Annotated in this window: 53 protein-coding genes and 3 pseudogenes (2 of these 56 running past the window's edge); 33 read left to right on the top strand and 23 right to left on the bottom strand. The window is 72.8% G+C overall.

The genetic code is table 11. The features are described from left to right. From ABD191_RS20005 to ABD191_RS19990, 4 genes and pseudogenes are all read left to right on the top strand, one after another. Positions 1–476, top strand: partial view of a hypothetical protein gene (locus ABD191_RS20005; protein WP_344084103.1) — the 3' portion only. It extends 310 nt beyond the left edge of the window; the window shows 476 of its 786 coding nt (coding positions 311–786); its start codon lies off the left edge, out of view; the stop codon is at positions 474–476. Positions 477–624: 148 nt separating this feature from the next. Next, positions 625–984: pseudogene (locus tag ABD191_RS20000) on the top strand (DUF4279 domain-containing protein); the annotation flags it as partial. 299 nt (positions 985–1,283) lie between these two features. Then, entirely contained in the window at positions 1,284–2,180 is an 897-nt protein-coding gene (locus ABD191_RS19995; RefSeq protein WP_344084100.1) for an ATP-binding cassette domain-containing protein, read from the top strand. Then, entirely contained in the window at positions 2,177–2,779 is a 603-nt protein-coding gene (locus ABD191_RS19990) for a hypothetical protein (RefSeq protein ID WP_344084097.1), read from the top strand. The genes ABD191_RS19995 and ABD191_RS19990 overlap by 4 nt, the downstream gene beginning before the upstream one ends. 5 nt (positions 2,780–2,784) lie before the next feature. Here ABD191_RS19990 and ABD191_RS19985 read toward each other — a convergent pair whose 3' ends face one another. Next, positions 2,785–3,423 carry a M23 family metallopeptidase gene (locus ABD191_RS19985; protein ID WP_344084095.1) on the bottom strand — a complete coding sequence of 213 codons (639 nt, stop codon included), beginning with the start codon at positions 3,421–3,423 and terminating at the stop codon, positions 2,785–2,787. 167 nt (positions 3,424–3,590) lie between these two features. After that, positions 3,591–3,932 (bottom strand): YciI family protein, encoded by a 342-nt coding sequence (locus ABD191_RS19980; RefSeq protein ID WP_344084092.1) that lies wholly within the window; start codon positions 3,930–3,932, stop codon positions 3,591–3,593. Between the two features lie 129 nt (positions 3,933–4,061). Between ABD191_RS19980 and ABD191_RS19975 the strand changes: the two genes are divergently transcribed. The 4 genes from ABD191_RS19975 to ABD191_RS19960 all read left to right on the top strand — a co-directional run bounded on the left by ABD191_RS19975 (position 4,062) and on the right by ABD191_RS19960 (position 6,792). Then, a complete protein-coding gene (locus ABD191_RS19975) occupies positions 4,062–4,997 on the top strand; it encodes a DUF2332 domain-containing protein (RefSeq protein WP_344084134.1) in 936 nt (311 codons plus the stop codon). A gap of 20 nt (positions 4,998–5,017) precedes the next feature. Then, a complete protein-coding gene (locus ABD191_RS19970; protein ID WP_344084089.1) occupies positions 5,018–5,524 on the top strand; it encodes a DinB family protein in 507 nt (168 codons plus the stop codon). Then, a complete protein-coding gene (locus ABD191_RS19965) occupies positions 5,512–6,168 on the top strand; it encodes a phosphotransferase (protein WP_344084086.1) in 657 nt (218 codons plus the stop codon). The genes ABD191_RS19970 and ABD191_RS19965 overlap by 13 nt, the downstream gene beginning before the upstream one ends. A 129-nt stretch (positions 6,169–6,297) precedes the next feature. Then, a complete protein-coding gene (locus ABD191_RS19960) occupies positions 6,298–6,792 on the top strand; it encodes a hypothetical protein (RefSeq protein ID WP_344084083.1) in 495 nt (164 codons plus the stop codon). Positions 6,793–6,795: 3 nt separating this feature from the next. Here ABD191_RS19960 and ABD191_RS19955 read toward each other — a convergent pair whose 3' ends face one another. Further along, entirely contained in the window at positions 6,796–7,356 is a 561-nt protein-coding gene (locus ABD191_RS19955) for a hemerythrin domain-containing protein (protein ID WP_344084080.1), read from the bottom strand. 96 nt (positions 7,357–7,452) lie between these two features. Then, positions 7,453–8,451, bottom strand: a complete 999-nt coding sequence (locus tag ABD191_RS19950; protein WP_344084077.1) for a GlxA family transcriptional regulator — start codon at positions 8,449–8,451, stop codon at positions 7,453–7,455. Positions 8,452–8,522: 71 nt separating this feature from the next. Between ABD191_RS19950 and ABD191_RS19945 the strand changes: the two genes are divergently transcribed. From ABD191_RS19945 to ABD191_RS19935, 3 genes are read left to right on the top strand one after another with little or no spacing between them, the layout of a single operon-like run. Beyond that, positions 8,523–9,839, top strand: a complete 1,317-nt coding sequence (locus tag ABD191_RS19945; RefSeq protein WP_344084074.1) for an MFS transporter — start codon at positions 8,523–8,525, stop codon at positions 9,837–9,839. Between the two features lie 47 nt (positions 9,840–9,886). Then, entirely contained in the window at positions 9,887–11,071 is a 1,185-nt protein-coding gene (gene lhgO / locus ABD191_RS19940) for an L-2-hydroxyglutarate oxidase (protein WP_344084071.1), read from the top strand. A 43-nt stretch (positions 11,072–11,114) separates the two neighbouring features. After that, positions 11,115–11,669 carry a hypothetical protein gene (locus ABD191_RS19935; protein WP_344084068.1) on the top strand — a complete coding sequence of 185 codons (555 nt, stop codon included), beginning with the start codon at positions 11,115–11,117 and terminating at the stop codon, positions 11,667–11,669. 41 nt (positions 11,670–11,710) lie between these two features. Here the strand turns inward: ABD191_RS19935 and ABD191_RS19930 are convergent, their stop codons facing one another. Further along, positions 11,711–12,391 carry an iron-dependent transcriptional repressor DtxR gene (locus ABD191_RS19930; protein ID WP_344084065.1) on the bottom strand — a complete coding sequence of 227 codons (681 nt, stop codon included), beginning with the start codon at positions 12,389–12,391 and terminating at the stop codon, positions 11,711–11,713. A gap of 92 nt (positions 12,392–12,483) precedes the next feature. Between ABD191_RS19930 and ABD191_RS19925 the strand changes: the two genes are divergently transcribed. From ABD191_RS19925 to ABD191_RS19915, 3 genes are read left to right on the top strand one after another with little or no spacing between them, the layout of a single operon-like run. Further along, positions 12,484–13,317, top strand: a complete 834-nt coding sequence (locus ABD191_RS19925; protein WP_344084062.1) for a sulfurtransferase — start codon at positions 12,484–12,486, stop codon at positions 13,315–13,317. Beyond that, on the top strand, positions 13,314–14,525 hold the full coding sequence (locus ABD191_RS19920) for an acetoin utilization protein AcuC (protein WP_344084059.1): 1,212 nt from the start codon (positions 13,314–13,316) through the stop codon (positions 14,523–14,525). Before ABD191_RS19925 ends, ABD191_RS19920 begins: the two co-directional genes overlap by 4 nt. Before the next feature lies 1 nt (position 14,526). Continuing rightward, positions 14,527–17,097 (top strand): bifunctional acetate--CoA ligase family protein/GNAT family N-acetyltransferase, encoded by a 2,571-nt coding sequence (locus tag ABD191_RS19915; protein WP_344084056.1) that lies wholly within the window; start codon positions 14,527–14,529, stop codon positions 17,095–17,097. Between the two features lie 19 nt (positions 17,098–17,116). On the opposite strand, the gene ABD191_RS19910 is transcribed toward ABD191_RS19915, so the two are convergent. Continuing rightward, a complete protein-coding gene (locus ABD191_RS19910) occupies positions 17,117–18,235 on the bottom strand; it encodes a 5-methyltetrahydropteroyltriglutamate--homocysteine S-methyltransferase (RefSeq protein ID WP_344084053.1) in 1,119 nt (372 codons plus the stop codon). A 179-nt stretch (positions 18,236–18,414) separates the two neighbouring features. On the opposite strand from ABD191_RS19910, the gene ABD191_RS19905 reads away from it, so the two are divergent. The 3 genes from ABD191_RS19905 (at position 18,415) to ABD191_RS19895 (ending at position 21,017) form a co-directional block, all read left to right on the top strand. Beyond that, entirely contained in the window at positions 18,415–19,056 is a 642-nt protein-coding gene (locus ABD191_RS19905) for a helix-turn-helix domain-containing protein (protein WP_344084051.1), read from the top strand. A 24-nt stretch (positions 19,057–19,080) separates the two neighbouring features. After that, the gene (locus tag ABD191_RS19900) at positions 19,081–20,244 is read left to right on the top strand and encodes a PIN domain-containing protein (RefSeq protein ID WP_344084048.1); all 1,164 of its coding nucleotides are present in this window, start codon (positions 19,081–19,083) and stop codon (positions 20,242–20,244) included. Positions 20,245–20,441: 197 nt separating this feature from the next. Then, complete coding sequence (locus tag ABD191_RS19895) at positions 20,442–21,017, top strand: hypothetical protein (RefSeq protein ID WP_344084045.1); 576 nt, start codon at positions 20,442–20,444, stop codon at positions 21,015–21,017. Positions 21,018–21,070: 53 nt separating this feature from the next. Here ABD191_RS19895 and sigB read toward each other — a convergent pair whose 3' ends face one another. The 6 genes from sigB to ABD191_RS19865 form a co-directional block, all read right to left on the bottom strand. Further along, positions 21,071–22,030: an RNA polymerase sigma factor SigB gene (gene sigB / locus ABD191_RS19890; RefSeq protein ID WP_344084131.1), complete on the bottom strand. Its 960-nt coding sequence runs from the start codon at positions 22,028–22,030 to the stop codon at positions 21,071–21,073. Positions 22,031–22,250: 220 nt separating this feature from the next. Continuing rightward, entirely contained in the window at positions 22,251–22,673 is a 423-nt protein-coding gene (dtd, locus tag ABD191_RS19885; RefSeq protein WP_344084042.1) for a D-aminoacyl-tRNA deacylase, read from the bottom strand. Between the two features lie 10 nt (positions 22,674–22,683). After that, the gene (locus tag ABD191_RS19880) at positions 22,684–24,192 is read right to left on the bottom strand and encodes a DUF7782 domain-containing protein (protein WP_344084039.1); all 1,509 of its coding nucleotides are present in this window, start codon (positions 24,190–24,192) and stop codon (positions 22,684–22,686) included. A 49-nt stretch (positions 24,193–24,241) separates the two neighbouring features. Beyond that, a complete protein-coding gene (locus ABD191_RS19875; protein WP_344084036.1) occupies positions 24,242–26,248 on the bottom strand; it encodes a prolyl oligopeptidase family serine peptidase in 2,007 nt (668 codons plus the stop codon). Beyond that, entirely contained in the window at positions 26,245–28,059 is a 1,815-nt protein-coding gene (locus ABD191_RS19870) for a VWA domain-containing protein (RefSeq protein WP_344084033.1), read from the bottom strand. The genes ABD191_RS19875 and ABD191_RS19870 overlap by 4 nt, the downstream gene beginning before the upstream one ends. A 272-nt stretch (positions 28,060–28,331) precedes the next feature. Beyond that, on the bottom strand, positions 28,332–28,574 hold the full coding sequence (locus ABD191_RS19865; RefSeq protein ID WP_344084031.1) for a hypothetical protein: 243 nt from the start codon (positions 28,572–28,574) through the stop codon (positions 28,332–28,334). Between the two features lie 161 nt (positions 28,575–28,735). Between ABD191_RS19865 and ABD191_RS19860 the strand changes: the two genes are divergently transcribed. The 4 genes and pseudogenes from ABD191_RS19860 (at position 28,736) to ABD191_RS19845 (ending at position 31,968) form a co-directional block, all read left to right on the top strand. Next, a complete protein-coding gene (locus ABD191_RS19860; protein ID WP_344084028.1) occupies positions 28,736–29,095 on the top strand; it encodes a YciI family protein in 360 nt (119 codons plus the stop codon). Beyond that, positions 29,092–30,339: pseudogene (locus tag ABD191_RS19855) on the top strand (RNA polymerase sigma factor). The gene ABD191_RS19860 and the pseudogene ABD191_RS19855 overlap by 4 nt, the downstream one beginning before the upstream one ends. A 13-nt stretch (positions 30,340–30,352) precedes the next feature. Beyond that, positions 30,353–31,369: an ABC transporter substrate-binding protein gene (locus tag ABD191_RS19850; RefSeq protein ID WP_344084025.1), complete on the top strand. Its 1,017-nt coding sequence runs from the start codon at positions 30,353–30,355 to the stop codon at positions 31,367–31,369. Continuing rightward, entirely contained in the window at positions 31,366–31,968 is a 603-nt protein-coding gene (locus ABD191_RS19845; protein ID WP_344084022.1) for a hypothetical protein, read from the top strand. Before ABD191_RS19850 ends, ABD191_RS19845 begins: the two co-directional genes overlap by 4 nt. Here the strand turns inward: ABD191_RS19845 and ABD191_RS19840 are convergent, their stop codons facing one another. Continuing rightward, entirely contained in the window at positions 31,969–32,736 is a 768-nt protein-coding gene (locus ABD191_RS19840) for a PIG-L deacetylase family protein (RefSeq protein WP_344084019.1), read from the bottom strand. Positions 32,737–32,797: 61 nt separating this feature from the next. On the opposite strand from ABD191_RS19840, the gene ABD191_RS19835 reads away from it, so the two are divergent. Then, positions 32,798–33,301 carry a GyrI-like domain-containing protein gene (locus tag ABD191_RS19835; RefSeq protein WP_344084016.1) on the top strand — a complete coding sequence of 168 codons (504 nt, stop codon included), beginning with the start codon at positions 32,798–32,800 and terminating at the stop codon, positions 33,299–33,301. A 16-nt stretch (positions 33,302–33,317) separates the two neighbouring features. On the opposite strand, the gene ABD191_RS19830 is transcribed toward ABD191_RS19835, so the two are convergent. Further along, on the bottom strand, positions 33,318–34,163 hold the full coding sequence (locus ABD191_RS19830) for a DUF4253 domain-containing protein (RefSeq protein WP_344084013.1): 846 nt from the start codon (positions 34,161–34,163) through the stop codon (positions 33,318–33,320). Between the two features lie 10 nt (positions 34,164–34,173). Continuing rightward, positions 34,174–34,641, bottom strand: coding sequence for an SRPBCC family protein (locus ABD191_RS19825; protein ID WP_344084010.1), 468 nt, complete (start codon positions 34,639–34,641; stop codon positions 34,174–34,176). 52 nt (positions 34,642–34,693) lie between these two features. Here ABD191_RS19825 and ABD191_RS19820 point away from each other — a divergent pair, with 52 nt between their 5' ends. The 3 genes from ABD191_RS19820 to ABD191_RS19810 all read left to right on the top strand — a co-directional run bounded on the left by ABD191_RS19820 (position 34,694) and on the right by ABD191_RS19810 (position 38,599). After that, positions 34,694–35,236: a DinB family protein gene (locus tag ABD191_RS19820; protein ID WP_344084007.1), complete on the top strand. Its 543-nt coding sequence runs from the start codon at positions 34,694–34,696 to the stop codon at positions 35,234–35,236. A gap of 17 nt (positions 35,237–35,253) precedes the next feature. Then, entirely contained in the window at positions 35,254–35,961 is a 708-nt protein-coding gene (locus tag ABD191_RS19815) for an MgtC/SapB family protein (RefSeq protein ID WP_344084004.1), read from the top strand. A 97-nt stretch (positions 35,962–36,058) separates the two neighbouring features. Then, positions 36,059–38,599 carry a carboxypeptidase regulatory-like domain-containing protein gene (locus tag ABD191_RS19810; RefSeq protein WP_344084001.1) on the top strand — a complete coding sequence of 847 codons (2,541 nt, stop codon included), beginning with the start codon at positions 36,059–36,061 and terminating at the stop codon, positions 38,597–38,599. Between the two features lie 39 nt (positions 38,600–38,638). Here the strand turns inward: ABD191_RS19810 and ABD191_RS19805 are convergent, their stop codons facing one another. Continuing rightward, positions 38,639–39,046: a hypothetical protein gene (locus ABD191_RS19805; protein WP_344083998.1), complete on the bottom strand. Its 408-nt coding sequence runs from the start codon at positions 39,044–39,046 to the stop codon at positions 38,639–38,641. Here ABD191_RS19805 and ABD191_RS19800 point away from each other — a divergent pair. From ABD191_RS19800 to ABD191_RS19785, 4 genes are all read left to right on the top strand, one after another. Then, positions 39,036–41,336 (top strand): carboxypeptidase regulatory-like domain-containing protein, encoded by a 2,301-nt coding sequence (locus ABD191_RS19800; RefSeq protein ID WP_344083995.1) that lies wholly within the window; start codon positions 39,036–39,038, stop codon positions 41,334–41,336. The genes ABD191_RS19805 and ABD191_RS19800 overlap by 11 nt on opposite strands. A gap of 74 nt (positions 41,337–41,410) precedes the next feature. Continuing rightward, positions 41,411–42,049: a class I SAM-dependent methyltransferase gene (locus ABD191_RS19795; RefSeq protein WP_344083992.1), complete on the top strand. Its 639-nt coding sequence runs from the start codon at positions 41,411–41,413 to the stop codon at positions 42,047–42,049. Between the two features lie 70 nt (positions 42,050–42,119). Continuing rightward, a complete protein-coding gene (locus ABD191_RS19790) occupies positions 42,120–42,701 on the top strand; it encodes a cysteine hydrolase family protein (RefSeq protein WP_344083989.1) in 582 nt (193 codons plus the stop codon). A gap of 58 nt (positions 42,702–42,759) precedes the next feature. After that, a complete protein-coding gene (locus ABD191_RS19785; RefSeq protein WP_344083986.1) occupies positions 42,760–43,764 on the top strand; it encodes a GlxA family transcriptional regulator in 1,005 nt (334 codons plus the stop codon). Here ABD191_RS19785 and ABD191_RS19780 read toward each other — a convergent pair. The 7 genes from ABD191_RS19780 to ABD191_RS19750 form a co-directional block, all read right to left on the bottom strand. Then, entirely contained in the window at positions 43,730–44,920 is a 1,191-nt protein-coding gene (locus ABD191_RS19780; protein WP_344083983.1) for an MFS transporter, read from the bottom strand. The two genes, ABD191_RS19785 and ABD191_RS19780, sit on opposite strands and share 35 nt — an antisense overlap. Before the next feature lie 17 nt (positions 44,921–44,937). Continuing rightward, positions 44,938–45,687, bottom strand: coding sequence for a respiratory nitrate reductase subunit gamma (gene narI / locus ABD191_RS19775; protein ID WP_344083980.1), 750 nt, complete (start codon positions 45,685–45,687; stop codon positions 44,938–44,940). Continuing rightward, positions 45,684–46,307, bottom strand: a complete 624-nt coding sequence (gene narJ, locus ABD191_RS19770; protein ID WP_344083976.1) for a nitrate reductase molybdenum cofactor assembly chaperone — start codon at positions 46,305–46,307, stop codon at positions 45,684–45,686. Before narJ ends, narI begins: the two co-directional genes overlap by 4 nt. A 5-nt stretch (positions 46,308–46,312) precedes the next feature. Continuing rightward, positions 46,313–47,983, bottom strand: coding sequence for a nitrate reductase subunit beta (narH, locus tag ABD191_RS19765; RefSeq protein WP_344083973.1), 1,671 nt, complete (start codon positions 47,981–47,983; stop codon positions 46,313–46,315). Next, positions 47,984–51,637 (bottom strand): nitrate reductase subunit alpha, encoded by a 3,654-nt coding sequence (locus tag ABD191_RS19760; protein WP_344083971.1) that lies wholly within the window; start codon positions 51,635–51,637, stop codon positions 47,984–47,986. 106 nt (positions 51,638–51,743) lie between these two features. Then, positions 51,744–52,181: a hemerythrin domain-containing protein gene (locus ABD191_RS19755; protein WP_344083968.1), complete on the bottom strand. Its 438-nt coding sequence runs from the start codon at positions 52,179–52,181 to the stop codon at positions 51,744–51,746. Between the two features lie 81 nt (positions 52,182–52,262). Next, a complete protein-coding gene (locus tag ABD191_RS19750) occupies positions 52,263–52,838 on the bottom strand; it encodes a hemerythrin domain-containing protein (RefSeq protein WP_344083965.1) in 576 nt (191 codons plus the stop codon). A 49-nt stretch (positions 52,839–52,887) separates the two neighbouring features. On the opposite strand from ABD191_RS19750, the pseudogene ABD191_RS19745 reads away from it, so the two are divergent. The 4 genes and pseudogenes from ABD191_RS19745 to ABD191_RS19730 form a co-directional block, all read left to right on the top strand. Next, positions 52,888–53,547, top strand: a pseudogene (locus ABD191_RS19745) (helix-turn-helix transcriptional regulator); the annotation flags it as partial. A gap of 119 nt (positions 53,548–53,666) precedes the next feature. Then, entirely contained in the window at positions 53,667–54,794 is a 1,128-nt protein-coding gene (locus tag ABD191_RS19740) for a hypothetical protein (protein ID WP_344083962.1), read from the top strand. Continuing rightward, positions 54,791–55,996 carry a hypothetical protein gene (locus ABD191_RS19735; RefSeq protein ID WP_344083959.1) on the top strand — a complete coding sequence of 402 codons (1,206 nt, stop codon included), beginning with the start codon at positions 54,791–54,793 and terminating at the stop codon, positions 55,994–55,996. Before ABD191_RS19740 ends, ABD191_RS19735 begins: the two co-directional genes overlap by 4 nt. Positions 55,997–55,999: 3 nt before the next feature. Next, on the top strand, positions 56,000–56,544 hold the start of the coding sequence (locus tag ABD191_RS19730; RefSeq protein WP_344083956.1) for a multicopper oxidase domain-containing protein. The gene runs 766 nt beyond the window's last position; 545 of the gene's 1,311 nt are visible here — the first part of the coding sequence; the start codon lies at positions 56,000–56,002; its stop codon lies off the right edge, out of view.

Genomic DNA, 56,544 nt, shown 5'->3' with positions numbered 1-56,544 from the left:
AGCCTGCGCTTGCCGCGCCCGGCTCAGCGGGCGACTATTTCTCCGTCGAGGGGCCGGCAGGCTGGCGCAATGAGGAGTTCGAGTACTCCATCGACCCTGCCAATACGAGCTACTACCGGCTCGATCGTCGAAGTATCGGCGAGCATGACGAGTTCTTCGAGTTCGCCGTCCCCTTGGGTGATCCGGCCGAGCTGGACGCCGATGTCGTCGAGCGGTACTCCAGCGCGTGTGGCCAACCGACCGCCGTTGCGTTCGGGCTTCTCGATATCGAAGGCCCCTGGTTTAGGCAGGAGCGGCATTGGGGCTTGTTCCACTTCCTACTCGACGGGCACCACAAGACCGCATCTGCGGCGGCCAACAGCGGCTCGATCAGGCTGCTCACATTCGTCTCGGCTGGCGAGTCCATGGCTTCCGACGACGAACTGCTGCGCCTCCCAGAGATCATCAACGCTGACCAACGCGAGGGCGACCGATGACAGCGGCAGGAGCTTCTGACCGGGTTGCCCGATGCTGATCTCGCAGTACGCCTACTTCGCTATCCAGTCGATCCATCTGGCTGCCACGGAGATCACCGCTCGGCTCGGTGTCGAACCGGACGAAACCAAGACTTGAGGCAGCCGCCAGGCAGAGCCGGCAATCCCGGTCACACACTGCTGGCGCGTGGTCTGCCGAAAGCCAGGTCTGACCGTCGACGAGCAGATTTCGCGGATCGTGGATCGTCTGCTCCCGCACGCCAACCGGATCGGTGCGCTGGTGACGGAGCTCGACGAAGCGGAAGATGGGCCGGGCTCAAGCGTTCTTCAAGTCGTCCGAGTCTTCGAGCATCCCGAGGGCGAGCCGGAGGACCTACGCGGGCCAGTGGACGGTCTGGAGAAGCTGCCCGGACAACACCAACTGCTGGGCTGGCACGTCGATCGGCGGACGCTGGAGTTTCTGCGGATCACAGGCGCAGAGCTGGACATCGACGAATATGCCTACAGTTGATTCGCTCTCGGGCACTTGGGGCGGGGAATACGACACGTCCCGAATATGTGCCCTCTAACAGTAGTGTGACCTTTCTCGTGGTGTCTTCAGGGGTGCATTGAGGCCTCATATGCGGCTGCGCGCCTGACCGATCGGGATGTCCCCCGGACCTGCAACGGTCCGGGGGACATCCCGTTGCTGCCCTCGGCTGCTGCCGGTGACCACTGCCAGTTGGGTCATCACCGGAGTACCAGCAGGTCGACACGCGCGGGGGACACCCCTTCATCATCGTGCATCGTCGCCTGCGATGATGGCGCTCGATGATCGAGCTGATCGACCTCACCAAGTCGTACGGGCGGATCCGGGCCGTCAACGGCGTGACGTTCACCGCCGAACCCGGGCGGGTGACCGGGTTTCTCGGGCTCAACGGTTCCGGCAAGACGACGACGCTGCGGATGTTGCTCGGCCTGACCCGGCCGACGTCCGGTACCGCTCTCATCAACAAGGTGCGCTACCGGGAGCTGCGCGACCCGGCCCGGCATGTCGGGGCCGTGCTGGAGCAGGGGATCAGCCATCCCGGGCAGAGCGGGCGGGCCCACCTGGTGACGCACGCGCTGCTCAGTGGCGTCGCCCGCAACCGCGTCGACCCGCTGTTGGCGTACGTGGGGCTCGCGGACGCGGCGCACCAGCGCTGCGGTGCCTACTCGCTCGGCATGCGGCAGCGGCTGGCGGTGGCGACCGCACTGCTGGGTGACCCGCCGGTGCTGGTCCTGGACGAACCGGCCAACGGGTTGGACCCCGAGGGCATCGCCTGGCTGCGTGAGCTGCTGCGCGCGCACGCCCGCAAGGGCGGCACCGTACTGATCGCCAGCCACCTGCTCGCCGAGCTGGCCCAGCTCATCGACGACGTGGTCGTCATTTCCGACGGCACCGTCCGGTACGTGGCGCCGCTGGCGCAGCTGTACGGTTCGACATCGGCGCGGCTGCGGATCCGTGGCAGGGATCCCGAACGCCTGTCGCGCGCGCTCCAGGCGGCCGGTGCCCTCGTCGGCACCGACGGAGGCGCCCTCGACGTGACCGGCCTGACCCCGGAGGAGGCGGGCGACATCGCCTTCGAGGCCCAGGTGCCGATCTACGAGCTGGTGAGGGACTCCCCGAATCTCGAACAGCTCTTCCTCGACCTGGTGACCGCCGCGAACGCGGAGGCCGTCCGATGATCGCCGTGGTGCGCAGCGAGCTGTACCGGCTGTCGACGACCCGGTCCAGTGCCATGTCGCTGGCGGTCGTCAGCGCCCTGGGCATCACCCTCGGTACGGTCAGCGCCGACTTCTGGGCGCTGATCGCCGGAGCGGGCGCGTTCGGGTTCGGGGCCATCGGGGTCACCCAGCACTTTCAGCACCGCACGGCCGTGCTGCTCTACCTAACCCGCCAGCGCCGCATTCCCGTGCTGCTCGCGCAGCTCGTGACGGCCCTGATCGTGAGCGTGGGGTTCACCGCCGTGAGCGGTGCCTCGGTGCTCGCGCGCGGCTACCACGAGGAGTACCTGACCACCCTGCTGGTCGCCCCGGTCATGGCTGTGCTCGGCGCGGCCGGCGGGGCCATCGCGCGCAGCGCCACCGTGCTGTTCGTCGGCTTCACGGCCTGGATCGTCTTCGTCGAGGCGGCGTACGGCAGGATGCGGGAGCCGTTCCCGTTCTCGGCGTACCTGGACGCGACCACCGGCGACCTCGACAAACTGCCGGTGTTTCTGGGTTGGGCCCTGGCGGCGGTCGTCGGCGCGCTCTTCGCGGTCCGCCGCGACCTGACCGGCGACTGACCGTCCTACGGCTCCTCGTCGGCGGCGCAGTTGCGGCTGGTGCGGTTGACGATGTGCTCGGCCTCGTCGGTCGTGATGCCGGACGGCTTGCCGTCGAACCAGGTCTCCACCTTGAGCAGGGCGCGGCGCTGCTCGTAGTGCAGGTGCGGGGCGCTGGAGTTGCCCGTACTGCCGACCTTGCCGAGCTGCTGGCCCTGCTTGACGCGCTGACCGACCTCGACCATGGGCGGTTCGAGCATGTGCAGGTACTGGGTCTCCCAGCGGCCGCCGTGGTCGATCTTCACCCAGTACCCGCCGCCCGTGCCGCGCTTTCCGTCCGGATTGTCCGGCGTACGGTTGCCCAGCGACCCGTTGATGCCGGCCACCGTCACCGTGCCGTCGAACGAGGCGAGCACCGGGCGCCCCCACGCGGACCCCTTTGTCGGGATCATGTCGACCTCGTACTCGCCGTGGCTCGGATACGTGCTCAGCCGCCACTTCTCGCCGCACGCCACGGGCAGCTGGAACAGCGGCCGGGGCCCGGGCGGCCACAGCAGCACGACGGCGGCGACCGCCACGACGAGCACGACCACGCCACCCGCTGCGAGCAGCATCCACGTGAGCGGTCGCATGCGCTTGCGGGGAGTGCCGTACGTGCCCGTCATGGGCCGAGCATGACAAACGCCGACAACCGCCCACCATTCGTGGCATGCGTTAAGGCCAGTTTCGGCTGCTATTCGACTCTCGATAACAGCAGAAACTGGCCTTAACACGGGAAACCACGCGGGAACCACGCGCGGAGCGCGCGGGGAAGCGGCGCGGCGGCGGCGGGTCAGGCGGGGGGCGGGGTAAAGAGGGGACGGACCTCCACGCCGCCGTCGCGGGTGGCCGGGTTCAGTTTCGCGATGCGCAGAGCCACGTCCAGGTCGGGGGCCTCCAGGACGAAGAAGCCGGCGACGACCTCGCGGGTGTCGTGGAACGTGCCGTCGCTGACCACGTCGCCCCGGATGGCGGTGGCGACCGTGCTGGGCTGGAACGCGAAGCCCGTGACGGCCCTGCCGCCCAGCTCCTCGACCTGGGCGGGGTAGCGCTCCAGTGCCGCGATGTGCTCCGGCGTCAGGGCCATCGGGTCGGCGGGCGCGGGTGAGAAGATCAGGATCCCGTACTGGGGCATGGTGTCCTCCTTGAGAGGTGGTCCGTTGCCCTACCGACGAACGCCCCGGGCCGCGATCGACAACACCCGCCAAGATCTTTGTCGGTGGTATGGAGCAGGATGGGCACGGTCGATCGGGGGGAGGGCACGATGAGCGTCGCGGCGAGCTACGCCGAGTTCGGGCTCAGGGAGGCGCGGGGCGTGTCGCCGGCGTACGAGCGGCTCTCGGCCGCCATCGCCGCGGACGACGAGGTGCTCGGGCTGGTCGCGTCACTGCCCGAGGCCAAACGTCAACCCAATCTCCTGTACGGGGTGGTGCGCCTGCTCGGCGGCCCCGTCGACGACCCGGTCGCGTTCCGCGACTTCGTGGTGGCGAACTGGCCGGCGGTCGCGGCCCAGGCGTCGGCCCGGGCCACGCAGACCAACGAGGTCGGCCGCTGCGCGGTGCTCCTGCCCGTACTCGCCAGGCTCCCGCAACCCATCGCGTTGCTGGAGGTGGGCGCGTCGGCGGGGTTGTCGCTGTTCCTGGACCGGTATGCCTACCGCTACGGTGACCACCGGGTGGGCGCGGGCGAGCCGGTGCTGGAGTGCAAGCTGACCGGCGTGGCGCCGCCGGACCGGTTGCCCGAGGTGGTGTGGCGGGCCGGGCTGGACCTCAACCCGTTGCGGGTGACCGACCCGCGGGACGTGGCGTGGCTGGAGGCGCTGGTCTGGCCGGAGCATGAGCACCGCCGCGCCCGGCTGCGCGCGGCCGCGGCCGTCGCGGCGGCCGACCCGCCGCTGCTGGTGCGGGGCGACCTGGTCGACGACCTGCCGGCGCTCGCGGCTCTGGCGCCGCCGGACGCGACGCTCGTCGTGTTCCACACCTCGGTGCTCTACCAGGTTCCGCCGCAGCGGCGGGCCGCGTTCGTCGAGCTGGTCGGCCGGCTGGCGGGGCACTGGGTGTCCGTGGAGGCCGCGGACGTCGTCGAGCACGGGCCGTTGCCCGCGCCGCCGGCGGACACGTTCCACAACGTGCTGTCGTGCGACGGCGTTCCGCTCGCTTACACCCGCCCGCACGGGCAGGGGATGACCTGGTTCGCATGAGAGTCCATAAAGGAGTGATGGTGACGGGGACGGGGATCCTGCTGGAGACGCTGAACGGTCAGCGCCGGCACATTCTGGGCATTCTGGATGGACTGTCCGACGAGGACCTGCGGCGTCCCGTGCTGCCCTCGGGGTGGAGCTGCCTCGGGCTCGTCCAGCACCTCGCTCTCGACGTCGAGCGGTTCTGGTTCCGCGCGGTCGTCGACGGCGAGAAGGTGGAACTCAAAACGGGCGACGAGGCGTGGCGGGTGCCGGCCAGCACCTCCGCGCAGGAGATCTTCGACCTGTACCGGCAGGAGATCGCGCTCGCGGACGCGATCGTCGCGCGTACCCCGCTGGACGCGGAGGCGGCCTGGTGGCCGACGGAGGTCTTCGGCGACGACTTCCCGTCCCGGCCGATGCTGGGCACCCTGCTGCACGTCATCACGGAGACCGCCACGCACGCCGGGCACCTCGACGCCGCCCGCGAGCTGATCGACGAGCGCACCTGGCTCATCGTGACCGACCGGCCGCCATGGAACGACTAGCGTCCGGGCGCACCGCCGACGTCTTCGCCGTGGACGGCGGGCGGGTGCTGCGCCGCTACCGCGAGGCCTGGGACGCGACCCGCGAGGCGGCCGTCATGGCGTACGTGGGTCGGTACGGGTTTCCGGTGCCCGCGGTGCACCACGCAGAAGGGCCGGACCTGGTGATGGAGCGGGTCGACGGGCCGACCATGCTCACGGCCCTCGCGACCGGCGCGCTCGACGCCCCCGACGGCATGCGGATGCTGGCCGACCTGCACGCGCGGCTGCACGCCGTGCCGGCGCGGCCGGGGGCGCCGGCGGGGGAGTGCGTCGTGCACCTCGACCTGCATCCGGACAACGTCATGCTCACCGCGGGCGGGCCGGTCGTCGTCGACTGGAGCAACGCCACCGACGGGCCGGCCGACCTGGACCTGGCCGTGACGGCGTTGATCTTCGCCGAGGTGGCGGTCGATCTCGCGAACCCGCTCGCGGCCCTCGCGGGTGAGGGCCTGCGGCTGTTCCTGGACGCGGCGGGCGGTTCGCCCGGGCGCGGCGTCGACGGGGCCCTGGCCATGCGCGCGGCGAACCCGACGCTCAGCGTGGCGGAGAAGGCCCGCCTGTCCCGGGCAGCGGCCCTGGTGCGGGCCACGCAGGTGGACTCCTGACCCGGCAGCCCCACCTGCCACGCCGGTTCACGACGTTGTGACCAGGTGCACGAGCGCGCGCCCTCCCGCCCGCCCGGCGTGCCCGGATAGCCTTGTGACCTCGTCGTACGCGCTACGGAAGGAGGCGGCGTGCACGCGGAGCTGACCCCGGTGATCGCCGCCACCACGGACTGGCTGCTCGCCGCTTTCCCTCCCCGCGCCGGGGCATGGCACGCGGCGCTCGCCCGCGTGCAGGCCCGCCAGGCGGTCTGCGTGGCGGCGTGGCTGCGCTACCCCACCGCGTTGGACGGCGAGCTGCTCATCCTGACCGGCCCGGGCGGATCCGGGCGGCTGGACTGGCTCGTGGGCGCGGAGGACCGCGACGAGCCGTGGCGGACCTGGGTCGACGAGGTCGTGGCCAGCTGGGCCGCGTGCCTGCTGGCCGACGTGACACTGGCCCGCGACGCGGTCGCCGCGCTGGACGAGGGCGACGGCCTGGTGCCGGACATGCGGCGCCTGTGCGACCCGGACGCCGCCGACGGCCGGGCGACCCCGTTGCTGCGCCACCCGGACCTGGTCGGCGCGGTCGCCGACCTGCACCGTGCCGAGCTGCTCGCCCGGGTCGGCCGGCCGGTCGCCGCCTGATCGTCAGGGATGTGACGAGGTCCAGTCGCGTATCGCGTCGCGCATGCGGTCGAACACCGCGAGCGGCGGTCCGGCCAGGATGTTGGCCGTCGCGGACTCGCCGGCCGCCGGGTGCGGCCGCGTCGGCGCCATGGCCTGCACCGCGCGGATCGCGGTCGCCATCCGCTGCAACTGTTGGGGCTCCAGTACCTCGCGCAGCATTATGAACTCCTCGGCCTCCTCGGCCTCGGCGTGCGCGATGACGTCCTGGGCCAGCTCAGCCAGGCCCTCGTCGAAGCCGGGCGCGTCGACCCCCATGTCGTAAAGATCGGAAAGCACCTGCTTGGCGTCCTCCTCCTCGGCGAGCCGGCTGTCCACGATGTCGTCGCCGTCGTCGAGCTTGCGCCGGGCCATCGGGTGCACGACCTCCTCCTCGGCGGTCTCGTGCATGGCCAGCAGGCGGACGAGGTCGTCGAAGAGCTCCCGTTTGGTGTCCCCCTCGGCGGAGCTCACCTCCTCGAACAGCGTCCTCATCTGCTCGTGCTGGGCGAGCAGCAGGTCCACGGCGTCCAGGTCCTCGGTCATCTCGGCCATCTCAGTCCCCCATGTGGATGCACACGCTTGGGCCGATCCCAGGCTAGAGCGCGCCCGGTCGCCGCCGCAGCCGTTTGACCTGCGCGCTCATCTCGTCACATGGCCATTCGCGCGGAACGCCCGCCGGTAGGCCGCGGGGGAGACCCCGACGGTGCGGTGCAGGTGGGAGCGCAGTGACACGGCCGTGCCGAACCCGGCCCGCCGCGCCACCGCGTCCACGCCCAGGTCGGTCGTCTCCAGCAGCAGCCGGGCGTGCTCGACCCGCTCGGCCAGCAGCCACTGGCTCGGGCTCAGCCCGGTCTCCTCGCGGAAGCGGCGGGTGAACGTCCGCACGCTCATCCGCGCGGCGCGCGCCATCGCGTCCAGGTCGATCGGCTCGTCGAGGCGCCGCCGGGCCCATTCCCGGGCCGCCGAGGTGGCGCCGCCCGCGGCGGTCGGCACCGGCCGCTCGATGAACTGCGACTGCCCGCCGTCGCGCCACGGCTGCACCACGCAGCGGCGCGCGGCCCGGTTGGCGACCTCGGCGCCGAAGTCGCGCCGCACCACATGCAGGCACAGATCGAGGCCGGCCGCGACTCCCGCCGAGGTCAGCACGTCCCCGTCGTCCACGAACAACACATCAGGATCCAGGAGTACGCGCGGGAAGAGCGCGCGGAAGCGGGCCGCGTGCAGCCAGTGCGTGGTGGCGGGCCGGCCATCGAGGACGCCCATCGCGGCCAGCGCGAACGCGGCCGTGCAGATGGACATGAGCCGGGGCGCGCGGGCCGCGACGGCCAGCGCCGCCCGCTCGGCGTCCGTCAGGGCGCCGCCGGCGAACAGTGCCGCGTTCTCCGTGCTGATCCCGGGGACGACCACGGTGTCGGCCCCGGCGAGGATCTCCGGCCCGTAGTCGGGCAGCACGCTGAACCCGCCGGCGCAGCGCACCGGGCCGCCGTCCGGGGTGCAGGTGCGCACGGCGTAGTGGCGCCGGCCAGCGTCGTCGCGCGCGGTCCCGAAGACCTGCGCGGGGATGCCGAGGTCAAGGGGGACCACGCCGTCGAGGACGAGCACGGCGACCTTGTGCCGGTTGTCCGGGGGAAAGGGCATGGCCCGATTCTTTCACATAGTGGCTTGCCGGCCACTCGTTACCCGGCGGACGCGGGCGGCATATTGACCGGGTGACCCTCACCCAGAGCCCCGCCGCCCCTGCGGCCACGCCCCGCCGTGCCCGGATCCACCGCGCCTGGTGGGTCGCCGCGGTCGCGTGCGTCGCCACCATCGGCGCGGCCGGCTTCCGGGCCACGCCCGGCGTACTCATCCAGCCGCTGCAGGACGAGTTCGGCTGGTCGCGGGGCACCATCTCGGCCGCCGTCAGCGTCAACCTGGTGCTGTTCGGCCTCACCGCGCCGTTCGCCGCCGCGCTCATGCTCCGCTTCGGCATCCGCCGGGTCGTGGCGTGCGCCCTGCTGGTCGTCGCCGCCGGCAGCGGGCTCACCGTGTTCATGACCGCGTCCTGGCAGCTCATGCTCTGCTGGGGCGTACTCGTGGGGCTCGGCACCGGGTCCATGGCGCTCACCTTCGTCGCCATGGTCACCGGCAATTGGTTCGTCGCCCGCCGGGGACTCGTCACCGGCATCCTCACGGCCGCGGGCGCCACCGGGCAGCTGATCTTCCTGCCCGTACTCGCGGGGGTGGCGGAGTCGCGCGGGTGGCGGGTCGCGGCCCTCACGGTGACCGCCGCGGCGCTCGCGGTCGTTCCGCTCGTGCTCGCCCTCCTGCGGGACCGGCCGGCCGACGTGGGGCTGCGGCCCTACGGCGCGCCGGAGGACCCTCCCGCCGCGGTGGCCCCAGTCGCCACGGCGCCCGCGGGCGGGGTCGCGGCCCGGGCGCTGCGCGAGCTGGCCCGCGCGGCCCGCACGCCCGCGTTCTGGTTCCTCGCCGGCGGGTTCGCCATCTGCGGCGCCAGCACCAACGGGCTGATCGGCACGCATCTCATTCCGGCCGCGCACGACCACGGCATGCCGACCACGACGGCTGCGGGGCTGCTCGCCCTCGTCGGGATCTTCGACATCGTCGGGACGATCCTGTCGGGCTGGCTCACCGACCGCTTCGACGCCCGGGTGCTCCTCGTCGTCTACTACACGCTGCGCGGCGTCTCGCTGCTGGTCCTGCCGGCCGTGCTCGGCGACGCCGTGCACCTGGGCATGGTGGGCTTCATCGTGTTCTACGGCCTCGACTGGGTCGCCACCGTGCCGCCCACGATCGCGCTGTGCCGGGCGCACTTCGGCGAGGCCGGGCCCATCGTGTTCGGCTGGGTCTTCGCCGCCCACCAGATCGGCGCGGCCGTGGCCGCCTCCGCCGCCGGGGTGCTGCGCGACGTGCGCGGCGACTACACTCTCGCCTGGGCCGGTGCGGGGGTGCTGTGCCTGCTCGCCGCCGCCCTCTCCGCCCGGGTCGGCCGGCCGGCCGGCGCGCCCGCCCCGGCCGTCGCCTAGGCTCTCCTCGGCCCGTCGCGCGGGCGGGCCGAGCTGGGAGGACGGCCATGGTGCGGTATGTGGTGATCGGCGGCGGAATTGTCGGATTGGCCACGGCGCACCGGATCACCATCGACCAGCCGGACGCCACGGTCGTCGTGCTGGAGAAGGAGCCGCGCGTCGCCGCGCACCAGACCGGCCACAACTCGGGCGTCATCCACGCCGGCGTCTACTACAAGCCCGGCAGCCTCAAGGCCGGCATGTGCCGCGCCGGGCAGGCGTCCATGTTGGAGTTCTGCGCCGAGCACGGCATCGACGCCCGGGTCACCGGCAAGCTCATCGTCGCCACGGACGCCGCGGAACTGCCCCGGCTGCGGGCGCTGCACGAGCGGTCCGTGGCCAACGGCCTGCCGGTCGACCTGATCGACGGCGATCAGGCCCGCGAGTACGAGCCGCACGTGGCCGCGGTCGCCGCCCTGCACGTGGCGTCCACCGGCATCGTCGACTACGCCGAGGTGTGCCGGGTGCTCGCCGACCTGGTGACCAAGGGCGGCGGCGAGGTACGCCTCGGCGCGCGGGTCACCGGCCTGCGCCGCGACGGCGCCACGACCGTGGTCGAGACGACCGGCGGGGCCTTCGTGGCCGACCGGCTGGTCAACTGCGCCGGCCTGCACGCCGACCGGATCGCCCGGCTCGCCGGGTTGACCCCGTCGGCGCGCATCATTCCGTTCCGGGGAGAGTACTACGAGCTGCGTGCGGACCGGCGGGACCTCGTCCGCGGGCTGATCTACCCCGTACCCGACCCGCAGTTCCCGTTCCTCGGCGTGCACCTCACGCGGATGGTCGACGGCAGCGTGCACGCCGGCCCCAACGCCGTGCTCGCGCTCGCCCGCGAGGGGTACGGCTGGGGGCGCGTCAAGCCGCGCGACATCGTCGACGAGGTCGCCTGGCCGGGCCTGTGGCGGCTGGCCCGGCGCCACTGGGCGTACGGGCTCACGGAGGTGCGCCGGTCGTTGTCCCGCAAGCGGTTCGCGGCCAGCCTGGCCCGGCTCGTACCCGGGATCACCACCGCCGACATCGTGCGCTCCGGCGCGGGCGTGCGCGCCCAGGCCATCGCCGCGGACGGCGCGCTCGTCGACGACTTCCTCATCGAGCAGGCGCCCGGACAGGTGCACGTCCTCAATGCCCCGTCGCCCGCGGCGACCAGCTCGCTGGAGATCGCCAAGCACATCGTGGCGCGGTTCGACGAGTAGCCGCCCGGCGCGTAGGTTGTTCCTTGCTTCGTTGGGAGGGCGCATGCGGCGGTACGGCGGACCGGCGGCGGGACTCGTGGTCGCGGCGCTGCTGACCGTACTGTCCGGGGGCTGCGACAAGGGCGCGGCAGCCGCGCCGACCGAGCCGCCCCCGCGCACGTACGCGGCGTCCGCCGCCGGCGGCGCCTGCCAGCTGCTCGACTTCGCGGTCATCAACGAGACGCTCGGCGTCACGTTCGACATCGCGGGCGCGGCCAGCAAGGACCACACGTTCACGTGCGCGATCACGAAGGCCGGCTCGACGTATCCGGACCTGACGTTCTCCCTCGCCGCGACCGGGTCCGACCCGACGATCTACAAGCAGGCCCTGGTGCCCAAGAGCGCCACATCAGTGTCCGGCCTCGGCAAGGTCGCCTACCGGACCACGTCGGCCGCCAGCGGCCAGCGCGGCCCGCGCGTCGAGGTCGGCTGGCTCGCGGGCGAGAAGGCGATGGTCCTGCGCTACACGTTCGCGAAGGACGCGACCGCCGAGGACGCCACGACGCTGACCCCCAAGCTGGTCGCCCTGGCGAAGAAGATCGCCTTCGCCAACATCTGACCGCTCCGCGCCTCACCCACCTCGCAGATAGGCGCGGGGGTTCAGCGGGAGGCTACGAAGACGCGGGAGGCGATCTCGCGGGGGAGGCGGACCGCGTCGCCGTCGCGCTCGACGATGACGGCGTCGCGCTCGTGGGCCACGTCGACCTTGGCGCCCGGGTCGATGCCGGCGGTGTGCAGTTGGCGCAGCACGTCGGCGTCGGTCTGCACGCTCTCGCAGATGCGGGTCACCACGACCGTGCCGGTGAGGCCGGGGAAGCCGAGGTTGCGCTCCGTCTCCGCGCCCGGGACCTCGGTCGCGAGAGGACCGAACTCGTCCAGCCCGGGGATCGGGTTGCCGTAGGGCGAACGGGTCGGGCGGCCGAGCATCTCGAAGACCTTCTGCTCCACCGACTCGCTCATCACGTGCTCCCAGCGGCAGGCCTCCTCGTGAGCCTCCTCATAGGGCATGCCGATGACGTTGACGAGCAACAGCTCGGCGAGGCGGTGTTTGCGCATGACGGCCACGGCCTTGGCGCGGCCCAGGTCGGTGAGCGCCAGGTGCCGGTCGCCCTCGACGTTGAGCAGGCCATCGCGCTCCATGCGGGCCACCGTCTGGCTCACGGTCGGGCCCGACTGGTGCAGCCGCTCCGCGATGCGCGCGCGCAACGGCGGCACCTGCTCCTCCTCGAGTTCGAGGATGGTGCGCAGGTACATCTCGGTGGTGTCTACAAGATCATTCACAGTGGGTGCCCTCCCAGACTTGAATGCTACCTGGCCCACCGGACAACACCTACGCGGTGAGAGGCGTATGCCGAGCGTGGAAGGATGGCCGGGTGACCCTCATTGACGCGGCCACGCTCGCCGCCCAGCTTGCCGACGCCGACCCGCCGACGGTTCTCGATGTGCGGTGGCGCCTCGGCGGCCCGCCCGGCCGCGAGGCCTATCAGGCGGGTCACCTGCCCGGTGCCGTCTTCGTCGACCTGGACGCCGACCTGTCCGGCGCCCCCGGCGCGGGGGGCCGGCACCCGCTGCCCGATCCGGGCGCCCTGGAGGCGACCCTGCGGGCGGCCGGCGTACGGGCGGGACATCCCGTGGTCGCGTACGACGACGGCGACGGGCAGGCCGCCGCCCGGCTGTGGTGGGTGCTGCGCTGGGCCGGCCACGACGACGTCCGCGTCCTCGACGGCGGCTTCGCCGCGTGGCGCGCGCAGGGCCGGCCGGTGACCGCGGACGAGGTGACCCCGGGGCCGGGCGACATCGTCGTACGCCCCGGCGGCCTGCCCGTCCTCGACGCCGCGGGCGCCGCCGATCTCGCCCGGGCCGGGGTGCTGCTCGACGCCCGGGTAACCCCGCGCTACCGGGGTGAGACCGAGCCGGTCGACCCGGTGGCCGGTCACATCCCCGGCGCGGTGAACCTGCCGGCGGCTGACCTCGCCGGCCCGGACGGGCGGCTGCGCCCCGCCGAGGAACTGGTCGCCGCGTTCGAGGCGGCCGGCGTGACGGCCGGGCGACCCGTGGGGGCGTACTGCGGCTCCGGGGTCACCGCGGCCCGCACGGTCTTCGCGTTGCACGCGGCCGGCCGCACGGACGCCGCCCTGTACGTGGGCTCCTGGAGCAACTGGGTCGCCGACCCCGACCGGCCGGTCGCCACCGGTGACAAGCCGTGACCGCGCTCGTCGTGTGGGGCGAGGAACTGCTCGGGTACGACCTGGGCGAGCACCCGCTCAACCCCGTACGCGTGGAACTGGCCGTGGCCCTGGCGCGGGAACTCGGCGTGCTCGACCGTCCCGGCGTGCGCGTCGTCGCGCCCGAGCCGGCCGACGACGCGGCGCTGACCCGGGTGCATGAACCGCGCTACCTCGACGCCGTGCGCGCCGCCGCCCGCGACGCGCGTTCCGCGCTGGCCTACGGGCGCTGGGGCCTCGGTACGAGCGACAACCCCGTGTTCGAGCGCATGCACGAGGCGAGCGCGCTCGTCGCCGGGGCCACGCTCGCGGCCGCCGAGGCGGTGTGGCGCGGCGAGGCCACCAGCGCGGTCAGCATCGGGGGCGGGCTGCACCACGCCATGCCGGCCCGCGCGGCCGGGTTCTGCGTCTACAACGACCCGGCCGTGGCGATTGCCCGCGTGCTCGACCTCGGCGCGCAACGTGTCGCATACGTCGACATCGACGTGCACCACGGGGATGGCGTACAGAAGATCTTCTATGACGACCCGCGCGTGCTCACCGTCAGCCTGCACGAGTCGCCCCTGAGCCTGTTTCCCGGCACGGGTTTCCCGGACGAGACCGGGGGCGCGGGCGCCGAGGGGAGCGCCGTCAACGTGGCGCTGCCGGCCGGCACGGGCGACCAGAGCTGGCTGCGCGCGTTCCACGCGGTCGTGCCGGCCGTGCTGCGCGCCTTCCGGCCGGAACTCATCGTCGCCCAGTGCGGCGCGGACACCCACCGCCTCGACCCGCTCGCCGACCTGCGCCTGACCGTCGACGGCCAACGCGCCGCCCAGCTCGCCGTGCGCGACCTCGCCGACGAGCTGTGCGACGGCCGCTGGGTCGCCACGGGCGGCGGCGGGTACGCCCTCGTGGAGGCCGTACCGCGCGCCTGGGCGCACCTGATCGCGACCGTGACCGGCGAGCCGCTGGAGCCCGGCCGGCCCACGCCCCCGGCGTGGCGGGACCTGGCCCAACGCCGCCTGTCCGAGCTGGCGCCGAGCGCGCGGCGGGTGGCCGGCGACGTGCCGCCCAGCATGACCGACTTCGGCGACACCACGGTGACGCCCTGGGACCCGGACTCCGACCACCCCGTCGACCGGGCCGTGCTCGCCACCCGCCGGGCGGTGTTCCCGCTGTACGGTCTCGACCCCTACGACCCGAGGGACTGACATGGCGGCCGGGGAGGCGGATGTCCTGCTGGCCGATGGCGCGACCGTCCACATTCGACCGATCCAGCCGGAGGACGCCGACGCCGTCGTGGCGCTGCACTCGCGCTTCTCCGAACGGACCCGCTACCTGCGCTACTTCAGCCCGTACCCCCGCATTCCCGCCGCGGACCTGAGGCGGTTCGTCAACGTCGACCACCACGACCGCGAGGCCCTGGTGGTCAGCTCGGGTGGGCAGCTCATCGCGATCGGCCGCTACGAGCGGCTCGGCGACGGCTCGCCCGACGCCGAGGTCGCCTTCGTCGTCGAGGACGCCCACCAGGGGCGCGGCATCGGCTCCGTACTGCTGGAGCACCTCGCGGCCGCCGCGCCGCGCGCCGGCATCACCCGGTTCGTCGCCGAGGTGCTGCCGCAGAACGGGGCCATGGTGCGCGTCTTCTCCGACGCGGGCTTCGAGGTCACGCGGCGCTACGCCGACGGGGTGGTGCACCTGACCTTCCCGGTCGCGCCGACCGACCGGTCGCTGGCCGTGCAGTGGCGGCGCGAGCAGCGCACGGAGGCGGCGTCGATCGCGCGCCTGCTGGCTCCGCGCGGGGTCGCTCTCTACGGGGTACGGGCGGACAGCGGCGCGACGGCCCTGCGCCACCTGGTCGCGTCGGGTTTCTCGGGCACCCTGTGCGTGGTCGACCCGGCCGCGTCGGGCGACCACGCGGGCGTGCCGGTCGTCCGGTCGGCCTCGGCGGCGTCCGGGCCGGTCGACCTGGCGGTCGTGGCCACGCCAGCGGCCGACGTGCCCGGCGCGGTCACCGATCTCGCGGCCGCCGACGGGCACGGGCTGATCGTCGTGTCGCCGGGATTCACCGACGCGGCGCTGTCCGGGCTCGGGCACGCCGCAGCGACCGACGCGCCGGGGGTGCGGGAGCAGCGCGACCTCGTGGCGGCCGCGCGGCGGGCGGGCCTGCGCCTCATCGGGCCGGGCAGCCTGGGCGCGCAGCGCGTCGACGGGCTCAACGCGAGCCTGGCCCCGGCGCTGCCGCCCGGACGCATCGGCCTGTTCTGCCACTCGGCCGCCATCGGCGCCGTGCTGCTCGCCGAGGCGCGCCGGCGCGGGCTGGGGGCGTCGACGTTCGTCTCGGCGGGCAACCGGGCCGACGTGTCCGGCAACGACCTGTTGCAGTTCTGGACCGAGGACCCCGCCACCGACGTCGTGCTCATGTACCTGGAGACGCTGGGCAACCCGCGCAAGTTCGCCCGCATCGCCCGCACGCTGGGCCGCGACAAGCCGATCGTGCTCATCACGTCCGCCGGTACGGGCGCGGGCGACCCGGCTGCCGTCGCGGCGCTGGTGGCGCGCTCGGGGGTCATCCGGGTCGACACGATCGGGGAACTGTTCGACGTCGGCGCCCTGCTGGAGGCCCAGCCGCTGCCCGCCGGCCCGAGCGTGGCCGTGGTTGCCGGCGACGCGGCGTTGGCCGCCCTCGGGGCCCGCGTGTGCGCCCGCGCCGGCCTGGACGTCGCGCCGGGGTATCCCGCGCCGTCCTCACCGGACCAGGCGGCCGCGGTGCGCGACGCGGTGGCCGACGACGCGGTGCACGCGGTCGTCGCGATCGTGCCGCCCCCGCCGTCCGGGCCCAGCGACGCGGCCTGGCTGGAGCAGGCCGTCGCCGGGGCGGACAAGCCCGTGGTGGCCGTCCTGCTCGGCACGGAAGGGGCGCGGCTCCTCCCGGCCGGCGTGCCCGGGTACCCGACTGTCGAGGAGGCCGCGCGGGCGCTCGCGAGGGTGGTGACCTACGCCGCGTGGCGCCGGGAGCCGGCGGGGGACCTGATTCCTCTGTCCGATGTGGATGCTGGTCGGGCGGGGGAGGTGGCCGCCCGGAGCGGTCCGGTCGAGGAGCTGCTCGCCGCGTATGGCGTCGCGGTGCTGCCCGAACGCGCGGCCGGTTCGGCGGAGGAGGTCGTCGCGGCCGCCCGCGAGCTGGCCACGGGATCGCTTGACGGGTCGGCGCAGCGGGAGGTCGCGTGGTGGCCGCTGGTGCTCAAGGCGACCGCGCCCGGCCTGCGCCACCGCCTGGACCTGGGTGCCGTGCGTCTTGACCTGGCCGACGAGGCGGCCGTGCGGCGCGCGTACCGGGACGTGGCCCGCGCGTTCGGCCCGGAGGTGGTCGTGCAGCGCATGGCGCGGCCGGGCGTGGCGTGCGTCGTGGAGGTCGTCGACCACCCGGCGTTCGGCCCGGTCGTCGGCTTCGGCCTCGGCGGGGTCGCCACCGACCTGCTGGGCGACCGCGCGTGGCGCGCGGCGCCGCTCACCGACCGCGACGCGCAGCAGCTGGTACGCGCGCCGCGCGCGGCCCCGCTGCTGTTCGGTCACCGGGGCGCCGCGCCGGCCGACGTGGACGCCCTGGTGGACCTGTTGTTGCGGATGGGCCAGCTGGCCGCCGACCAGACGACCGTGCGCCGGCTGGTCCTCAACCCGGTCCTCGCGCACGCCGAGGGCCTGACGGTCCTGCACGCGGAGGTCGCCTACGGCACCCCGGCCGCCCGCCCGGACACCGGCCCGCGGCGCCTCGGCCTGTGAACCCGCGCGGCCGCGCGGCTCAGCCCCAGACCTCCTGCGCCGTCTCCACGATCAGGCGCAGTTTGGCGACCTGCTCGTCGTAGCTGAGCGCGTTGCCCTCGACGGTCGACGAGAAGCCGCACTGCGGTGAGAGGCAGAGCTGGTCGAGCGGCACGTACCGGCTCGCCTCGTCGATGCGGCGCTTGAGGTCGTCCTTGCTCTCCAGCGTGCCGCGTTTGGTGGTGACGAGCCCGAGCACCACGCACTTGCCGGGCGGCACGAAGCGCAGCGGCGCGAAGTCACCCGAGCGCGCGTCGTCGTACTCCAGGAAGAAGCCGTCGACGTCGAGGTCGTTGAACAGGGCCTCGGCCACGAAGTCGTACCCGCCCTGCGCGGCCCAGGAGGAGCGGAAGTTGCCCCGGCACATGTGCGTGGTGACCCGCATCTGCGGCGGTCGCCCACGCAGCGCCTCGTTGATCTGGCGGATGTACCGCTCGTGCTGGTGCTCGGGGTCGCCGCCCTGGCGCGCCACCATGTCGCGTTGCCGCGGATCGTTGAGATAGGCCAGGCTGGTGTCGTCGAGCTGCAGGTACGTGCAGCCCAGTTCGCCGAGGCGCTGCACCTGCTGCGCGTAGGCCGCCGACAGGTCCCGCCAGAACTCCTCCAGGTCCGGGTAGACCTCCGGGTCGATGGCCGCCCGGCCGCCCCGGTAGTGCACCATGCTCGGCGACGGGATGGTCAACTTCGGGGTGGTCTGCTTCACCTGGTCCTTCAGGAATCCGAACGCGTCACCGAAAATGGTGTCCGGCAGGGTGACCCGGCCATCGATGCGCAGCGCGGCCGAGGTGAACTCGATCCGGCCGTCGTCGTTGAAGAACTCCACGGTCAGGTTCTCGTCCGCCTTGCGCACGCCGCCCAACTGGTAGATGAAGTCCATGTGCCAGGAGGTACGCCGGAACTCGCCGTCGGTCGCCGACTGCAGCCCCACGTCCTCCTGCATCGCCACCACCGCGCGGATCGCCTCGTCCTCCACGGCCCGCAGCTCGTCCGCGGAGATCCGTCCCGCGGCCCGCTCCTGCCTGGCGTGCAGCAGGTTCTGCGGGCGCAGCAGACTACCTACGTGATCGGCTCGAAACGGAGCCAGCGAGCGTGCGGCCATGCTTCCCCCTCCGCGTACCTTCCCCGACTCCGGCCAGCCACAGTCCGGCCCATGGCTGATCGGATGAGCTACCCGCAGCCTTGCATTGCAAGATGTCGATGTCCAGTGGCTCGGGGCAGTCGGCCCAAACCAGCGAACCCTGAGGACGCTGGCGCCGAGGCGACGAGGCGTCGGTTCCTATGGGCGTTGCTCCGGTTCATCGGTGTGACGGCCTGCGCGGGGCGTGGACGTATGAGCCGCGCTCGCGCGACGGCGCCCCGGCCCTCCGCGCGGACGCCGGCCCGAGGCGCCTTGGGTGGCTGCCTTCGATGCAATCTGCGGCGGGCCGTCTTGGGTTACAGTTATTACCGATATGGAGGGCGGTGACCCCGGTGACCAGAGCTAGTGTTCTTGGAAGTGCCACCAAGGTCGAAGCGAGCGCCCGCGACCACGACGTAGTCGCGGAGGTTAGCCAAGCAGTCGCTCATGCGGGCCAGGTGAGTCTGCGGCTACCGAGCGGAGCGGAAATTGTGCTTCCGGAGTCGTTGGCGATCGTTTTGCGGGCGTCTGCAGAGGAACTCTCAGCTGGGCGTTCTGTGACGATACTCGCTTCGGAGAGCCTTCTAACGCCAGCCGAGGTCGGGCAGATGCTGGGGCTGTCCCGTCCATTTGTCGCACGCCTCCTTGACCATGGCCAGATTCCGTCTGAGCGGCTGCCGGACAGTACTCATCGGGTCGTAAAATTGGCCGACGTTCTGGCCTTCCAGGAGCGTCGCGAGCGCCGCCGGGAAGGCAACGAACGCATCGCCGAACTGATCGAGTCCGAGGACTATCCGTACTGAACTTTTCGCAAGGATTGGCCAGGCTTGACTCGCGTATTCGTTGACACCAATGTCCTGTTTCCATACTCACTCATGGACATGATGTTAACCCTTGCTGAAGATGGGATCCACGAGTTCCTGTGGTCCGACGACCTCCTGGACGAGTGGGAGCGGGTAATCGTCCGCGAAGGGCTGCGATCTGCTGAATCGGCTGGGCGCCTGACCTCCCAGGTTCGACTCTACTTTGCGGAAGGTTATATCCCGCGACACGAATATAGGCACCTGGTCCGCCTCATGCCGGGCGGTGACCCCGATGATCATCTGCATATGGCGGCAGCTATTGCGGGCCGCGCCGACGTCATCGTCACTGCTGATAGCCGCGACTTTCCTCGATTTGACCTGGCTAAACACGGCATCCGTGTACTCAGCCCGGATGAGTACCTCCTCGAAGTCGTCGGTGAAGTACCTGACGAGATCATCCTCGCGGTCCAGCGCATCAGCGATCGGCGACAGCGACCGCCCATGGCGGTCGAGGAGATCATCGACCGTATGTCAAACGCCGGTGCGAGGCGTTTTGCGATGCGACTGCGTGACTTGCTCGCAATGGATGGGACCGACCCGAAGACGGATAATGAACCGTCGGGCGCAAAGCAAGTTCGATGGCGTGCGGGCTGGACGAAACCTCGTGAGGTGGCGGAGCGGCTAGCGCACAAAATGCCTCCTCCGTATCGCGTCGCACTTCGCGTCCCCAAACACGTTGCGATTGGACCCGACGCGCATTCTCATGTTATGGAGGCGCTCATCGTCCATGTGTTGGAGGCTTGGCCACAGGGGACGGCGATCACGATCAGCTATTCCAACGGCACCTACGCCCAAGCGTTGATCTATCCTCCACATGTACTGACCGAAATCGGGCCGTCAACGGACCATGTCATGAAGGCCGCCGTCGCCTTTGAGTGGCTCGATCCAGCTACGTTCACCGCACGACACACGGACTTCGAGTCTCAACCCGTCTGGCAGGACAACCCAGTCCGTGAATGGGACTGTACTATAGACGATCCACGAGAAATTGGACTTTTCATCCAAGCCGGCGTCCAAGGTGTGCTCGGTGTCGATGTCTCTCTCGGTTACAAAATTCTAATATTTAACATTCATCCGAAATACTGGCCTGATCTCGACGGATCCGGAGAGTCCACGACCGATTCTTGAGTCCCTCAATAAGGGTCCTGTGGGTTCCGCTTTGGGATTTGCCACCTTTGAACCTGTATGCCCTGGACACCGAGCCAACGCTTCGATGCCCGGCGACCGAGTCTGGCTGTTACACGAACCGACCCGACCTCATACCCAAGCTGGTGTAAGTATCAGGCGCTCTCGCGCGATCGTCGTGCCCGTGCGACGATCGGGCCGTGTCCACGGTTGTCGATGCTCCTTCAGTGCACGGCTCGGTCGGGTTGAGTCGCTGGTGGTGGCTGGTGCCCGAGGCCGTGCTCGTCCTCGCGGCGCTCGTCGCCGCCCCGTACGCGCCGAGCGCGCAGTCGCCGCAGGAGCTGCGCGCCGATGTGATCGGGCGCAGTGTCGCGGCCGTGGAACAGCTGTCGCCGGACGAGCACGCGCATCACGGGCACGCGGTGGCCGAGGGCCAGACGAAGATCGCGTGCGTGGTGGAGCTGATGGGGTACGCCCCGGCGGACGCCAAGCGCGCCGAGGACGTGACGACGGCGTACACGTACTTCCTGTGCGCGGCGGGCGCGGCGGGGCAGCCGTACGCGCAGGCGTCGCGCATCTCCGGGCCCGCGGCCGTTGACCTGCGGCAGAGTCCGCCGCTCGTGCACGTCCCCGAGGCCGGCCTCGGCTACGACGAGCGGCTCAAGGCGATCATCCCGGCGGAGTACCAGGACTGGGCCGCCCAGGGGTTCCGCGACCGGGGCGTGCCGGAGGCGCTGTTGCCGAAGTATGAGGCGATGCTGGTCGCCTCCCCGTAGACGCACCGACGCCCCGACCGGATCGTCCGGCCGGGGCGCCCGCGCACAACGGATCAGGAAGCGAACACTTCCAGGCGCTTCGCGCGCGACGGGTGGCGCAGCTTGAGCAGCGTCACCTTCTCGATCTGGCGGATGCGCTCGCGGGAGAGGCCGAACTCGCGGCCCACCTCGTCGAGCGTGCGCTGGCGGCCGTCGTCGAGGCCGAAGCGCAGGCGGATGACCTCCTGCTCGCGCTGCGACAGCGTGGCGAGGACGACCTCGACCTCGTTGCGCAGCTGGCCCTCGGACACCGCGTCGGCCGGCTCCTCGCGGGGGTCGACGCGGGCGACGAAGTCACCGAGCGCGCTCTCCCCGTCCTCGCCGACGGCCTGGTCGAGGCTCACCGGCTCCCGGTCGTACGAGATGAGTTCGAGCACCTGGTATTCCTCGACGCCGAGCGCCACGGCCACCTCGGCGACCGACGGCTCGCGGCCGAGCGTGGTGGCCAGGTCGCGGCGGGCCCGCACCATGCGGTTGACCTGCTCGACCATGTGCACCGGGATGCGGATGGTGCGGGCCTGGTCGGCCATGGCGCGGGTGATGGCCTGGCGGATCCACCAGGTGGCGTAGGTGGAGAACTTGTAGCCCTTGGTGTAGTCGAACTTCTCCACGGCGCGGATGAGGCCGAGGTTGCCTTCCTGGATCAGGTCGAGGAAGGCCATGCCGCGGCCGGTGTAGCGCTTGGCGATGCTGACCACGAGGCGCAGGTTCGCCTCCAGCAGGTGGTTCTTGGCGGCCTTGCCCTCGCGGGCGATGGTGCGCAGGTCGGCCGCGAGGCGCGGGTCGAGGTCGGTGGCGCCGGCGAGGCGCTCCTCGGCGAACAGGCCGGCCTCGACGCGCCTGGCCAGGTCGACCTCCTGCTCGGCGGTGAGCAGTTTCGTCCGGCCGATGCCGTTGAGGTAGGCCCGCACCAGGTCAGCGGAGACGCCACGGTCGTCATCGAGGTCGAGCACCGCCTCACCGCCCTCCGGCATGTCGGAGTCCTGCGGCAGGGTCGCCTGCTCGGCAATCTCGGTGAGCGTGTGGGCCACGGTCGGTCGCCTCCCCGAATCGATGCGCGCGGTGATGTTCACGGGAAGGACTCTGCCCGATGGCGCGTGAAGTCGCGGTGAGGTAGCGACACCTCCAGGGACCAATGGGGGACAACCCCGAGAAGAAAAACCCCTATTTGTACGGGCTTGTGGTGACCTTTGGTCAGCCCTCCAGCAGGACTGTCCGCGGCCCGACATTCACGCTCTCGACGAGCATGTGGGTGCGGAACCGTCCGGTGGCCACCCGCGCCCCGCGGGCGCGCAGCTCCTCCACGAACGACGTGACCAGCGGCTCCGCCACCTCGGGCGGCGCGGCAGCGCTCCACGACGGCCGCCGTCCCTTGCGCGTGTCGGCGTAGAGCGTGAACTGGCTGACGACGAGCACCTCGGCGTCCGTGGTGGCCACCGACTGCTCATCGTCCAGAATGCGCAGTTCATGCACCTTGCGGGCCAGCGTCGCGGCCGTCGCCGCGTCGTCGGTGTGCGTCACCCCGACGAGGACCAGCAGCCCTTCGCCGATCTTCCCGACCACCTCGTCATCGACCGTGACGGCGGCCCGGCTCACCGTCTGCACCAACGCCCGCACGACCGCGAGCCTACGACGCCGGCGCCAGCAGGCCGCGCTCCACGAGGTGCGCCACGATCGGCGCCGCCATCGCGGCGAGCACCGGCTCCGGCGTCTCGTACGCGGCCGCGAGGACGGCGAGCTGGTCGCGCAGCGGCACCCGCCCGTCGGCGCCGGACACGAGCGCCAGCACCAGCGGGTCGACCTCCTCCGCCCAGCGCAGCCCGTCCGTCATCGCCAGCACCTGCCGGTCCACCTCCCAGTCCGACCCGTCGAAGCCCGCCTCCTGGGTCAGGCGCAGGCCGTCGGCGCGGCGCAGCGGCGCGTCCAGCAGCGCGGCGCCGGGGCGCGCGGCGAGCCAGTCCTGCCGGTCGAACCATGCCGCGACGTGGGGCCCGAACGGCGGCGGGACGGCCTGCCGCAGGTCCTCCAGGCGTACCACCGGGGTGGCGTGCGGCGAACGACGCAGGGTGACCAGGCCGAAGCCCACCGCCTCGACCTTCTCGGCCGCGAACCAGTCCAGCCACGCCTCGGCCCGGCGCGGGTCGAACGCCTCGGCGGCGTCGCGCAGCCACAGGTTGACGTACTCGACCGGGTCGCTGGCCTCGCGCTGGATCACCCACGCGTCGCAGCCCGTGCCGGCGAACCAGCCGGCCACCCGCTCGCGCCAGTCCTCGCCGGTCACGTGCAGCCAGTTCGCGAGGAACTGCAGCGTGCCGCCCTCGGTGAGCAGGTCGCCCGCCGCGCCGGCCAGCTCGGCGCAGACCCGGTCGCCGGCGCGGCCGGAGTCGCGGTACGTGTACCGGGTCGAGCCGGGGCCCACCACGAACGGCGGGTTGCTCACGACCAGGTCGAAGCGGCGGCCCGCGACCGGCGCGAGCATGTCCCCGGCCAGCAGCTCCCACTCGACGCCGTTGAGCGCGGCCGTCGTGGCGGCGAACCGCAGCGCCCGGTCGGACAGGTCCGTGGCGGTGACGTGTCCGGCGTGGCGCGACAGGTGCAGCGCCTGCACGCCGCAGCCCGTGCCGAGGTCGAGCGCCGAGCCCACCGGCCGGCGGATCGTGGCGCTGGCCAGGGTGGTGGCCGCGTTTCCGATGCCGAGGACGTGGTCCGTGCGCAGCGGGCCGGGGCGGGCGTCCGCGTCGAGGTCGGACAGCACCCACCACTCGGCGTCCCCCGAGCCGGTGGCGGCCTCGCCGTAGACGTCCAGGTCGACGCCCGCGTGGATGCCGTCGCCGTACCGCTCGACCAGGCCGGCGTCCAGCGCGGCGGCCAGCGGCAGCGGGTCCAGCGCGGCGGCCACCGCGGCTTCGGGCTCGGTCTGCCCCGCGATGAACACGCGCACGAGCGTGGCCAGCGGGTCGCCGTCCGTCGTGGCGCGCAGCAGGGCCCGGAAGTCGTTGCGCCGCACCGCGTCGACGGCCTGCTCACCGATCCGGCCGGCGATGCCGGCGCTGGTGTAGCCGGCCCGGGTGAGCGCCTCGCGCAGCCGCGCGACGTCGGCGGGTGCGAGCAGCGGGGCCGGTTGGGTCTCGGTCACGGTCCCATCCTGCCCGGCCGCTCCCGCGAAGACCGGCGGACCCCGGGGATTACGTCGCCAGCCGCCGCCACAGGAAGTCGAACACCAGCGCCGACAGGTGTGCCCGCTGGCTGTTGTCGGCCGCGCCGCCGTGCCCGCCCTCCATGTTCTCGAAGTACGTCACGTCCGCGCCGACCTCGCGCAGCCGGGCAACCAGCTTGCGGGCGTGCGCGGGATGCACCCGGTCGTCGCGGGTCGACGTCGTGACCAGTACGGGCGGGTAGGCCCGGTCGTCGCGCACGTTGTGGTACGGGGAGAACCGGCTCAGGTACGCCCAGTCGTCCGGGTCGTCCGGGTCGCCGTACTCGGCCATCCAGCTCGCCCCGGCCAGCAGCAGGTGATAGCGGCGCATGTCCGTCAGCGGCACCTGGGTGACGACCGCGCCGAACAGCTCCGGGTGGCGGGTCAGCATCACCGACGTGAGCAGGCCACCGTTGCTGCCGCCCTCGATGCCCAGCGTGCGGGGCGTCGCGAGCCCGCGCGTGACCAGGTCGCGAGCCACGGCGGCGAAGTCCTCGTACGCCCGCTCGCGGCCCGCCCTGACGGCCGCCTGGTGCCACGCCGGCCCGTACTCGCCGCCGCCCCTGATGTTGGCGACCACCAGGCGGCCGCCCCTGGCCAGCCAGCCACGGCCCACGACGCCGCTGTAGTAGGGCGTCAGCGAGATCTCGAAGCCGCCGTACGCGGTGAGCAGCGTGGGCACCGGGTCGGGCCCGCCCGGCGCGGGGTTGACCACGAAGTACGGCACGTGGGTGCCGTCGGCGGACGTCGCGAAGTACTGCGCGACGCCCATCCCGGTCGCGTCGAAGAAGGCCGGCTCCCGCTTGAGCGCGGTCACCGGCTCGCCCACGGTGGCGTGCCACAGCGTGGAGGGCTGGGTGAAACCCGTGGTGAGCAGCAGGTACTCGTCGCCGGCATCCGGGTCGGTGTCGCACACCTCGAGGTGGTTGAGGTCGCCGACCGCGTCCGGCGCGGCCGGCTCGACGCGCCAGCCGTCGCCGGTCGGGGTGAGGATCTCCAGCCGGGTGCGCACGTCGGTCATGAGCGTGAGGATCACGTGGTCGCGGGTGCGCGACACGTCCTGCAGCGAGGTGTGCTCGTCCGGGGCGAACAGAACGGTGATCTCCGGCGCGCCGGCGAGCACCCCGTCGAAGGGCGCCGCCAGCAGGCTGCCGGCGGGGTGGGCGGTGCCGCCGACCGACCAGGGGGTGCGCGGGCGGATGAGCGCCCACGCGCCGTGCGCCTCCACGTCGGCGTCATCGGGCACCGCGAGGTGGCGCAGCGTCCCGTCGCCGTCGAGCAGGTACGTGTGGCCGGCGAAGAACTCCATCTGCCGTACGACGAAGTCGCGCTCGTACCCGGGCGTGCGGTCGCGCCACGCGGCCACCAGGACGTCACCCGGCTCGCCCTCGAAGATGATCGGTGCGTCCGCGACGGGCGTGCCCCGCCGCCACAGCCGCACCGTGCGGGGATACCCGGCGTCCGTGAGCGAGCCCGGCCCGGTGTCCGTGCCGACGTACACCGTGTCGGGGTCGCGCCACGCGACCGAGCTCTTCGCCTCGGGCAGCGTGAAGCCGTCGGCCACGAACGCGCGCTGCACCAGGTCGTACTCGCGGACGACCGCGGCGTCCGCGCCGCCGCGTGACAGCGACAGCAGCGCCCGCCGGCAACCCGGCCGCAGCACCTCGGCGCTCTGCCAGACCCAGTTCTCGCCCTCGTCGGCGGCGAGCCGGTCCAGGTCGAGCAGCACCTCCCAGTCGGGCCGCGCGGTGCGGTAGCTGGCCAGGGTGGTGCGCCGCCACAGGCCGCGCGGGTGTGCCTCGTCGCGCCAGAAGTTGTACAGGAGCCCCTCGCGCAGCCCGGGCACGGGAATGCGGTCGTCGGCGTCGAGCACCTCCAGCAGTTCGGCGCGCAGGTCCGGTGCCCCGTCCGGGATCTCGGCGTTGCGCTCCCGCACCCAGGCGAGGGCGCGCTCGCCGTCGACCTCCTCCAGCCAGCCGTACCGGTCGGCGGTCACGACGCGGCCCGCAGCGCGATGGCCTGAAGGAAGATGTCGCCGATCTGCGCGGGGTCCTTGGCGATGAACACGCCGCCACCCGTGACCCGCACGATCTTCTCCAGCTCGGTCCTGCTCGCGTCCTCGCCGATGCCGATGGCGATCACCTGGATGGGCTTTTCGGGGTCGGCCTCCTTGCGCAGCTGTTCGAGCAGCCCGTCCAGGGAGATGCTGTTCGAGTCCTCGTTCTGGCCGTCGGTGAGGATGACCATGGAGTTGACCCGGCCGGGTGCCCAGCCCTTCTTCACCTCGCGGTAGCCGGCCAGCATCGTGTCGTAGAGGCCGGTGGCCCCGCCGTTCTTCGGGGTGATGGTGTTCAGCGCGGCCAGCAGCTTGTTGCGCTGCGACGAGATCGGCGCGATGGGCACGAGCTGTTGGTAGTCCTTGTTGCCGTCCAGGAAGGTGGAGAAGGTCCACAGGCCCACGGACCAGTCGTCGTCGAACAGGGCGAGGCCGCCCTTCGCGGCCTCCACGGTCACCTGCTCGCGGGTCGCGTTGCCGGCCGTGGGCACCAGTTGGCCCATCGAGCCGGAGACGTCGATGATCGCGAGCATCCGCGACGGCGCCGTCACGGCCGTCCAGGTGGTCAGCGCCTTGACGATGGCGGCGGGGTCGGCCGGCTTGCCGGTGTCGATGGTCGTCGGCGCGCCGGTGGGCGCCGCGAAGCCCGCGCCGGTCTTGCCGTCGGAGGCGCGCAGGCCGGCCTTAGCCAGCTCCCCGGCGTACGTGTCGCCGTGCAGGGCCGCCAGCAGCTGCGCGGCGGTCGGGTTCTTCACCGGGTCCATGGTCGGCAGGACCGTGTACGGATAGTCCAGGCTCAGCGGGGAGGGCTGCATGTAGATCGCGGCCAGCCGTACGGGCGGCTCGGTGGCGTTGTAGGACACCACCGCGAACTCCGGCAGCGGGGCGGCGCCCAGCTTGCTGGCCAGGGTGGCCGCGTCCTTGTCCTTCGGGTACTCCGCGAGCAGGTCGGCGGTCAGGGCCGACTTGCCCTTCACGAGCGCGCGCAGCGCCGCCACGGTGTTCTCCTGCGCCTTCGCGCCGGTCGCCTGGGCGGCCCCCGACATCGCGAGGAGGCCGGACAGGCCGGCGGCGTTGCGGGTCGGCTCGACGATGCCCACCCGCATGGGGGTGCCCTGGTTCATGGTTTTGAGCAGCTTCGGCCAGGTGACCTCCGTTTTCGGCCATCCCAGGGTGCTCGCCAGCGGCTCGGGCACGGCGAGCACGACCGGGCTGCGCCCGATCGAGGTGAACTTCTCGGGCACGATGGGCCTGTCGGCAGGCGGGGCGGCCGAGGCGGTCGCCGCCGGCTTGTCCGCGGTCGCCGGGGCGGTCGCGTTCCTGCCGCCCGCCTTGGCCGTGGCCGCGGCCACCTGCAGGCGCTGAAGCCACGTGGAGGAGTCCGGGATCCACACGTCGGGCACCTTCGTCGCGCCGTCGGCCTGCCCGATTTCGCGCATGGTGACGCGGTGCGCGCTCGCGATCGCGGCCGCGACATCGACGGGCTCGGCGGCGGTGACCTCCACGGAGACGCACTCGTTGTTCGGACCCTTGGCGTCCTTCACCCAGGACTGGGCGGTGGCGTCGACCGCGGGCGTGATCTCCGGGGCGGCGGCCACGGTCAGCCGCAGCTCACCCTCGCAGGAGGAGCCTCGACGCTGAAGGACCACGAGCGTGAGGAATCCCCCCACGACGGCGACGGTGGTCACGATGCCGATGACGACTCGGCTGGCCGTGCCGGTGGAGGAGGGCCTGCGATGGCGTGCTGTCACGGGAGTCATCTTGGGGTAGCCATCCGGCTTACCACCACGGGCCGTTCGGCCGATGTTGCGGGCGCGACAGCGCAACTCTTTCCAGCAAAAGACCAGGTCAGACCGTTTGATCAACAATTCGGATTCGGATGATTGCGGACCGTGACGATCATGTTTGCCCAGGGCGTTCCCGGCTGTGCCGGACGAGGCCCCGGGTCCCGTTCCGGCGAGTATCTGATCTCGGACAGCGGGTCGCGGGCCGGCTCGCTGTCCCGAGAGCGGGCAGGGCGGCGCTACGGGGCGGGGGTCACCGTCAGGAGTGCGGTCAGTCGGCCGGCCATCAGGTCCACCTCGATGTCCGTGACCTCGTCGCCCAGGTCGCGGTTGAGGGCCTCGCGCGTGTAGATGATTTTCGCGTCCTCGGGGACCTCGGCCGCCGGCAGCAACTCGATGTCGTCGCCGACGAGGGCGAGCACCGGGTGGTGGAGGCCGGACACGGCCAGGGAACGTACGTCGTTCGCAGTCACGATCGCCATGGCGGGCTCCTCAGTTGCTCGCTCCCAGTGTGCGTCCGCGGCGGCGCGCGGCGGGCCCAACCCGCAATATCGGCATCCGATAACGCGATCCGATCGGTGTCGAGAACCGCGCGCCGGCTCCGACCGAGGTGTGTAATCGCTGCGGAACGAGGAGGGCACGGATGAAGTACATGATCATGATGTTCGGTGATGCCGCGACCGCCATGGAGACGAAGTCGCGGGAGTGGCTCGTGGAGATGACCACCTTCATGCGCGGACTCAACCAGGAACTCGCCGACAACGGCGAGCTGGTGGTGGCCGAAGGTCTCGCGGACTCGGTGCGGGCCAAGACGGTCACGCTGGTGGACGGCGCACCGGTCGTCACGGACGGACCCTTCGCGGAGGCGAAGGAGTCGCTGATCGGCTTCTGGATCGTCGATGTGGAGGACGAGGCGCGCGTCCTGGCGATCGGGGGACGCATCGTCGCGTACTCCGAAAGGCTTGAGATCCGGCCCGTCCTCGGCGGGCCGCCCGAGCTGTGACGGCCGAACCCCGCGTCGAGGACCTGCTGCGCGAGCTGGCGCCGCAGGTGCTCGGCGCCCTGGCGCGCCGCCACGGCGCGTTCGACGCGTGCGAGGACGCCGTCCAGGAGGCGCTGCTCGCCGCCGCCGGCCAGTGGCCGGCCGAGGGCGTGCCGGACAACCCGCGCGGCTGGCTCGTGACCGTGGCGGGCCGGCGGCTCGTCGACACCATCCGGGCCGACGCCGCGCGCCAGCGCCGCGAGGAGACCGCCGCCGCCCTCGACGCGCGGCGGCCCGACCCGGTGACCGACCACGACGACACCCTGACGCTGCTGTTCCTGTGCTGCCACCCCGCCCTGCCGCGTCCGGCGCAGCTGGCCCTCACGCTGCGGGCGGTCGGCGGCCTGCGCACCGCGGAGATCGCCCGCGCGTTCCTCGTGCCGGAGGCGACCATGGCGCAGCGGATCAGCCGGGCCAAGTAGCGCATCCGGGAGGCCGGCGCGCGCTTCGCGCCGCCGCCGCCCGGCGAGCGGGCGCAGCGCCTCGCGGTCGTGCTGCAGGTGCTCTACCTCATCTTCAATGAGGGGTACGCGGTGAGCGCCGGTGAGCACATCCGCAGGTCGGACCTCACGGGAGAGGCCATCCGACTGGCCCGGCTGCTGCACCGGGCGCTGCCGGACAACGGCGAGGTCGCCGGCCTGCTGGCCCTCATGCTGCTCACGGACGCCCGCCGGGCCGCCCGGGTCGACGCCGACGGGTGGCTCGTGCCGCTCGCCGAGCAGGACCGCACCCGGTGGGACGCCGCCCAGATCGCCGAGGGCGTGGCCCTGCTCACGGGCGTGCTGGGCCGCGTGGCCGGCGGGCCGTACCAGATTCAGGCGGCCATCGCGGCCGTCCACGACGAGGCGCCCACGGCCGGCGAGACCGACTGGCCGCAGATCCTCGCCCTGTACGAGGTGCTCGAAGGGCTCGCGCCCAGCCCGGTCGTCACCCTGAACCGGGCGGTCGCGCTCGCCATGGTGCACGGCCCGCGCGCCGGCCTGGCGCTGCTGGGCACGCTCGACGACGACGCCCGCATGGCGCACACCCACCGGCTGTCGGCCGTACGCGGTCATCTGCTGGAACTGGCGGGCGACCCCGCCGGGGCGCGGGAGTGCTACCGGCGGGCCGCCGCGATGACGGCGAACCTCCCGGAAAGCCGCTACCTGGCCCTCAAGGCGGCCGCGCTGGCCGGCGGGGCGGCCGCGACCGGCCCCGTGGGCTGACATACTCGGCCCCGTGTGGAACGCGAACGCGACGGCCCGGCGGGGCGCCCTCGTCGCGACGGTGATGCTGGCCCTGCTCACGGCCGGGTGCGTGGACGCGACCAACCCGCCGTCGTCGACCGCCCGCCAGCCGGGCGGGCCGGGCTACCCGGTGCGCATCACGCACGCCCTCGGCACGACCGTGATCCAGGCCCCACCCAAGCGGATCGTCGCCCTCTCCGACGGCGACCTCGACGCGCTGCTGCTGCTGGGCCTCCAGCCGGTGGCCGTCGGCGAGACGACCGGCCCGGACGGCGGCGTCAACGCGTGGACCGCGCCGCTGCTCACCGGCGACCCGGTCGTGCTGCCGGCCGGCGACAGCGGCTACAACCCCGACCAGGTGCTCGGGCTCAACCCCGACCTCGTCCTCGCCGGGGCGTACGGGTCGATCGACAGCCTGTACCACCGGATGGCGGGCGTCGTGCCGACCACCGCGTACGAGGTGGCCAAGGGCGCCGACCCGTGGGAGGTGACCGTCCGGCAGGTCGCCAAGGCGGTCGGGCTGGTCGACAAGGGCGAGGCCGTCATCCGGGACACCCGCGCGAAGCTGGCCGCCGCGAAGGACGCCCACCCGGAGCTGGCCGGCACGCGGTTCGCGCTGGGACAGATGTGGACCGCGGCCTCCGTCGGCCTGCTGCGTTCGCCCGCCGACCCGAGCGTGCGGCTGCTCACCGACCTGGGCATGACGCTCACGCCCGCCGTGGCCAGCACGACCGGCGCCACCACGCCCCGGTCGTACCCGCTGGCCAAGCTGGGCGCGCTGACGAGAACGGATGTGCTCGTCCTGTACTTCCCGGACCCCTCGTTGCGGGCCCTGCTGCAGGGCGAGCGGGCGTTCGCCCGGCTGGACGCCGTCGAGCGCGGCGGCTTCCTGGCGCTGACCCGCGAGCAGTACCTGGCCCTGCGGCTGGTGACCCCGCTCAGCATCGGCTACACGGTCGAGCGCCTGGTGCCCGACCTGGCCCGCGCCGCCGCCGGCAGCGCCCGGTGACGGCCCGCCGGTTGAGCGCGCGGCGGCTGAGCGCCGGGCGGCTCGCCGTCGCGCTGGCGGCCGTCGCGCTCGCCACGGGCGGGCCGGGCGTGGCCGGGTGCACGCCCGGGCCGCGGACCGGCGCGCCGGCATCGAGCGCCGGCGCGGCGCCGGACGCGACCGGGTCGCCCGTACCGCGTGGGTTTGATTGTGGGACGGCGATTGAGTCGCTGGCCGCGCCGCCCGACGACTACCTGGTCGTCGACGGTGACGTGGCCGTGCCGGCGCGGCTGTCGCCTGTGGACGCGGCCGACCAGGGCGGTGACGACCCGAGGGCGCGGTGGTTCGCGAAGTTCGGGCTGATCGTGCGGGCCGGCGCGACCGCGCAGCTCGCGGTCGGGCCGCAGTGGACCGACCGCGCGGCCGTCGAATGGGGGTCCGGCGACTCTCCGTCGGCGACCGTACGGGTGCCGGCGTGCCCGGCACGTGACCCCGCGCGGCCCTGGCAGGTCTACGCGGGCGGGATGTGGGCCGCGGAGCCGTCGTGCGTGCCGCTCGTGATCACCGCGGGCACCACTGAGGCGACCGTGCTGGTCGGCCTCAACCGGCGCTGCTCCTGATCAGGAGCCCGCGGCCCACGGCGGCGGGCCGGACGGGATCAGCTCGTGCACGTCGAACAGGACCGCCTGCTCCACGCCCATGGCGAAGCCGCTGCCCTCGGCGATCCAGGTGAGGAACGGCCCCGGCTCGAAGCCGCCGTCGCCCAGGCCGGCGGTGTACCGGGCGTGGGCGGCCAGCGACGCGATGCCGCGCTGGAGCGGCTCGCCGGTCACGTCGACGCCGTGGGTGGGGGTCTCCGCGCCCGCCACGCAGACGAACCGGACGCCGCCCCACGGCTCGAGTCCCTCGTCCGCAAGCAGCTCCGGGAAGATCCACCGGTTGCCGGCGTCGCGCGCCGCGTCGAGGGCGGCCAGCCCCACCACCCGATGGTCGGCCTGGTTGGTGATGCCGCCGACCATGCGTACCGAGAAGGCGCCGGTGACCACGATCTCCGGGCGGTGCCGGCGGATGGCCCGGGCGATGTCGCGGCGCAGGTTCAGCCCGCCCTCGACCATGCCGTCCGGGTAGTCGAGGAACTCCACGACATCGACGCCGACCTCGGCCGCCCCGGCGCGCTCCTCCGCCTCGCGCAGCGGGCCCGCCTCCTCGGGGTGCAGCCCGTCGATGCCCGCCTCGCCGCGCGTGGCCAGCAGGTACGTGATTGTCTTGCCCTGCGCCGTCCACCGCGCCACGGCCGACGCCGTGCCGTACTCGATGTCGTCCGGGTGCGCCGCGACAGCGAGGCACCGTTCCCAGTCCTCCGGCAGCGCCGGCAGCAGCTCTCTCACCCCTGCGACGCTAGAACGTCGCGTAGGCCCTCACAACGGACCGGACAGGTATCGTCGGGTGATGGTCAGCGACTCCGCCGTACCGTCCGTTGTCGAGCGGGCGGCCCAGCCGTACATCGCCATCCGGCGCGCCGTCACGATGGGCACGATCGCCACGGTGGCCGACCGCATCCCGGACATCTTCCGCTGGCTCGCCGCGCAGAACATCGCGCCCGCGGACGCGCCGTTCTTCAAGTACGACGTCATCGACATGGCCGGCACGATGGTCATCGAGGTCGGCTGGCCGGTGCCCGCGCCCCTCGACGGCGAGGGCGAGTTCATCGCCGGCACGCTGCCCGCGGGCCGGTACGCCACGGTGACGCACGTGGGTCACCCGGACCGGCTCGCGGAGGTCACGCGCGACCTGCTGCGGTGGGCGGCGGGCGAGGGCCTGACGTTCGACGTGCGCAACACCGACGAGGGCGAGGTGTGGGGCTGCCGCCTGGAGTCCTACCGCACCGACCCGGCCCTGGAGCCCGACATGTTCAGCTGGAAGACGACGCTGCTGTTCCGCCTCGCCGACTGACGCGTACCCCGGCCGCTCAGTCCCACCAGAAGGACCAGATGGGGGCGCCGAGGATGGTCTCCGAGTAGTCGGCGACCGAGCCGACGCCCTGCCAGACGTTGTCCGGGCAGAACGCCAGGTGCTCGTACGCGACCGCGCGGGCCTGGGTGATGTCGAGCGGGGGCGCGGCCACGCTCAGCGTCAGGGCGGCGAAGCCGACCGAGATGACGCGCACGCCGAAGCGCTCCTCCCAGGAGCGGATGACCGCGGAGATCAGGGCGGTGTCCTCGGTGTGGTTGACGGGCCCGGACCAGCCGGCGACCGTGAGCGCGTCGGCGCCCCGGTCGGCGGCGACGAGGCCGAGGCGGGCGTGGCCGTCGGCGAGCGCGGCGGCGACCTCGTCGGCGTGGCGGTCCGGGACGACCGCGAGCGCGCCGGCGGCGGCAAGGCCCGGCCAGGCCAGACCGAACGTGTCCGAGCCGTCGTGGCCGCCGGCGAGTTCGGGCGGGTACGAGTCCTCGGTGTCGTCGGGGGACGGGCTGTTGATCTCGGTCCACCAGCGGGCCAGGACGGCCTCGGCGTCGTGCCCGGCGGGTGAGGTGTGCCCGGTGATGTGCACCTCGCCGGTCGCCCACGGGCGGCCCGACTCCGCGTCGAGGTCGGTGAGCAGCAGCGGCCACAGGCCGGAGCGCGCGTGCGCCGCGCGCAGGCGCTCCCACAGGCCCTCGGGGGCGGCTGCGTCGCTGAGCCAGTAGGCGGGGTGGGGCGGCGTGCGTTCCCCGTCGGGCACGACGAGCCGGCCGGGCGGCAGTGCGACGTCGAGCGTGCGCGACGCGGCCGAACCGTCCCGGAACAGCTGATCGAGGCCCTGAGGCAAGGTCATGCGGGCCACCCTAACGGTCGGGATCCCCGTCGCCGGGGCTGCGCTCCAGAGTGTTGCGGAGGCGTTGCGAAAGTCCTTCGTGTACGGCTTGCGCCGTGCGGAACCCGTACCCGAACAGGAGTTTCGGCGCCGTGAACGTGATGTGGGCTCCAATATGGACCATCCCGTCCCCCGTGTCCGTCACGGTGGTGTGGTTGCGCAGCGTGGTGCGCGGCCACTGGCGGGCCACCGTGATCACCTGGCGGTCGGTGCGGGTCAGGATGTCGGCGCGGTACGTGGTGCGGAAGGCGAACGGGCCCCAGCGCAGCCGGTCGCTGATCGCGAAGCTGCGCACCGCGCCGGGCGCGGCCGGCAGCTCCCGCACCTCGACCAGGTACGGGTTGAGCCCACGGTGGCGATGGAAGTCCGACATGAGTGCCATGGCCTCGTCGGCGGAGCACTGCACGTCGATGCCGTAGCTGAAGCTGTCCGTCCGCACGCTCCGGTCCTTTCCCGCGGGGATGTCGGTGGGTGCTGGCAGGGTACGACGGATGAACGAGGTCCCCGAGGAGAACTACTCGCCGCTGTGGCCGGAGGGGGATCGCGAACCGTTGCCGCTGGTCGGCGACGAGCGCGAGATCCTGACGGCATATCTGGACTGGCACCGCGAGACGCTCGCGCTCAAGTGCGCGGGGCTGGACGCCGAGGCGCTGAACGAGCGGGCCGCGCCGCCGTCGCGCCTGAGCCTGCACGGTCTCGTGCGCCACCTCGCGGGCGCGGAGCAGTGGTGGTTCGAGCTCCAGTTCGCCGGCGCCGAGGCGCCGATGATCAACTATTCCGACGCGTGGCCCGATCAGGACTTCGAGGACCTGAGCGGGAGCTTCGACGAGGCCCTGGCGGTGTGGCGTACCCAGGTCGAGCGGTCGCGGCAGATCGCCGCGGCGGCGTCGCTGGACGACACGGGTGTCAGCAGGCGCACCGGCGAGCCCGTGTCGCTGCGCCGCATCCTCGTCCACATGCTGGCGGAGTACGCGCGCCACGACGGGCACGCGGACCTGCTCCGCGAGCGCATCGACGGCCGGACGGGCCAGTGACCGCCTAGGCTGGGGGCGTGGCGGGGGTCGCCATGTCGCTGGCGGGACAGGGCTGGACCCAGCTCGGCGAGCTGGGCCTGGCGCTGCTGCTGTCGGCCGCCATCGGCATGGAGCGCGAGGCGCGCCAGAAGAGCGCCGGCCTGCGCACCACGACCCTGGTCGGGCTCGGCGCCGCGCTCATCATGCTGATCTCCAAGTACGGCTTCGCCGACGTGGTCGGCGAGTACGTCCAGCTCGACCCGTCCCGGATGGCGTCGCTGGTGGTCTCCGGCATCGGTTTCATCGGCGGCGGGCTCATCTTCGTGCGGCGCGACGCCGTGCACGGCCTCACCACGGCGGCGGTCGTCTGGGTCACCGCCGCCGTCGGGATGGCCGCCGGCGCGGGGCTGTGGCTGCTCGCCATCGCGGCGACCGCCGCGCACTTCCTCGTCGTGTTCGGCCTCACCGCGGTCGCGAACCGGCTGCCGCGCTCGCGGTACGCGCCCTCGCGCATCCGGCTGACGTACCTGGACGCGCACGGCGCGCTGCGGCGGGCGCTCGCCGAGTGCACCGGCCGGGGCTTCGCGGTGAGCGCGCTGGCCATCGAGCGGCAGGACCCGCCGACCGTCACGGTGTGGTTCACCGTGCAGGGCATGGGCGACCTCGGCGACCTCAGCGCGGCGCTCACGGAGGTCGACGGGGTGCTCGGGGTGGCGGCCGAGGACGGCAACGCGCCCCTTGCCTGACCGCCGCTGTCCAACGGGGCCACATTGGACATCGATGCCGTTCTATCGTGATTGGTGCCCGCGGTATCCGTCCCAGTACCCGCGCGAGGTGCCTACGATGCCTGCCCGTCCCACCCGTCTGCTCATCGCCACCGCCCTGACCGTCCTCGCCGCCACCGGGCTCGCCGTGCTGCCGGCGGCAGCCGCCCCGGCGGCCCACCGGGCCGCGGCCGCCACGCCGCCGGCCACGATCTCACCGCCGGCGACGTTGCCGGCCGCCACGACACCCGGTGCGACCGGGTCACAGGCCACCACCGGGCCGGCGACCTCGCCCCCGCTGGCCGCCACCCAACCCGGCACCCCCACGGCCACGCGTGGACCCGACCTGACCCGTCCGCCGGCCACCAGCGGCTCCGGCGGCGTCATCTCCGGCCAGGTGCTCGACGGTGACACCCCGGTCGCCGGCGCCACGGTCGCGCTGGTGCTGTCCATCGGCGCCATCGGCCAGACCACGACCACCGACGCGGCGGGCCGGTTCCGCCTCGCCAATCTCCGGCCGGGCTCCTACAAGCTGCGCTTCGACCTGCCGTACGGGTTCCTGCAGTACTACCCCGCGCAGGCCACCTCCGACCTCGCGACCGTGCTGACCGTGGTCGGCGGGGAGGAGCAGACCATCGTCGAGCGGGCGCGCCCGCACGGCTCGCTCGGCGGCCGGATCACCACGGCGGCCGGCGCCCCGGTCGCCAACGCGTACGTCCAGTTGTCCGCGGCCACCGGGTCACCGATCGGCAGCGTGTTCGCCGACGCGGACGGCAACTACCTGTTCCCCTTCGTCAAGGCCGGCGACGTCATCCTGGCCGCGTCGCCCGCCCGCTACGGCGCGCCCATCCAGTACGCCCCCGACAAGCCCAACGGGGCCACGGCCGGCGTCTACTCCGTGGCCGTCGGCACGCGCACCACGCTCGACGAGAGCCTGCTCCCGCTCGGCCGGGTCACCGGCAGCTACACGATGGACGGCCGGAAGCTGGCCAACGTGCTCGTCGAGGCGGTGTCCACGACCGGCGGCTCTAAGATCATCAACCGGAGTGAGGGCGACGGGACGTTCCGGCTCTGGCTGCGACCCGGCACGTACCAGCTGCACTTCGACCCCGCCGACGGCGAGATCGACCAGTGGTGGCGCGGCAAGGAGTCGCAGGCCGACGCCGACGTCATCACGGTCACCGAGGACGCCACGTTCGTCGCCGACGAGACCGCCCTGCCGGCCACCAGGGCCGCCGGCTACGTGCACACCCCGGACGGCTCCGACCACGGCTTCCTCAGCGTCGTCATGACCGACCAGGCCACCGGTCGCTCGTACCAGACGAGCCTCTACGCCAGTGGCCGGTGGGCGATGGACGTGCGCCCGGGCACGTATCTCGTGCGCTACGAGACGAGCTACCAGACCCAGTGGGCGTACGGGAAGACGTCGGCGGCCGAGGCCGACCGCATCGTCGTGCCCGCCGGCACCGAGACGCTCATCGAGGACACGCTGCTGCCGTTGAGCACGGTGAACGTCACCGCCGTCGACGCGGTCAGCGGGGAGCGCGCGCAGTCGTTCTGCGCCACCCTCGACGGCAGCTCCCGCTACGAGATCACCTGTACCGACGACGGGACGGTCGTGTTCCGCACCGGCGAGGGCACCTACAAGATCACTGTCGACGACCGCGTCCACCTGCTGTCCTCGGTGCCCGACGTGCGGGTCGCCAGGGGCGCCACGGTGGACGTCGCCGTGCCGCTCAAGCCGGCCGGCATCCTCGACATCACGGTCGTCGACGCGCGCACCGGCGAGGCCGTCAACGGCGTCTGCCTGCACACCGTGCCGGCGGCCCGCCCGCCGTACTTCGTCGAGGGCAACAGCGGGTGCACCGAGGCCGACGGCCGGCTGACGCTGCCCCGGATCCTGCCGGACCGGTACCACCTGTTCGCCGGGGCGTACGACGGCGTGCACGGGTCGCAGTGGCTCGGCGACCACGGCGGCGTCGGCAGCCAGGCCGCCGCGCGGGTGCTCACCATCCGGGGCGGCGCCACCACCCGGGTGACCGTGCGTCTCGACCGCGCCGGCACGATCACCGGCGTGGTCACCGACCGGGCCACCGGCCGGCCCGTGGCCGACGCCACCGTCATGGCCGGCGGCAAGGGCACGGGCACGGACGCCGACGGCCGCTACACGATCGACGGCCTCGGCCCTTACTCCTGGCCGTTGCTGTTCACCCACCCCGACTACGCGGGCGTCTGGTCCGGCGGCGGCACGGACCGCCTGAAGGCCACCGGCGTGCGCGTCAGGACAGGCCAGACCACGCGGTACGACGCGACGCTGCGTACCGGCGTGCTGATCACCGGTGCGATCACCGTCCCGGGCGGCGGCGTGCCGGACTGGGCCCAGGTCAGCGCGGTCGACGCGGACACCTTCGACGTCCTGGCGTACGTGCCGTTGGACAGCGACGGGCGCTACCGGCTGCACGTCACCGGGCCGAACAAGGTCAAGCTGCTCTTCGAGGGCAGCGCCGCGGGTTCCTGGGTCCAGCGCTGGTATCCCGGCGTCGCGGACTTCACCCGTGGCCGCACCATCCCCGTACCCCCCGCCGGAACCCTCACCGCCGATTTCGTCCTCGCGCCTTGACCGCCCCCGGGGAGGGAGGGCGGCGACGTCCGGTCCGCGTCACGCGGATCGGACGTCACCGCGTCCCCGGGACGACCACCCGATCACCGGAAAGGACGCCATGTCGATCAGATCGTTGCTGGCGGGGGCGATGACGGCGGTGGCAGCCGTCGGGCTCGTCGCCCTGCCCGCGCTGGCCGCGCCAGCCAATGCCGGCGCGTCCGCCACCGCGCCCGGCGCGACGGCGGACGAGACGTCAACGTCGGGCCCGGCCGCGCCGTCGACCATCGCCGCACCCTCAACCATCGCCGCACCCTCGACTGGGTCACCCACGCTGACCAGGTCGCCGTCCGTCACGGGGTCGTCGAGGTCGCCGCACGCGCCGACCTCCTCGGCCTGTCCCGGGGGTGGGTCGACGCGGCCCCCGACAACGGGGGCGTCGTCCGGGTCCCCGGTCGTGTCCACCACGCGCCCGCCGTCTTCGGCACCGCAGTGTCCAGGCGGCATCGTCAGCGGCCAGATCACGGACAACGGGGTCGGCGTGCCGTACCTCTCCCTGTCCGTCTACTCGGTGGCCACGGGCTCCCCGATCCGGTACGGGAGCACCGACGCCGACGGGCGGTTCCGGATCCCCACCATCCCGGTGGGCACCTACAAGCTCCGGATCGGTCTGCCCGGCGGGCTGATGTTCCAGTTCTGGCCCGGCCAGCCGGACTTCGCCTCGGGCGGCACCTTCACCATCACCGCGATCGGCGAGGAGAAGGTCCTCAACGACCGGGCGGTCGCGCACGGCGGGATCGCCGGTCACATCACCACCGCCAGCGGGGCGGTCGCCCCCGGCGCCCACGTCGTGCTGTACGACGCGGACAACGGGTGGTTGACCAACGTGTACGCCGACCAGAACGGTGCGTACTCGTTCGGATATCTGCCCGCCGCCACGTACAAGCTGTCGGTGGCGTCCTCGTACGGATCGGGGCCGGTTCAGTTCGTGCGTGGCAGGACGACCCTCGCCGACGCCGACCCGGTCACGGTCGAGCTGGGTCCGCCGACCATTGTGGACGAGCAGTTGCTCCCGACGGGCGCGATCACCGGCGTCGTCACCGACCGGGGCGACCCTGTCGCCGGCATCACGGTGGAGGCACGGTCGGTCGCGACCGGCACGTCCGTCTACACGTTCACCGACGAAACCGGCCGGTACCGGCTCACCCTCCTGCCCGGGCAGTACACGGTGCGGTTCCACCTTCTGCAGGCTCAGCGGCCCGAGCAGTGGTGGCCCGCGGCCGAGGACGAGGCCGGTGCGGAGAAGATCACGGTGGAGGCCGGCGGGTCCGTTGTCGCGGACGCCGCGGTGTTCCCGTGGGCGTGGGTGATGGGCCACCTCGTCCGGGACAACGGCGAGGTGGCGTACGGCGCGACTGTCGTTCTCACCGAGGTGAACACCGGTCGGACCTACGAGACGGGCGTGTACGGACAGTGGAATGTGATCGTCCGGCCCGGCACCTACACGGTTCGGTTCGAGTGGAACGGCCTGGTCCAGTGGTACCACCGCGCGACGACCGCGACGGCCGCGCAACGGGTCGTGGTTGACGACCACGGGAGCGTCTACCTCGAGGAGACCCTCTTCGGGGCCGCCACCGTGAGCGTCACCGCCACCGACGCCACGACCGGGGCGGCGGTGGACAACTTCTGTGCCACGTTGGGGGGCACCGCCAACGCCTACCGGTGCACCACGACGGGCGTGGTCGACTTCGAGGTCAGCGAGGGAACGTACACGGTGATGGTCGACGACGGCGTCCACCTGCCCGGCACGGTCACCGACATCCGGGTCGCCACCGGCGAACGGGTCACCAGGGCTGTGGCGCTCAGGGCCGGCGGTTCGATCGAGTTCACGGCCGTGGACGCCCGCACGGGTGCGCCGATCCCCAACGCCTGCCTGACGACCAGGCTGGTCGACCGGGCGCCCGAGCCGGCCGAGGGCACCTTCGCCTGCACCGACGACCAGGGCCGCTACACGTTCGGGCGGATCACCCCGGACCGGTACCACCTGTTCGCCCCGGTGTACGACGACGTGCACGGCGCCCAGTGGGTCGGCCCGCACGGCGGCGTGGGCAACCAGGACGAGGCCAAGGTGTTCACCATCCGGGAAGGGGTGACCACCAGAGTCGTCGTGCGCTTCGACGCCCGGGGCACCATCTCCGGCACGGTCACCGACCGGGCAACCGGCCGGCCCGTCGGCGGGGCCTACGTCAACATCGGCGGGATGAGCCAGAGCGTTGTCGCGATCACGGATGCCGACGGCCGGTACGCCCTGGACAACCTCGGCCCGTACCGGTGGAAGCTGTCGTTCTGGCATCCCGACTACGCCGGCCAGTGGTCCGGCGCGGTGGCCGAGCGCGCCGACGCGACCACGGTGCGGGTCCGGGCGGGCGCGACCACGCGGTACGACCTGGCGATGCGCAAGGGCACCGCGGTCACCGGCGTGGTGTCCACGCCGGCCGGTGCGCCGCTGAACTGGGCCCTGGTGGCGGTCTACAACGCGCGCACGCACGACCACCGCAGCTACGCCGAGGTCAACGCGGACGGCACCTACCGCGCCTGGGTGCTCGGGCCGCAGAAGGTCGATCTGCTTGCCGAGGGCTCCGTGGACGGCGTGCGGGCGGCCCGGTGGTGGCGGGACGCGAACACCAACGCCGAGGCGGACGAGTTGCGGGTGCCGGCATCCGGCACGGTGACGGCCGACTTCACCCTGACCCCGTAACGCAACGGTCGACGTCCGGCCCGTTCGCGCGGGCCGGACGTCGCCGGGTGGCGGCCGGCCGGTATAACCGAGCGGTGACTGACCCGGGGTTCCGCTACGACGAGGTGCTCGACCGGCTGCGTACCGCCTATGACGGCGGCGCCGCCATGCGCGACGCGGAGATCAAGGCCGGGTGGAAAATCGTCGAGCGGGCGGCGTTCCTGGCCCGGCTCCGCGAGGCGGGAGCGGCCCGGCTGCTGGAAATCGGCGCCGGCACGGGCCAGGACAGCGTGTTCTTCCGCGACAACGGCCTGACGGTCGTCGCCACGGACCTGTCGCCGCAGATGGTCGCCCGCTGCCGCGCCAAGGGCCTGGACGCCCACGTGCGCGACTTTCTCCACCTGGGCTTCGAGCCGGCCTCCTTCGACGCCGTGTACGCGGTGAACTGCCTGCTGCACGTGCCCACGGCCGACCTGCCGACCGTGCTGGGCGCCATCCGCGACGTGCTCGTGCCCGGCGGGCTGTTCTTCCTGGGCGCCTACGGCGGCCTGGGCGAGGAGGGCATCGTCGACTGGGACAAGCACGAGCCGCACCGGTTCTTCGCCTGGCGCAGCGAGGAGCAGATGGTCGAGGCGGCCCGCGGGTACTTCGAGGTGGTCGACAGTCACCGGGTGCCGATGGCCGACCACGAACACCACTTCCATTCGCTCACGCTGCGCCGCCCGGCCGGGTGACCGGATCGGTCCGGTCTCGGGCATGATGGTGCCTGCCGCGCGCGGGGTCGCGGGGGACAGGATCGGGGGCATGAAGCGAGCACTCGTCGTCATCGACGTACAGGAGTCGTTCCGTCAGCGCCCGATCTGGGGCGCGATCTCGAACCCGGACATCGTGAAGCCGGTGGACCGGTTGGCCGAATCGTTCCGCACCAACGGCGACCTGGTGGTCTGGGTGCTGCACGCCGAGCCCGGCTCGGACACGGTGTTCGACCCGGCGCGCGGGTACGTGCGCCTCATGGAGGGTCTCGAGGCGCGCCCCGGCGAGCCGGTGCTCACCAAGACGGCGCACAACGCCTTCACCACCACGAACCTGCAGCAGCTGCTCACGGCGCGGGGTATCGGCGAGGTGGTGGTGTGCGGCCTGCGCACCGAGCAGTGCGTCGAGACGACGGCGCGGTTGGCGTCCGACCTCGGTTACCGGGTCACGTTCGTCATCGACGCCACGGCGACCAACCCGATCGAGCACCAGGACGCGCCGGCCGGCCGCTCCGTCGAGGAGATCCTCGCCGATCCGCGCACGCTGTCCGCCGAGGAGATCATCGCCCGGACCGAGTACGCCCTGGCCGGCCGGTTCGCCACCATCGCCACGGTCGACGAGCTGGTCGCGTGAGCGGACCGTTGCCCGGGTCCCACGCACGGCTACGCCGACGCGCCGCGGGGGCGCCGGCGTGACCAAGGTCGTCTTCCTGCTCGCCCCCGGGGTGCACCTGCTCGACCTCGCCGGTCCGGCGCAGGTCTTCTCCACGGCCGCCGACCTCGGCGCGGAGTACGAGCTGCACTACGTGGGCGAGCGGGAGGACGTGCCGACCGCGCAGGGCGTGCCGCTGGGCGCCGCCCTGACGTGGCCGCGGCTGTCCGCGGACGATCTGGTGCTCGTGCCCGGCTGGCGGACCCGGGGGCCCGCCTGGGACGACAAGTTCACCAGAGCGACCCTCGACCGCCTCGCCGGCCATCACCGGTCCGGCGGCACGGTCGCCAGCGTCTGCGCCGGAGCGTTCGCGCTCGCCCGCGCCGGGCTGCTCGACGGCCGCCGCGCCACCACCCACCATGAGCTGCAGGAGTGCCTGGCCACCCGCCACCGGCGGGTGAGCGTCGTGCGGGACGTCCTGTTCGTGACGGACGGCCGGGTCGTGACGTCCGCCGGCATCGCCAGTGGCATCGACCTCGCCCTGCACCTGGTGGCGGTGCGGCACGGGCCGGCGCTGGCGGCCCGCGCGGCGCGCGGCATGGTGGTGTACGCCCGCCGCAACGGCGACGAGCCGCAGGCCAGCGCGATGCTGCGGCACCGGGCGCACGTCAGTGACGCCGTGCACCGGGTGCAGGACGTCATCGACGCCCGGTTCGCCGACCCCCTGCCGCTGGCCGAGCTGGCCGCGGCCGGCGGGGTGAGCGAGCGGACCCTGACCCGGCTGTTCGACCGCGCCACCGGCCTGACCCCGCTGCGCTACCAGCAGCTGCTCCGCGTGGAGCGGGCCGAGCACCTCATCGGGCACGGCGCCACGGTGGACGCCGCGGCCCACGCGGTCGGCTTCACGGACGCGCGGATGCTGCGCCGGCTGCGCGCCCGGGCCGCCACGCCGCCGGCCGCACCGACGCTGCCACAGCCGGTTGGACCGACGGCGCCGACGGTTATGCCGGTTACGCCGGCCGGCGGGCCAGGCCGCTCATCTTGACGCCGGTGTAGACGGCCGCGGCGAGCGCGATGTCCGACAGCAGCATCAGGCCGATGGCGTAGGAGCCCTCCAGCCCGTACACCCAGCCCATGATGAGCGGCGGCACGAAGCCGCCCAGGCCGCCCGCCGCGCCGACCACGCCGGTGATCGTGCCCACCTTGTCGCCGGGCGCCACCTTGCCGACCAGCGCGAACACCGCCCCGCTGGCCGCGCCGAGCAGCGCGGCCATGCTGAGGAAGGCGATCGTGCCGACCGGCATGAGCGTCGGCTGGAACGCCTGGATCACGGCGAACACGGCCGTGCCGGAGAAGCACCACACGAGGACAGGCACCGGGTGGAACCTGTCGGACAGCCAGCCGCCCGTGGGGCGGGCGATGACCGCCAGGACGACGAACCCGGCCGTGCGCAGGGCCGCGTCGTTGGCGGACAGCTCGTACGCCGTCTTGAGGTAGGCGGGCAGGTAGACGCTGAATGCCACGAACCCGCCGAAGCCGACGGCGTACAGGAAGCACAGCTGCCAGGTCACGGCCAGCCGGCCGACCTCGGCCGTGCGCGCCCACGCCGAGCCGACCGGCCGCTGGCGGTCCGGCGCGTCGCGGATCAGCAGGAACGCCACGACCGCGTAGGCCACGAGGATCGCGGCGACCAGCAGGAAGGGTGTCTGCTTGCCGTAGGTGTCGACCAGCTTGACCGTGGTGAAGTTCGAGATGGCGGTGCCGCCCATGCCGACGCCGAACACGCCGATCGCGAACCCACGCCGGGCCGGCGGGTACCACCCGGACACGAGCGGTACGCCCACCGCGAAGGCCGTGCCGCCGATGCCGAGGAAGAACCCGGTGACGACGAGCGCGGGGAACGAGTCCACGAACGCCAGCGTGAGCACCGGCACGACCGTGGCGAGGCTGACCACCGGGAACATGACGCGCGCACCGAGCCGGTCGGTCAGCGCCCCGATCGGGACGCGGCCCAGCGAGCCGACCACGACCGGGATCGCGACGAGCAGCGACTGGGCGGCGAAGCTGAGCCCCAGGCGCTCCTTGATGCCGGGGCCGAGCGGGCCGAGCAGCGCCCACGCCCAGAAGTTGACGAGGAAGCCGATGGTGGCCAGGGCGAGGTTGAGGGTCGCGCCCCGCCGGGCGGTTGTGGTCGTCGACATGGTTGTTCCTCAGGCGGTCAGCGGCGGGTGCGGCTGGGCACCCGGGGCGGGCCCTCCCAGCCGGGCCGGGCCGGGCGCAGGCCGGGACGGGGACGGGCGTCGCGGCTGCGGTAGACGACGTACGGGCGGGTGAGGTAGCCGACGGGCGCGCTGAACGCGTGCACCAGGCGGGTGAAGGGCCAGAACGCGAAGAGCGCGAACGCGACCAGGATGTGCATCTGGAAGCTCACCGGGACCCCCGCCATGAGGTCCGGGTCGGGTCGCAGGGAGAACAGCGACCGGAACCAGGGGGAGATCGTCTCCCGGTAGTCGTATCCGGGGCCGGACGCGTTGGCGCGCAGGGTGGCCAGCAGGCCCAGCACGATGACGCCGACCAGCACCACGTACATGACCTTGTCGTTCTTCGTGGTCGCGGCGAAGACCGGGCCGGTGAGGCGGCGGCGGGCGATGAGGATCCCCAGCCCGATCAGCGTGCACAGGCCGGCCACCGTGCCGATGAACACGGCCGCCAGGTGGTAGGTGTGCTCCGAGATGCCGACCGCCTCGGTCCACGACTTCGGGATGAGCAGCCCGCCGATGTGTCCGATGAGGACCATCAGGACCCCGAAGTGGAACAGCGGGCTGCCCCACCGCAGGATCCGGTTCTCGTACAGCTGCGACGAGCGGGTGGTCCAGCCGAACTTGTCGTAGCGGTAGCGCCAGATGAGGCCGCCGACCAGGATGGTCGCCGACAGGTAGGGCACCACGACCCAGAGCAGGATGTTCACCGGCGACCTCCACTGGTGTCGACGAGACCGAAGGGTTCCAGGCCCACCTGCTCCACAGGCGGGCCCGTACGGGCGAGGCGGGCGACCGCGACCAGGTCGGCCGGCGCCGCGGCGGGCAGCATCAGCAGGACGGCCTCGACCGCGTGGCGGTAGACCGAACCCTCCTTGGCCAGGGCCTTCGCGAGCAGGTCCAGGCCCACCCGGTGCTCGCGCAGCAGCCGCCACCCACGGTCGTCGGCCGCGGCCAGGTCCAGCACCGCCGGCAGGTAGTCGGGCAGCTCGCCGTCCGCGACCGTCAGGCCCGCCGCCTTGTACGCGGCGGCGAAGCCGACCAGCGCCTCGCCGCGCCGGCGCGTGTCGCCGCTCGTGTAGTAGGTCAGGTGCAGGCAGCACCGGCGCCGGAAGTCGAACAGCTCCACGTACTGCGCGGCGAGCGTACGCGGGTCGGCGCCCGCCCGGTGCCCGGCGACGGCCCGCAGGGGCGCGGCGAGCTGACCCGGCAGCTCGTCCAGGGCGTCGCGCACCAGGGGCAGCGCGGCGAGCACCTCGTCGTCGGGGTAGCGCAGCAGCAGGGAGGCCGCCCGGGCGGCCACCGCTCTGTCGAGGTCGCCTTCGGCCACGGTGATCACCTCTCGTCCTTGGGCGGGAAGAGGCCGTCGGGCGTGCCCTTGCCGTCCCAGTTCAGCAGGTTGACGCGGGCCTGCTTGTCCGCCGGTGCGGCCACCGTGTCGGCCGTCTGGCGGTTGCGCAGCATGTGGAAGTTCTCATCGAAGATCGGTTGCGGGGTGCCGGACGACTCGCCGAACGGGCCCTGCCCGTACGGGCCGCCGCCGCCCATGCCGGGCCCGCCCTCGTAGTCGAGGCTGCACTCCGTGCCGAGCTGTTCGAGGCGGTGCGCGTCCTCGGCGTGCGCGGCCGGGATGACGTAGCGGTCCTCGTACTTGGCGATCGCGAGCAGCCGGTACATGTCGTCGATCTGCTGGCCGGTCATGCCGACCGCGGTGGCGATGGACTCGTCGCGCTCCTCGCCGAGGTTGACCCGCCGCTGGTACGCGCGCATCGCGCCCAGCCGCCGCAGCACCCCCCGGACCGGCGCCGGGTCGCCCGCGGTGAACAGGCCGGCCAGGTAGTCGACCGGGATGCGCAGCGCGTCCACGGCGCCGAACAGGTTGCCGGCGTCCTCGCCGTCGTGACCGGTCTCGCGCAGCACGTCGACCACCGGCGACAGGGGCGGGATGTACCAGACCATCGGCATCGTCCGGTACTCCGGGTGCAGCGGCAGCGCCACCTCGTACTTCATGATGAGCTGCCAGATCGGGGAGCGCTGCGCCGCCTCGATCCAGTCGTCCGGGATGCCGTCGCGGCGGGCGGCCTCGATGACGGCCGGGTCGGTCGGGTCGAGGAACACGGCGCGCTGCGCGTCATAGAGGTCGTGCTCGTTCTCGACGGCGGCGGCCTTGGCCACCGAGTCGGCGTCGTAGAGCATGAGGCCGATGTAGCGCAGCCGCCCCACGCACGTCTCCGAGCAGATCGTCGGCTGGCCGATCTCGATGCGCGGGAAGCAGAAGGTGCACTTCTCCGCCTTGCCGGTGCGGTGGTTGAAGTACACCTTCTTGTACGGGCACCCGGTCACGCACATCCGCCAGCCCCGGCACCGGTCCTGGTCGACGAGCACGATGCCGTCCTCGGCCCGCTTGTAGATCGCGCCCGACGGGCACGACGCGGCGCACGACGGGTTGAGGCAGTGCTCGCAGATGCGGGGCAGGAAGAACAGGAACGCGTTCTCGTACTCCTGGCGCACCCTTCCCGAGACCTGCGCGAGGATCGGGTCGCCGGCGGCGATCTCGTTGCCGCCGGCCAGCGAGTCGTCCCAGTTGGCCGACCAGGTGACCTTCGTGTCCTCGCCGGTGAGCAGCGACTTGGGCCGGGCGACCGGGGTGTCCTCGCCAGCGGGCGCGGACAGCAGGTGCTCGTAGTCGTAGGTCCACGGCTCGTAGTAGTCGCGCATGGCCGGCAGCTTCGGGTTGGCGAAGATGCTGAACAGCTTCTTGATCCGGCCCCCGGCGCGCGGCTTGAGCTTGCCGCGCCGGGTGCGCGTCCAACCGCCCTCCCACCGGTTCTGGTTCTCGTACGTGCGCGGATAGCCCTGGCCGGGCCGGGACTCCACGTTGTTGAACCAGACGTACTCCACGCCGGAGCGGTTGGTCCACGCCTGCTTGCACGTCACCGAGCAGGTGTGGCAGCCGATGCACTTGTCGAGGTTCATGACCATCGACATCTGCGCCATGACGCGCATCTAGTAGGTCACCTCCTGCGAGCGGCGACGGATCACGGTGACCTCGTCGCGCTGGTTGCCGGTCGGGCCGAGGTAGTTGAACGCGAACGCGAGCTGCGCGTACCCGCCGATGAGGTGGGTGGGCTTGACGAGCAGCCTGGTCAGGGAGTTGTGGATGCCGCCCCGGCGCCCGTTGATCTCGGCCTTCGGCACGTCGATGACGCGTTCCTGGGCGTGGTACATGTAGACCGTGCCCTCGGGCATCTTGTGCGTGACCACCGCGCGGCAGACGACCACGCCGTTGCGGTTGACCGCCTCGATCCAGTCGTTGTCCCTGATGCCGACCTTGTCGGCGTCCACTTCGGACATCCAGATCGTCGGGCCGCCGCGCGAGAGCGTCAGCATGATGAGGTTGTCCTGGTACTCGGAGTGGATGGACCACTTCGAGTGCGGCGTCAGGTAGCGCACGGTCAGCTCCAGCTCCCCGTTGCGGCCGAGCCTGGGCTCGCCGAAGAGCCTGTGCATGTCCAGTGGCGGCCGGAAGACCGGCAGCTGCTCGCCGAACTCGGTCATCCAGTCGTGATCGAGGAAGAAGTGCTGCCGCCCGGTGAGGGTGTGCCACGGCTTGAGCCGCTCGGTGTTGATCGTGAACGGGGAGTACCGGCGCCCGCCGTGCTCGCTGCCGGACCACTCCGGGCTCGTGATCACCGGCACGGGCCGCGACTGGGTGTCCGCGAAGCGGATCTTCTTGCCCTCGTGCTCGGCCGCCAGGTCGGCCAGCCGCTGGCCGGTGCGCCGCTCCAGGAACTCGAAGCCCTCGGTGGCCACCCGGCCGTTCGTGGTCCCGGACAGCGCGAGGATCGCCTCGCATGCCCGGATGTCCGTGTCCAGCCGGGGGCGGCCGTCCGCGATGCCGCCGCGTACCCGGCCGTTGATCTCGCCGAGCAGCTCGACCTCGGGGTTCACGTCGACCGTGACGGCCTTGGTGGTCGTGCCGAGCCGGTCGAGCAGCGGCCCGAGCGAGGCCATCTTGTCCGCGACCGCCCCGTAGTCGCGCTCCACCACCACGAACTTCGGCATGGTCGTGCCGGGCACCGCCGGTGTGGTGCCGTCGCGCCAGTCGCGCACGATCCCGTGCGGGGTCGCCATGGCGTCCGGCGAGTCGTGCATGAGCGGCGCCGCGACCAGATCCCTGCGTACGCCCAGGTGTTGCGCCGCCAGCGCGGAGAACGCCGTGGCGATGCCGTGGAAGATCGCGAAGTCCGTCCGGGTCTGCCACGGTGGGTTGATCGCCGGGGTGAACGCGTGGATGAACGGGTGCATGTCCGTGGTGCTCAGGTCGTGCTTTTCGTACCAGGTGGCGGCCGGCAGCACGACGTCGGAGAACAGCGTCGTCGACGTCATCCGGAAGTCCAGCGACAGCAGCAGGTCGAGCTTGCCCTCGGGCGCCTCCTCGCGCCAGGTCACGTCCCTGGGCCGCCGGCCGGGCGGCGCCTGCTCGGCGCGCAGCGACGCGGACGTGCCGAGCAGGTGCCGCAGGAAGTACTCGTTGCCCTTCGCCGAGGAGCCGAGCAGGTTGGCCCGCCACACCGTGAGCACCCGCGGCCAATTCCCGGGCGCGTCCGGGTCCTCGCACGCGAAGCCGAGTTCGCCCTTCACCAGGGCGTCGGCGACGTAGCGGCCCGGGTTGTCCGGGCTCGCGGCCACGGCCTCGTCGGCCACGTCGAGCGGATTGCGGTTGAGCGTCGGCATGGAGGGCATCCAGCCCAGCCGCGCCGACTGGGCCAGCAGGTCGGCCGTGTGCCGGCCGGCGAACGTGCCCTGTCCCAGCGGCGAGGCGAGCGCGCCCGCGTCGTACTGGTCGTAGCGCCACTGGTCGGTGTGCAGGTACCAGTACGCCGTGCCGATCATCTGCCGGGGCGGGCGCGACCAGTCCAGCGCGCCCGCGAGCTGCGCCCAGCCGGTCACCGGGCGGCACTTCTCCTGGCCCACATAGTGTGCCCAGCCGCCCCCGTTGACGCCCTGGCAGCCGGTCAGCGTGGTCAGGGCCAGCATCGCCCGGTAGATCGTGTCCGAGTGGAACCAGTGGTTCGTGCCGGCGCCCATGAGGATCATCGACCGGCCGCCGGAGCGCTCCGCGTTGTCGGCGAACTCCCGCGCGATCCGCGCCACCGCGCCGGCCGGCACGCCCGTGATGGGCTCCTGCCAGGCCGGGGTGTGGGGCTCGGTGGGGTCGTCGTAGTCCGCCGGCCACGCGCCCGGCAGGCCCGGGCGGGCCACCCCGTACTGGGCGAGCATCAGGTCGTACACCGTGGTGACGAGCCGGCCGCCGACCGTGGCCGTGGGCACGCCGCGGCGCATGACCACCGCGGCGTCCGTGTCGAAGCGCGGCAGGGCGACCTCGACCGCGTCGCCGCCCGCGCAGCTCAGCCGCGGCTCGATCGCGCCGAGGTCGAGGTTCCACCGGCCGACGCCGGCCTCGCTGAACCGGTCGCCGAGCGAACCGTTCGGCGCGGCCGGCGCGTCCGTCGCGGTGTCCCAGACCAGGGGGCGGAACGCGGCCTCGTCGTCGGGCCCGCCCAGGTCTGCGGCCGTGAGGAACTTGCCCGGGCGGTACGCGCCGTCCGCCGCGGGTTCGAGGGAGACCAGGTAGGGCAGGTCGGTGTAGCGGGTGACGTAGTCGACGAAGCGGGGCGTGGCCCGGTCGACGAAGAACTCCTTGAGGATCACGTGGCCCATCGCCATGGCCAGCGCCCCGTCGGTGCCGGGCTGGGCGGGCAGCCAGTCGTCGGCGAACTTGACGTTGTCGGCGTAGTCCGGGGAGACCACGACGACCTTCTGGCCCCGGTAGCGGGCCTCGGCCATCCAGTGGGCGTCCGGCGTGCGGGTCACCGGCACGTTCGAGCCCCACATGATCAGGTAGGCGGCGTCCCACCAGTCGCCCGACTCGGGCACGTCCGTCTGGTCGCCGAACACCTGCGGGGAGGCCACCGGCAGGTCGGCGTACCAGTCGTAGAACGACAGCATGCTCGCCCCGATGAGGCTGATGAACCGGGCGCCGACCGCGTGCGACACCATCGACATGGCCGGGATGGGGGAGAAGCCCGCGATCCGGTCCGGGCCGTAGGTCTTGATGGCGTGCACGTGGGCGGCCGCCACCAGCTCCTGCGCCTCGTCCCAGGTGACCCGGATCAGGCCGCCCTTGCCGCGCGCCTGCTGGTACTGCCGCCGCCGCAGCGGGTCGGCCTGGATGTCGGCCCACGCCAGCACGGGGTCGCCGAGACGCGACCTGGCCTCACGGAACATCTCGACGAGCACCCCCCGGGCGTACGGGTAGCGCACCCGGGTGGGGGAGTAGGTGTACCAGGAGAACGCCGCGCCCCGGGGGCAGCCGCGCGGCTCGTACTCCGGCCGGTCGGGCCCCACGGTCGGGTAGTCGGTCTGCTGCTGCTCCCAGGTGATGATCCCGTCCTTGACGTAGACCTTCCAGGAACAGGAGCCCGTGCAGTTCACCCCGTGGGTGGAGCGCACGACCTTGTCGTAGGACCAGCGGTCGCGGTAGAAGGCGTCGGCCTCGCGCCCACCTGTCTCGTACAGCGCCCGGCCGTCGGGCGACACCTCCGCGCGGCGTACCAGTCCGCCCACGGCGAGTAGCGCCCGTCCCGCGTCCGCCATCTCGACTGTTCCTTCCCCTGGGTCCCTTGATAACGATTACGGCTATTCATAACCATCCTGGGTGAACTTCCCAGCTGCGCGCCGGACTTTGTGCGCGAAGAGGGAACTAAAGCGACATGTCCTGCGGGGTGATCCGGTCCCAGGCGGCGATCGGGAGCGCGATCACGGCGGCCGGGAACAGGCCGTGTTCCTCGTTGTCGATGTGCCGGTGCAGCCGGTCGAGCACCGCCAGCACGGCCGGCCAGTCGGGGGCCGCCCGGTCCAGCGCGCCGAGCACGCCGTGGATGTCGTCGTGCTCGGCGCACAGGGCGTCCACCGCGGTGGTCAGGGAGCCCTCCTCCCGCACCGCCGCGAACAGGCCCTGCTCCTCGGTCGCGGTGTGCGGCAGCAGGAGGGCCATCAGGGCGTCCAGGGCGGGCAACCGGTCGGCGCCGGACGCCTCGATCGACCGCCGTAGCCGGCCGGCCGCGTTCTCGATCGCCTCGTGCTCGTCGCTGAGGCGTCCGATGAGCGGAAACTCGCGGCAACCGCAGTAGTTACACATGTGAATCTCCGTCCCCGTGGCCGCTTGGCCGCGTAAGCCTCGGTCTGCGCCGGCGTGTCCGGACAGGGTCTTTAGTCCCGTCTATTCGTTGGCCGAGCCCCCGGGGCCGGCGGCACCGCAGCCGCAGCCGCCGCAGTCGCAGCCCTTGTCGTCCGCCGCGCCGATGAGGTCGTGCAGCCCGTCGAGCAGCCCCGCGAGTGAGACGTCGGGCGCCTCGACGAGCAGCGGCACCACGAGGTCGTTCTCCTTGGCCAGGTGGACGGCGAAGACGGCGGACAGGGCCCGCGCCGCGGATGCCAGCGCCACGGCGGAGGCGGCGTTCTCCAGCTCGTTCACGAGGTCGCCGATGGCCACGTGCTCGGCGAGCATGCCGTCGATCAGGCGCCGGCCGGTGGGCTGGGCGGCGGCGACGGGGTAGAGGGCGGCCTCCTCGGCGTACGCGTGCGGCAGCAGCTCGCCGTGCAGCCAGGTCACGAGGGCCTCCCGGTGCTGCCACAGGCGCGGCGCGTCCTCGCCCTGGGCAGCCTCGCGCAGCGCCCGCGCGTACCCGTCGAGGGTGGCGGCCAGCTGGGCGTGATGCGCGACGACCGCCTCGGCGGCGGCGTGGTCGGCGGCACGTTCGGCGGTGCCGCGGTCGGTGATCTGGATGTGGGCCATAGCACCCCTCCTGGTTTTGACGTCGTTTGACGTTATAACGTTAAGCACTGTGGAAACGAGAAGGAAAGGCCCCGCCGGAGAGACGATCGACACTCCGCATCACCGGGCACTCGCCTCGGCCAGCCGGGTGGAGATCCTCGGCCTGATCCGCGCCGAGCACGGCCTCACCGCGGCCGACATCGCGGCGCGCACCGGCCTGCACCTCAACACCGTGCGCGCCCACCTCGACCGGCTCGTCGAGGCCGGCATCCTCGTCAAGGCCCGGGCCAGCGCCGGCCAGCCCGGCCGGCCCGCGTGGCGCTACCGGGCCATCGCGGACGACCCCGCCCCGGCGCCGTACCGGGCGCTCGCCGCCGCCCTGATCGAGCACCTCGCCTCGGCCGGCGACGAGGCCCCCGCGGTCGCCGCCCGCGCCGGCGAGAGCTGGGGACGCGACCTCGCCGCCGCCGTGGCGCCCACCGCGCCGGTCGACACCGCGCTCGCCGTCCTCGACGGACTGGGCTTCGACCCGGCGCGGCAGCCGGACGACACGGAGACGGTCGTCCATCTGCGCCGGTGCCCGTTCCTGGACCTCGTCGGCAAGCAGCCGGACGTCATGTGCGGCCTGCACGCCGGGGTGGTACGCGGCGCGCTGCGCGCGGCCGGCGCCCCGGACGCGACCGTGATCCTGGAGCCGTTCGGCGCCCCGACCGCCTGCGTCGTCCGGATGCTCGGCGCGGAGCCGTCCGCCCCCGGCGCGGAGCCGTCCGCCCCCGGCGCGCAGCCACCCGACTCCGGCGCGCAGCCACCCGACTCCGGCGCGAAGCCGCCCGCCTCCGGCGCCCAGCCGTGACCGGCCCCGCGGCGGCCAGCCTCCCCCCGGCCGCCAGCGTCACCGCCGCGGCCCGTGCCCGGCCCGGGTGGCGGGTGCCGCCGCTGGCCGCCGGGGCGCTCGCCCTGGCCGGCGGTCTGTGGTCGGCCCTGCTGCTGCTCGGCGTCGACCTGCCCGTGCCGCGCCCGACGCTGCCCGAGGTGCACGGGCCGCTGATGGTCCTCGGCTTCGTGGGTACCCTCGTCGCCCTCGAACGCGCGGTGGCGCTCGGGTCCGGCTGGGCGCTGCTCGCCCCGGCCTGCTCCGGGCTCGGCGCGCTCGCCCTGCTCGCCACGGGCCCCACGCTGGGCGCCAAGCTCCTGCTCGCGACGGCCGCCGTGGCCCTGCTCGGCGTCTACCGGCAGTTGTGGCGGCGCCAGCCCGGCCCGGCGCTGCTGGGACAGGTGGCCGGCGCGCTGGCCTGGTACGCGGCGACGCTGCTCTGGCTCGGCGGCTACGACGTGCCGCAGGTCGTGCCGTGGCTGGCCACCTTCGCGATCGCCACCATCGCGGGCGAGCGGCTCGACCTCGCGTTCGTCGCCGGGGAACGGGCCCGGCGCTGGTTCCTCGCGGCCCTGGCCGCCCTGATGGGGGGCGCGACGGCGGCGACGCTGTGGCCGGTCACCGGCGCCCACCTGTTCGGCGCGGGCCTGCTCGCCATGGTCGCGTGGCTCGCCACGTACGACGCGGCCCGCCGTACGGTGCGCGGCACCGGGCTGCCCCGCTATGGCGGCGCCGGCCTGCTGGCCGGGTACGCCTGGCTCGCCGTGGCCGGGGTCCTCTGGGCCGGCGCGGGGTCCACGATGGACGGACCGCGCTACGACGCCGCGACACACGCGGTGTTCCTCGGCTTCGTCCTCTCCATGATCTTCGTGCACGCCCCGGTGATCCTGCCGGCCGTGCTCCGCCGCCCGCTGCCGTACCACCCGGTGCTCTACGCGCCGCTCGCGCTGCTGCACGGTTCCCTCCTGGCGCGGGTCGTGCTCGGCGACGCCGCCGGGCTTGAACCCGTGTGGCGCTGGGCCGGGGTCGCCAACGTGGCGTCCGTGCTGCTGTTCGCCGCGTGCGCCGGCTCGCTCGCGGCCAGGGGAAGGGGCCGGTCGTGACCGGGACCCAGGCGCCGCCGTCGCCACGGTCGCGGTGGCACCGGCGGGTCGGCGCGCTGCCACTGGCCTACCTGGCCGGCGTCGTCGCGCTCGGTTTCGCCCACCCGCTGCTGCCGACGTGGCGCTGGCTCGCGATCCACCTGCTGCTGCTCGGCGCGGCGACGAACGCGATCCTCATCTGGAGCGCCCACTTCACGGCCGCGCTCCTGCGCGTGCCGGCGCCGGTCGACCGGCGCGCGGAGGCGGGCCGCCTCGCCGCCCTCAACGTGGGCGTGGCCGGCGTGCTCGTCGGCGGCACGGCCGACCGCCCGTGGCTCGGCGTCGGCGGCGCGGCCGTCGTCTTCGTGGCGGTCGCGGCCCACCTCGCCTGGCTGGCCCGGCGGGTCCGCGCCGCCCTGCCCGCCCCGCTGACCGTCACGGTGCACTACTACCTCGCCGCCTGCGTGGCCCTGCTGACCGGCGTACCGGTCGGCGCGGCGATGCTCGTCGACGGTGACGGGCGCCCCCGGCTGCTGCTGTTCCACGCGCATGTCAACCTGCTCGGCTGGATCACCCTGACCGTGCTCGGCACGCTGTTCATGCTGTGGCCGACCGTCCTGCGCACCCGGATGATCCCCGATGCCGTCCCGGCCGCCCGGTCGGCGCTGCCCGCCTCCGGGGCCGGTCTCGCGCTGCTCGCCGTGGGCGTACTCGCGTGGTGGCCCTGGTTGGCGGCCGGCGGGGTCGCGCTGTTCGGGGCGGGCGTCGCGATCGCCGTTCGGCCCATGGTCGCGACCGCCGGCCGCAAGGCTCCCGGGTCGTTCGCGGCGTGGTCCATCGCGGCGGCCGTGGGCTGGCTGGCCGTCGCCCTCGGCATGGACGCGTGGAGCCTGCTCGGCACCGCCGACCCGGCCGCCGCCGCGGACCGCTTCGCCGTCGTCCTCGTGCCCCTGCTCATCGGGTTCGTCGCCCAGGTGCTCGTCGGCGCCCTGTCGTTCCTGCTGCCGGTCGTGCTCGGCGGCGGCCCGGCGAAGGTGCGCGAACGCACCGAGGCACTGGACCGGCACTGGCCGCAGCGGGTCGCCATGGGCAACGCCGCGCTGGTCGTGTTCGTGCTGCCCACCCCGCCGTACGTGCGCATCCTCACGTCACTGCTCGTCCTCGCGGCCCTGCTGCAGTTCCTCATCCCCGCCGTCCGACTCCTGCTCGCCGCCCGGAGGTAACCCGTGTCCGCCCCCCAACGCCCGCTCGGCGGGGTCGCCGCCGGCCTCGCGCTCGTCCTCCTGGCCGTACTCGTCGGGGTGGTGGCCGAGCGCGGCGCGGACGCCGCGCCGGCCCCCACGGTCGCGGTCGCCGCGACCGGTCACACCACGACCGTCCAGGTGACCGCGAAGGGCATGCGTTTCCACCCCGACCGCATCACCGTGCCCGCCGGTGACCGGCTGGTGATCGAGCTGACGAACACGGACAACCGCCGCCACGACCTGGTGCTCGCCACGGGCCCGAGGACGGCCGCGGTCGCGGGCGGCGCGACCGTCACGCTGGACGCGGGCGTCATCGGCGGCGAGGTCGCGGCCTGGTGCTCGCTGCCCGGCCACAAGCAGGCCGGCATGACGCTGACGATCACGACCGCCGCCGCGTCGCACGATCACGAGGCGGCGGTGGACGGGGCCTTCGACCCCATGGCCGAGCCCGCCGCCGGGTTCGCCGCCCGCGACGCCGCCGCGCCGGTCGCGCCGACCGGCCGGGTCCACCGCCTGGAGCTGCGTGT

The organism is Luedemannella helvata, from assembly GCF_039528415.1.
Lineage (GTDB): Bacteria > Actinomycetota > Actinomycetes > Mycobacteriales > Micromonosporaceae > Luedemannella > Luedemannella helvata.
This window is presented reverse-complemented; position numbering and strand designations above follow the sequence as displayed.

Bases quoted from the DNA above. Each gene is read 5' to 3' on its own strand.
- ABD191_RS19830 (WP_344084013.1), bottom strand. From the start codon at position 34,163: ATGACCTTGCCTCAGGGCCTCGATCAGCTGTTCCGGGACGGTTCGGCC.
- narH (WP_344083973.1), bottom strand. From the start codon at position 47,983: ATGCGCGTCATGGCGCAGATGTCGATGGTCATGAACCTCGACAAGTGC.
- ABD191_RS19910 (WP_344084053.1), bottom strand. From the start codon at position 18,235: ATGGCCGCACGCTCGCTGGCTCCGTTTCGAGCCGATCACGTAGGTAGT.
- ABD191_RS19935 (WP_344084068.1), top strand. From the start codon at position 11,115: ATGCGGCGGTACGGCGGACCGGCGGCGGGACTCGTGGTCGCGGCGCTG.
- ABD191_RS19955 (WP_344084080.1), bottom strand. From the start codon at position 7,356: ATGACCGAGGACCTGGACGCCGTGGACCTGCTGCTCGCCCAGCACGAG.
- ABD191_RS19865 (WP_344084031.1), bottom strand. From the start codon at position 28,574: ATGGCGATCGTGACTGCGAACGACGTACGTTCCCTGGCCGTGTCCGGC.
- ABD191_RS19965 (WP_344084086.1), top strand. From the start codon at position 5,512: ATGGAACGACTAGCGTCCGGGCGCACCGCCGACGTCTTCGCCGTGGAC.
- ABD191_RS19980 (WP_344084092.1), bottom strand. From the start codon at position 3,932: ATGCCCCAGTACGGGATCCTGATCTTCTCACCCGCGCCCGCCGACCCG.
- ABD191_RS19835 (WP_344084016.1), top strand. From the start codon at position 32,798: ATGGTCAGCGACTCCGCCGTACCGTCCGTTGTCGAGCGGGCGGCCCAG.
- ABD191_RS19820 (WP_344084007.1), top strand. From the start codon at position 34,694: ATGAACGAGGTCCCCGAGGAGAACTACTCGCCGCTGTGGCCGGAGGGG.
- ABD191_RS19905 (WP_344084051.1), top strand. From the start codon at position 18,415: ATGGGCGTTGCTCCGGTTCATCGGTGTGACGGCCTGCGCGGGGCGTGG.
- ABD191_RS19760 (WP_344083971.1), bottom strand. From the start codon at position 51,637: ATGGCGGACGCGGGACGGGCGCTACTCGCCGTGGGCGGACTGGTACGC.
- ABD191_RS19780 (WP_344083983.1), bottom strand. From the start codon at position 44,920: ATGTCGACGACCACAACCGCCCGGCGGGGCGCGACCCTCAACCTCGCC.
- ABD191_RS19755 (WP_344083968.1), bottom strand. From the start codon at position 52,181: ATGTGTAACTACTGCGGTTGCCGCGAGTTTCCGCTCATCGGACGCCTC.
- ABD191_RS19810 (WP_344084001.1), top strand. From the start codon at position 36,059: ATGCCTGCCCGTCCCACCCGTCTGCTCATCGCCACCGCCCTGACCGTC.
- ABD191_RS19975 (WP_344084134.1), top strand. From the start codon at position 4,062: ATGAGCGTCGCGGCGAGCTACGCCGAGTTCGGGCTCAGGGAGGCGCGG.
- lhgO (WP_344084071.1), top strand. From the start codon at position 9,887: ATGGTGCGGTATGTGGTGATCGGCGGCGGAATTGTCGGATTGGCCACG.
- ABD191_RS19995 (WP_344084100.1), top strand. From the start codon at position 1,284: ATGATCGAGCTGATCGACCTCACCAAGTCGTACGGGCGGATCCGGGCC.
- sigB (WP_344084131.1), bottom strand. From the start codon at position 22,030: ATGCCGGAGGGCGGTGAGGCGGTGCTCGACCTCGATGACGACCGTGGC.
- ABD191_RS19990 (WP_344084097.1), top strand. From the start codon at position 2,177: ATGATCGCCGTGGTGCGCAGCGAGCTGTACCGGCTGTCGACGACCCGG.
- ABD191_RS19790 (WP_344083989.1), top strand. From the start codon at position 42,120: ATGAAGCGAGCACTCGTCGTCATCGACGTACAGGAGTCGTTCCGTCAG.
- ABD191_RS19950 (WP_344084077.1), bottom strand. From the start codon at position 8,451: ATGCCCTTTCCCCCGGACAACCGGCACAAGGTCGCCGTGCTCGTCCTC.
- ABD191_RS19750 (WP_344083965.1), bottom strand. From the start codon at position 52,838: ATGGCCCACATCCAGATCACCGACCGCGGCACCGCCGAACGTGCCGCC.
- ABD191_RS19915 (WP_344084056.1), top strand. From the start codon at position 14,527: ATGGCGGCCGGGGAGGCGGATGTCCTGCTGGCCGATGGCGCGACCGTC.
- ABD191_RS19985 (WP_344084095.1), bottom strand. From the start codon at position 3,423: ATGACGGGCACGTACGGCACTCCCCGCAAGCGCATGCGACCGCTCACG.
- ABD191_RS19860 (WP_344084028.1), top strand. From the start codon at position 28,736: ATGAAGTACATGATCATGATGTTCGGTGATGCCGCGACCGCCATGGAG.